Here is a 41,222-nt window from a genome sequence, read left to right as displayed (position 1 = left end):
GGACAGGGCGGGCAGTTCACATTCCAGCTTGTAGAGCGCCGCGCGTCCTGCGCCGACATAAGCCTGCAAATGTCCCATGGCGTGCCGGGCAACCTCGTAATTGAGGCCGTCGAGCACCACCAGGATGACGTTGTGCTTCATGGGGACCGGGACTCCGGACAAGAACCAAAAAAACCGGTTCACCAAGCGCCCAATGTGGGAGCGAGCTTGCTCGCGATTGCGGTGTGTCAGCCAATACTCATGTCGACTGATACTCCCTCATCGCGAGCAAGCTCGCTCCCACAATGGATCAGCGGTGATCCGGGAGCGGGAGCTAGCGCCTCACTTCATCTCGACGATGACTTCTTCGTTCCACTTCTGCGGCAGTGCCTTGGAGGTCTTCTCCCACGCATCCGCATCCTTGATCGGGGTCACGCCCTTGTACTGCTCGTTCGGCAGCAGCTTGGCCTTGACCTCTTCCGGCAGCTTCAGGTGCTCGGCGCGGATCGGGCGGGCGTTGCCCTTGGCGAGGTTGATCTGGCCAGCGTCGCTGAAGATGTATTCGCGGGTCAGCTTGGCGGCGTTCGGGTGCTTGGCGTATTTGTTGATGATGGTGGTGTAGCCGGAGATCACCGAGCCGTCGGATGGGATCAGTACCACGTAGTCATCCGGGTTGGCCATCTTGGCCTTGTAGCTCAGGCCGTTGAAGTCCCAGACCACGCCGACCTCGACTTCACCTTTTTCCATGGTCGCGATGGTCGGGTTGGCCATGGACAGGCGCCCTTGCTTGGCGATGTCAGCGAACATCAACAGCGCTGGCTCGATGTTCTTCTCGTTGCCGCCGTTGGCCAGGGCTGCGGCCAGTACGCCGTTGGCAGCCTGGGCCGCGGTGCTCACGTCACCAATCGAGACTTTATATTTACCCGATTTCAGGTCGGCCCATTTGGTCGGCACTTCGGAACCGTGCAGCAGTTTCTTGTTGACGATGAATGCGATGGTGCCGGTGTAGGCCAGGGCCCAGTTGCCATCCTTGTCCTTGGCCCAATCCGGCACTTGTTCCCAAGTGCTCGGTTTGTAAGGCTGGACCACGCCTTGCTTGACCGCGATCGGGCCGAAAGCGGCGCCGACGTCGCCGATGTCGGCGCTGGCGTTGTCTTTTTCAGCGGCGAACTTGGCGATTTCCTGGGCCGAGCTCATGTCGGTGTCGATGTGCTTCAAACCGTAGTTCTTGGCCAGGTCTTCCCAGGTGCCTTTCCAGTTTGCCCAGTCATCGGGCATGCCGACGCTGTTCACGGCGCCTTCCGCTTTCGCAGCGGCTTCCAACGTTTTCAGATCGGTATCAGCGGCCATGGCGGCGGTGCACATGGCAATGGTCGAGCCTAACAGTGATGCCAGGAAAAGCTGTTTCATCCGAAGCTCCTATGGGCGTTTTCAACGCTGCGATTGCGGTTGTGTTGGTCTAGGTCAGCAATACCTGAGCCAATGTAGGCGGGTCCCATGACATTTTGATGTCGGTGGGACGTTCGCCAGCAATCATCGGGCTCACGGAGGGTCGCTGTGGGATAAGCGTAGACCATGAGTAACCGCCTGATCTGCAAGGCCTTGGCCGTTTATTTGCAAGCGCATGTGTTGACCGTTCGGCGGTTGTGTCATCTATCAGTCATGCGCAGTGCCTAGGCTTGCAGGCATGAGACGTGGATCGATGCAGCATCGAATCCTGCCCCGAAACAGTGCTGGTCTAGTCCAGATAGGTAACGTTGATGCGCGTTGAAACAACCAAAGCGGTGACAACCATCGGGCAGGTCCTGCAGGAGCAGCTTGACCACGGCTTGCTGGCGCCGGGCAGCAAGTTGCCGGCCGAGCGCAAGTTGAGCGAGTTGTTCGGGACCACCCGGATCACCGTGCGTGAGGCTTTGTTGCAGCTTGAAGCCCAGGGACAGATTTATCGGGAAGAGCGCAGGGGCTGGTTTGTCTCGCCACCAAGGCTGGCCTACAACCTGATGCAGCGTAGCCATTTCCACGCGATGGTCGCTGCCCAGGGCCGAGTGCCTTCGACCCAGGTGATCTCGGCCCGCCTGCAACCCGCTTCGGCAGCGGTCTGTGCCTGGCTGCAATTGCCGGCGCTGTCCAGCGTCATCCAGATCTGTCGCACCCGGCGCATCGATGAGCGATTGGTGCTGTACGTCGAGCACTACCTGAATCCGGCGTATTTCCCGGGCATCCTCGACTTTGACCTCAACCAGTCGATGACCGAGCTGTATGCCCGCCATTACGACCTGCATTATGGCCGGGTGAAATTCGAGATCGTGCCTACGTCGCTACAGCCGGAAGCGGCAGCGGCACTGAAAGTATCGGTCGGCAGCCCCGGGCTTCGGATTGCGCGGGTCAACTATGACCAGCATCAACGGCTGATCGATTGTGACCTGGAGTTCTGGCGGCACGACGCGATTCACGTGGGCGTGGATGTGCCGGAGCAACCCGCCTGAGGCGTGTTCAGGAGGACTCGTTGAGTTTCGCCAGGATCCTGAACAACACCGTCGCGAGGATCAGCAACATGCCGATCCACATGGCGAACACCCCGACGTTCTTGTCGCGGAAATTGAAGCCGATGGCCAGCAGGATCATGCCAGCGATGATGGGCACCAGCATGGCGTTGAGCGAGGACATGGAGATCATGGCGACAGCCTTGTCGGGGGGATAAGGTCAGTCTAGTTGGGGTTTGGCTGGGGTGGGCTGATGTATGTCACAGCCTCCCCAGAATTTGAGACGGGCACTGTTGTGGCGAGGGGATTCATCCCCGCTGGGTCGCGCAGCGGCCCTAAATTCTACGGTCGCTGCGCAACCGAGCGGGGATGAATCCCCTCGCCACAGGAGGCTGCATGAACAGGTTCAGCGGTTAGGGCAATTCGCGAGAAGCGTAGAACGCGCTCAGCACTTTCACCAGGTGCGCCAGGTCATGGCTGCCGCACAGTTCGCGGATCGAATGCATGGCGAAGGTCGGCAGGCCGATGTCCACCGTGCGCACGCCCAACTGGCTGGCGGTGATCGGGCCGATGGTCGAGCCGCAGCCCATGTCGCTGCGCACGACGAAGCTTTGCACCGGTACTTCCTCGGCCATGCACAGGTGGCGGAAGAATCCGGCGGTTTCGCTGTTGGTGGCGTAGCGCTGGTTGCTGTTGACCTTGATCACCGGTCCGGCGTTGAGCTTGGGACCGTGGTTGGCGTCGTGCTTGTCGGCGTAGTTGGGGTGAACGCCATGGGCGTTGTCCGCCGAGACCAGCAAGGATTTCTGAATGGCGCGTACGAACTCTTCACCTTCGGGCAACAGGCGGCGCAGGGTCTGTTCGAGCATCGGACCGTCGGCACCGCAGGCCGAGGTCGAGCCGACTTCTTCGTGGTCGTTGCACACCAGCACGCAGGTTTCTTCGGTGTCGGCGGTCAACAGGGCCTGCAGGCCGGCGTAGCACGACAACAGGTTATCCAGGCGCGCGCCGGCGATGAAGTCGCCATGCAAACCGACGATGGCGGCACTTTGGGTGTCGTAGAAACTCAACTCGTAGTCGAGCACCACGTCGGCATTCAAGCCGTGCTCCCGGGCCAGTTGATCGGTGAGCACGGCGCGGAAGTCGACGCGCTCGTCGCCGGCGAACTGGGCGAGTATCGGTGGCAGTTCATTCTGGGCGTTGATTGCCCAACCTTGATTGGCTTCGCGATTGAGGTGGATGGCCAGGTTCGGAATGATGGCGATCGGTGCCTTGAAATCGATCAACTGGCTCTCGACCTTGCCATCACGGCGGAAGGTCACGCGGCCGGCCAGGGACAGGTCGCGGTCGAACCACGGCGCCAGCAACGCGCCGCCATAGACTTCCACGCCCAGTTGCCAGAATCCGTGGCGTTGCAGTTCCGGCTGCGGCTTGACCCGCAGGCAAGGGCTGTCGGTGTGGGCGCCGACCAGGCGGATGCCGTCGTGCAGCGGTGAGTTGCGGCCCAACTTGAAGGCGATGATCGATGAATCGTTGCGCGTGATGTAGTAACGACCGTTGGCCTCTGTGGCCCAGGTCTCGCGCTCATCAAGCCGCTGGTAACCCGCCGCCTCCAGGCGCTGGGCGAGGCTGGCGGTGGCGTGGAACGGGGTAGGGGAGGCCTTGAGGAAGTCGATCAGGCCCTGGTTCAACTCTGCGCGCATAAGTAACTCCAGACAGCGATGGGCGGGAGTTTACCGTATTGGTGGATGATGGGGAGGGGTTAGGGGTATGTATATGGGGAACTTGGGGATGTCGAACCCGTGGCGAGGGAGCTTGCTCCCGCTGGGCTGCGTAGCAGCCCCAACAGCGGCAACGCAATCAAGCAGGCATACCGAGATGCGCCTTTAGGGCTGCTTCGCACCCCAGCGGGAGCAAGCTCCCTCGCCACAATGACGGTGGTGTTTCTTAGAACGGTGCCGGGCACTCGAAGCGCAGGCGTTCGCCGCTCTGCGGATGGGTGAAGCTGAGCATGCTGGCGTGCAGGCACAGGCGTGGCCAGGCGGCCAGGGCTTGCGGGTGGGCATAGAGCCCGTCGCCCAGCAATGGGTGACCGATGGAGAGCATGTGCACGCGCAATTGGTGCGAGCGCCCAGTAATCGGTGTCAGCTCGACTCGGCACCAGTCGCCACAGCGTTCCAGCACGCGCCAGAACGTCAAGGCGTGCTTGCCCTGTTCGTGATCCACCACGTGGCGAGGCTTGGTCGGCGGGTCATAGCGCAAGGGTAGGTCGATGCTGCCGCTGTCCAGTTCCGGTTGGCCCCAGCACAATGCGGTGTAGGCTTTTTCGGTTTCTCGATCATGAAATTGCCGTGACAGTTCGCGATGGGTGTCGGGGTCGCGGGCCAGCAGGATGATGCCGGAGGTTTCCCAGTCCAGCCGGTGCACGATTCGTGCTTCCGGGTAGCCGTTTTCCTGCAGGCGAGTGATCAGGCAGTCCTTGTTATCGTCGGCCCGGCCGGGCACGGAGAGCAGCAGGGTCGGCTTGTCGACCACCAGCACGGCGGCGTCCTGGTGAATGATGCGGATGTTGGACAGGGGCATTGAAAACAGTCTCGTTACAAACGCCAACGGCGGCTCGGCCCCCACAGCCTTATCGTGGGAGCGGGCTTGCTCGCGAAAGCGGTTTTTCAGGCACATTGATCTTGAATGTGCCACCGTCTTCGCGAGCAAGCCCGCTCCCACAAAAGCTGGGGCCGAGCCGCCGTGGCTCCAGCCGGGTCGATCAGCGATCCGGCAGGGTGATGTTGAGTTCCAGGATCGAGCAACTGCCCTGGCTTTCCAGCGCCACGTGCACGTCATCGCTACCGATGTTGACGTACTTGCGGATCACCTCGACCAGTTCCTTCTGCAGGGCAGGCAGGTAGTCGGGTGTGCTGCGTTGGCCGCGTTCGTGCGCCACGATGATCTGTAGACGCTCTTTCGCGACCGAGGCGGTACTGGGCTTTTTGTTGGCACGAAAGAAGTCAAAAAGGTTCATTACCTACCTCCAAACAGGCGCTCGAAGAAACCTTTCTTCGTGACGTCGAGGAATCGATGCTCGACGGTTTTGCCCAGCAGGCGATCGACAGCATCGCTGTATGCCTGGCCGGCGTCGCTCTGGTCGTCAAGAATGACCGGCACACCGGAGTTCGAGGCCTTGAGTACGGCTTGGGATTCTGGAATCACGCCCAGCAGGGTCACCGCGAGGATTTCCTTGACGTCTTCGACGCCAAGCATTTCACCGTCGCTGACGCGTTGCGGGTTGTAGCGGGTCAGCAGCAGGTGCTCCTTGATCGGCTCTTCGCCTTGCTCGGCACGGCGGGATTTGCTCGCCAAGAGGCCCAGCATGCGATCGGAGTCACGGACCGAGGAGACTTCCGGGTTGGTCACGACGATCGCTTCGTCAGCGAAGTACATGGCCAGGTGGGCACCTTTCTCGATACCGGCCGGGGAGTCGCAGACCACGAACTCGAAGTCTTCCTTGAGCTGCATCAGGACCTTTTCCACGCCTTCCTGGGTCAGCGCGTCTTTGTCGCGGGTCTGGCTGGCAGCCAATACGTAGAGGTTCTCAAGGCGCTTGTCCTTGATCAGGGCCTGTTGCAGGTTCGCTTCGCCATTGACCACGTTGACGAAGTCATAGACCACGCGGCGCTCGCAACCCATGATCAGGTCGAGGTTACGCAGGCCGACGTCGAAGTCGACGATGACTGTTTTGTGGCCGCGCAAGGCGAGGCCGGTACCGATAGCGGCGCTGGTGGTGGTCTTACCCACACCACCCTTGCCGGATGTAACCACGAGAATCTTGGCCAAGGTGTTTCACCCCTAAGGAAAAAGGACTTTGTCAGCCCCTGAAAAACATCTCTGGAAAACTGCTGCAATTGGACAGGCTTGGCTGGAATCGGGGATTGGGCGGGGTCTACCTCCGGTAAACGCTGCCTGATCCTTTTTCCTACGTCGTATAAGCCGTATTCGCTAGGTTTTAGAGATGCTTGGAAAATGCGGCAGTATCCGTTAAAGCCGAATGATGTTCAACACGTCGCCCGACAGGCTGACCTGGACGCCGGCCCCCCATAACGGGTCGCGCCGCAAATCCTCGGAAACCTTGTATTGCCCGGCGATGGAGACCAGTTCAGCGCTCAACTGCTGACAGAAGATCCTTGCCTTGGTGTCGCCCTTGACACCGGCCAGCGCACGGCCGCGCATCGGGCCGTATACATGGATGTTGCCATCGGCCAGAAGTTCCGCCCCCGGGCTGACCGAGGATACGACGACCAGATCGCCACCCTGGGCATAAATCTGCTGTCCGCCGCGCACCGGCGAGGTGATGACTCGGGTGGGCTTGATGGTGGGCTCGGGTGGTTTTTCCGGTTTTTTCGGTTCGGCCGGGCTCAGTTCCAGCACCCGTTCACGGGCGCCCGAGGGTGGCAGCACCGGAATATCCACGGCAATGGCGGCGGCGATGTCTTCGATACGGCTGGCGCGGATCGCCAGGGTGCGCAGGCCGTGCTGGCGGCAAACGCGCATCAGGCCTGGCAAATCCACCGAGCCTTCGCCGGCCGGCAGCTTGTCCAACGCCAGCACCAGCGGGGCATTGCTGAAAAAATTCGGGGCCTGGGCGACTTTTGCCGCCAACTGCCGGTCAAGACCTTCCAGGTCGTTACGGGCCAGTTCCAGCACCGTAATGGCGAGCATGCTGCCCTTCAGCTGGAACACGGGATCTTGGTCTAGCGGTTCGGTTTGGCTCATGGTCGGCGTACAACGACTTGTCACTAAAAGTGCCGAGACTTATAACGAGATCGCCCGTCAGCCGCAACCCGGGTCGAACAATGTAGAATGCGCGGCCCATGTCTTAATGGAAGCTGTAATGGATCGCCCGCGTTTTCGAGCTGCATTTTTTCATCCGCGTTTCTGGCTGCTGTGGTGCGGCCTGGGGCTGTTGTGGCTGATCGTTCAGTTGCCCTATCCGCTGCTGCTGCGGATCGGCCGGGCGCTGGGCGTGCTGATGTACCGGTTGGCCGGCGACCGGCGGCGCATCGCCAGTCGGAATCTGCAGCTGTGCTTCCCCGAGAAGTCCGCCGCCGAGCGCAAGCGTCTGCTCAAGGAAAACTTTGCCTCCACCGGTATCGCTTTCTTCGAAATGGCCATGAGCTGGTGGTGGTCGCGTCCGCGCTTGGCGAAGCTGGCCCATGTCGAAGGGCTGGAGCACCTCAAGCAGGCCCAGCGCGACGGCAGGGGCGTGATCCTCATGGCACTGCATTTCACCACGCTGGAAATCGGCGCGGCGCTGCTCGGCCAGCAGCACACCATCGACGGCATGTACCGCGAGCACAATAATCCGCTGTTCGACTATATCCAGCGCCGGGGACGCGAGCGGCACAACCTCGATTCCCTGGCGGTGGAACGCGATGACGTGCGTGGCATGCTCAAATTGCTGCGCGCCGGTCGGGCGATCTGGTACGCGCCGGACCAGGACTACGGTGCCAAGCAGAGTGTGTTCGTGCCATTGTTTGGCATTCAGGCCGCAACGGTTACCGCAACCAGCAAGTTCGCCCGCCTGGGCAAGGCGCTGGTCGTGCCGTTCGTCCAGGAACGGCTGGCCGATGGCAGCGGCTATCGCCTGGTGATCCAGGCGCCGTTGGAAAACTTTCCCGGCGAGACCGATGAAGGCGACTGCATTCGGATCAATCAATGGGTCGAGCGCTCGGTGAGCGCCTGTCCCGAGCAATATCTCTGGGCCCATCGGCGTTTCAAGACCCGTCCACCGGGTGAGCCGAAGTTGTACGAAAAACGCGGTTGAGTATGTAGTCCAATTGACTGAGCACGGAGCATCGCGATGACCCCAGCTGAACCGGTGACAGGATTGATTCTTTCCGGCGGCGGGGCTCGGGCGGCGTATCAGGTGGGCGTATTGGCGGCCATCGCCGAGCTGTTGCCGGACGGGGCGCGAAACCCGTTTCCGGTGATCGTCGGCACGTCGGCTGGCGCCATCAACGCGGTCAGCCTGGCGAGTGGGGCGACCGATTTCAAGACCGCCATCGAGCGGCTGACGGCTTTCTGGCAGGCGGTGCGCAGCCATCAGGTGATGCGCAGCGACTGGCGCGGCGTGCTTGCCCAGGCGACGCGTTTCATCATCCACAGCCTGCTGGGCCTGGGGGCCAAGTTGCCGGTGGCGCTGATCGACAGTTCGCCACTGCGCGAGTTGCTCCAGGCGCAATTCCATGCGTCGGGTATCGAGCAGGCGATTGCCGAGCACCAATTGCGGGCGGTGGCAGTCACCGCGTTCGGCTACGAGTCCGGACAGGCGGTAACGTTCTATCAAGGGCGCGGCACCATTGATGCCTGGTTGCGACATCGGCGCATCGGTGTGCCCGCGCAATTGTCCGTCGAGCACCTGCTGGCCAGCTCGGCGATCCCCTTGTTATTCGCGCCGGTCAAGATCGGTCCCCAGTACTTCGGCGACGGTGCGGTGCGCCAATCGGCGCCGATCAGCCCAGCCTTGCACCTGGGGGCCAATCGTGTGCTGGTCATCGGTGTCAGTGGCAACCCCCGCGGTGCGGGTGGGCAAAGGCCCCAGGAGCGCAGCTACACCGGTTTGCAACCGACGCTCGCGCAGATTGGCGGCCACATGCTCAACAGTACGTTCATCGACAGCCTGGAAAGCGACATCGAGTTGCTCGAGCGTCTTAACCAGTTCAGTCACCTGCTGCCCGACGATGTACCGGCCCATGCGCTTGGTGCGGCTGCGGTGGAAGTGTTGGTGATCTCACCGAGCCAGCCGATCGATGAAATCGCCGCCCGTCATCGCCAGGAACTGCCGCGCGCGTTGCGGGTGTTTTTGCGTGGGCCGGGCGCGACCAAGACCAGCGGTGCCGGCGTGTTGAGCTATCTGCTGTTCGAGGCGGGATACTGCGGTGAATTGATCGAGCTTGGGCGTCAGGATGCGCTGGCGCAGCGTGAGGCGTTGAGTCGGTTCTTGGGATTGTCCTGAGGCGTGATGCACGCAGGTGTTACCGCTATCGCGAGCAGGCTCGCTCCCACAAGGAATTTGCGGTGGACGCTAAATTCTGTGGCCTCCACGAAGCCAATGTGGGAGCGAGCTTGCTCGCGATGACGGCGGCACATCCAGCATCTGGGCAGGCTGACCCACCGCCATCGCGAGCAAGCTCGCTCCCACAGGGTATTGCTGCGGATTTGGAACCCGGGGTCAGAAATGGTACTTCAGCAAGAAGCTGGTATTGCTCTGGTTGGTCTTGAACCCATCGCTGTCTTCAATCGCGTATTTGTTCTTCCAGTAGTCGTATTCCACGCCGACATACAGCTGCTTGGCGCCCAGCTTCAAGGCCTTGCCCAAGTCATATTTGATCTGCGGGACGATGTGCAGGTTGGCGTGGTAGGTGCCCTTCGAGTTGGCGTCGTTGTCCACCACCCAGTCGATGAAGCCGTCGATGAGAATGTCGGACGAGCCCACCGGCACGGTATAGGCCCAGACCGGGGTGATCTGCCAGACGTTGTCGCCGGCGCGAGCCCCCTGGGTCTGGCGGTTATAGAAATTCAGCTGGAAATAATCGAAACCGGGAATCGCCAGGTCGAAGCCCGGGCCGATCAGGTACGACTCGTTGTCGCCTTCGCCGAACTCGTAGGTCATTGCCAGCAGCACGTCCTTGACCGGGCCCATTTCCAGCTTCTGATCAAAAATCTTGCCGAACGACAAGCGTGGGCTGAACTCGCCGTAGTACGTGTTCGGGCCGGACTGGCTGTCGTCCTGGCCGTTATAGAAGATGCGGTCGAGGAAGAAAAAGTTGTCGCCGTATTTCCACGCATCGGCGTGCTCGAACGTCACGGTTTGCTGGATGCGTGGATTGATCTGGAAATCCTTGCCATAGAGGTAGCTCAGGCTGTTGTTCTGCCATTGGAGCAGATCGCCTGCCAGGGCCTGCCCCCCGGCCAACAAAGATCCCGCAACGATCAGGCTGGTGCACGTACGTTTCATTCGGTTTGCTCCCAAAGGTAAGTGGTACCGCGTTTCTTTTTTCAGGTCAGCGCTCTGGTGTGGCGCCTTTTTCCATGGATGAAAAACATCCGTTCGGTCAGCTTTTTGAGCGTGGCGAATGCTGATAGCAAGCGCTGAGCCAAGTTCGGCAAAAACTGGAAATGGCTTGCCCTGCAGTAATGGAACAGTCGGAACGTTGTGTTCAGGGGCGCGTTCAGGTCCGCCAGCGCCGCAATAAGCTGGCGGTCCGGTCAGGATCGGAAGGGATTTTGTTGTCGGCCCGCGTCGAACGGCCGCGCAGGATACGGACTTGCCTTGAAGGGCTCAAGTGCCCTGCAACGGCGCATGCGCGGCGAATCCTGGGCGTGATGGCGGGGCTGGATCATCTGATGCTTTCCTCTTGTTTTTATTGTTGAGGCGCAGACAGTCGCTGACGGGCGACCGGTAGTTGCCGGTCGGCCTGTCAGCGGTATGACATTTGTCGAAAAAAGTGGCTCAGTTGGTTTGCGCGCCCTGGTTGATCCAAGCGCCGATCAGATCGCGTTCTTGCTGGGTCATCTGGGTGATGTTGCCCAGTGGCATGATCTGGCTGGTCACGGCCTGGGCCTGGATGCGCGCGGCCTGTTGCTGGATCTGCTGCGGGGTGTCGAACATCACTCCGCCCGGCGCCGCGCTGAACAGGGGGCTGGTGGGCTTGGCCGAGTGGCAGACCGAGCAGCGTTCCTGGATCACGCTGTGGACTTTTTCGAATGACGGCCCCTGGGCATTGGACGCCTGTGCTGGCGCGGGTGCCTGCGCCGGTGCCGCCGGTTTGGCGCCGCCGCCCACGGCAGTCTCGGGCAGTGGCTGATATTCGATCGCACCCGGGACCTTGGCGACTTCCGGCGCGGTGGGCATCGGCTTGGGCCCGGTGACATACGCCAGGCAGATCATCGCCAGGGCGCCGACCGGCAGCGTCCAGGCGAACCGGTTGCTGTCATGGCGCGTGTTGAAATAGTGCCGCACCAATACCGCCGCCACGGCGATCCCGGCCAGGATCAGCCAGTTGTATTGGCTGCCGTAGGTGCTCGGGAAATGGTTGCTGATCATGATGAACAGCACTGGCAGGGTGAAATAGTTGTTGTGGCGCGAACGCAACAGACCCTTGGCTGGTAGCGCCGGGTCGGGCGTGCGGTTTTCGGCGATGGCCGCTACCAGCGCGCGCTGGGCCGGCATGATGATGCGGAACACGTTGCCGACCATGATCGTGCCGATGACGGCGCCGACGTGCAGGTAGGCACCGCGACCGCTGAACACCTTGCTGAACCCGTAGGCCGCGGCGATCAACAGCACGAAAAGGATCAGGCCGAGCAGGGCGGGGCGCTTGCCCAGGGCTGAATCGCAGAGCGATGAATAGACAAACCAGCCGACGAACAACGAGCCGATGCCCAGGGCGACGCCTTCAAGGCCGCTCAGGCTGCTGCCGGGCGCCAGCAGGTAGACGGTCGGGTTCCAATAGAACACCACGCACAACAGCGCGATGCCCGACATCCAGGTGAAATAGGCTTCCCACTTGAACCAGTGCAGGTTGTCCGGCATGGACGGTGGTGCGAGCTTGTATTTTTCCAGGTGGTAGATGCCGCCACCGTGGATGGCCCAGAGGTCGCCGGCCAGGCCGCTCCTGGGGTTGACGCGATTGAGGTTGTTTTCCAGCCAGACGAAGTAGAACGACGCGCCGATCCAGGCAACGCCAGTGATCATGTGAACCCAGCGAATGCTCAGGTTCAGCCATTCCAGCAAATGTGCTTCCACAGTCTTTACCTCTCGCCCGTCACGCTTGTTTTCGCGTGATCGGACCTTCTCTTATTGGTGGGGGGCGAGGATCAGAAACTCATCCTCTTGGAAAAAATGCTCATCGCAGTTATTGCCTGTGCCACTGCGATCAACCACCAGGAAGTCATCCCGCTTTTCGATCGTCAGCACCGGGTGGTGCCAGACGCCGCGATGGTAATTGATGCCCTGCCTGCCGTTGGTGACGAAGGCGCGGACCAAACCTGATACAGGTGCATCGCCAAGTGGCGCGACCACGATCAGAAAGGGGTTGCCGAGCAGCGGAATGAAGGCCTGGCTGCCCAGCGGATGGCGCTCCAGCATGCGCACGGTCAGCGGCATGTCCAGCGCGTCGGCGCGGAAAATGCTGATGATCGCCTTGTCGTCCGGCGTCGCGGTTTCAACCGTCGCCAGGCGATGGAAGCGCATGGTCGAACCGTTGTTGATCATGAAGTGATCGCTGCCGTCGGTTTCGATCACGTCACCGAACGGGGCGAAGGCTTCTTTGGTCAACGGTTCGATCTTGAGTGTGCGCATGCTGGTCTTCTTACCTTGGATTCTGTGTTGTTTATTCTGCCGCCATCGCGAGCAAGCTCGCTCCCACAGGGGAATGCATTTCAAATGTGGGAGCGAGCTTGCTCGCGATTTGGGTTCACCCTTATTTCGATACCTTGCCGAGCACGCGCAGGCGACTTACGCCACCGTCTGGGAACACGTTCAGGCGGATATGGGTAATCGGCCCCAGTTCCTTGATCTGCTCGGCAAAGGTGTGTTCGGCGTGCATCTCCAGCTTCTGGCTCGGCAGCAATTCGCGCCAGAACAGCGACTGGGTTTCGATCTGGCTGTCGGTGCCGCCCTTGACGAATGCGCCCTGGATCGAGCAACTGTCCGGGTAGTTGCCTTTGAAGTGCAGCGTGTCGACGACGACTTTTTCAACGATACCGGCATGGCCCAGGGCGACGATCACCCAGTCATTGCCAGGTGTGCGACGACGGGCGGTTTCCCAGCCATCGCCCATGTTCACGCCACGGCCTGGGTTGAGGATGTTGCTCATGCGACCGAAGTGTTCATCGGAGCAGGCGAGGGCGCGTCCGCCATTGAGGGCGGCGGCCAGGTCGATCTGTTCGTTGTCGCCCACGGCCGACCAGTCGCGATACGGCACACCATAGACCCGCAGCCGGGCCACGCCGCCATCGGGGTAGATGTTGAAGCGCAGGTGGCTGAAGGCCTGGTCGTTGCTGATCTCGTGGTAGTGATGGCTGTTGCCCTGCAGCTCGACGGCCGACAGCACTTCAGTCCACTGGGTGTTTTCGTCCGGCTCGCCGTCCGCCAGGAAACACGCTTCCAGGGAAGCCGACGGTGGGTAGTTGCCGGTGAAGAATGAAGTGTCGATGTCCACGCCCTTGATCGAGCCCGGCACGCCCAGGCGGATGACCGCGCTGTCGTAGCCTTCGAAGCGCTTGCGGCGCGACTCCCAGCCGTCCATCCACTTGCCGTTGTCGTCGAACACGCCCTCCTTCCACACGGCCGGAGTCGGCTGGAACAGGCGATTGGCGTCGGCAAACCAGTCATCGGTTACCGAGATGATCTTGGTGCCCAGGCGGGCGTCGGCCAGGTTGACGAACTTTTCGAACGGTACGGCGTAAGCTTTCATTCTTCTTGTCTGCCTTTGATAAGTTGGCTGGGGATGCTTGCAGGACCTGGTGTCAGGGGCCGCTCGCTAAAGGGTCAGTAATCGGAACAACGCGATCTTGTTGATCTCCGCCAATGCGCACTTGAATTCGGCGTCTGCCGAGTGGTGAATGCGCGTTTCGAACGCAGCGAGGATCTGGTGCCGGTTGCTGCCTTTTACCGCCATGATGAAGGGAAACTTGAACTTGGCTTTATAGGCCTCGTTCAGCTCGGTGAAGCGCTGGAACTCTTCGGCCGTGCATTGGTGGATACCGGCGCCAGCCTGTTCGTTGGTGCTGGCTTCGGTCAGCTGGCCCTGGACGGCGGCTTTGCCGGCCAGGTCCGGGTGAGCGTTGATCAGGGCCAGCTGGCTGGCATGATCGGCGCTCAACAGGATGTCGCTCATGCGCTGGTGTAGGGTCTCGATCTCGTCGATCGATGCATCCTGGCCCAGGTCGAAGGCCTTTTCGGCCACCCATGGCGAATGTTCGTAGATATCGGCAAAGGCCCGGACGAACGCTTCACGGCTCAAGGTGGAAGGCTTGAGTGTCTGGAAAGCGGTCATTTGGACGCTCCCTGATACGGATGGGTCTGCTGCCAATGACGGGCGATGTCGACGCGACGACTGAACCAGACCTGTTCATGGCCCTTGGCGTATTCGAGGAAACGCTTGAGGGAGGCCAGGCGTGCAGGGCGGCCGATCAAGCGGCAATGGAGGCCGATGGAAAGCATCTTCGGGGCTTCGGCGCCTTCGGCGTACAACACGTCGAAAGCGTCCTTGAGGTATTGGAAGAAGTCGTCGCCCTTGTTGAAACCCTGCACCTGGGTGAAACGCATGTCGTTGGTGTCGAGGGTGTAGGGGATCACCAGGTGCGGCTTGCCGGTGGGGTTGTTCGGCTCCCAGTAGGGCAGGTCGTCGTCGTAGGTGTCGCTGTCGTAGAGGAAACCGCCTTCTTCCATCACCAGGCGCCGGGTGTTTGGGCCGGTGCGGCCGGTGTACCAGCCCAGCGGACGCTCGCCAGTGATTTCGGTGAGGATGCGGATCGCTTCGAGCATGTGCTCGCGCTCCTGGGCCTCATCCATGTATTGATAGTCGATCCAGCGATAGCCGTGGCTGCAGATTTCGTGACCGGCGGCGACCATGGCGCGGATCACGTCCGGGTGGCGCTGGGCGGCCATCGCCACCGCGAAGATAGTCAGCGGAACGTCAAATTCCTTGAACAACTTGAGGACCCGCCAGACGCCGGCACGGCTGCCATACTCGTACAGCGATTCCATGCTCATGTTGCGCTCGCCCTGCAGCGCTTGCGCCGCGACCATCTCCGAAAGGAACGCTTCGGATTCCTTGTCGCCATGAAGGACGTTGCGCTCGCCGCCTTCTTCGTAATTGAGCACGAAGGACAGGGCGATGCGGGCATTGCCCGGCCAGTGTGGGTGCGGAGGGTTATTGCCGTAACCGATCAGGTCGCGTGGGTAGTCAGCGCTCACTGCAGTTTTCCTTCTTGTTCGAACCATGTGGGTGGCGCCCTGGCGATGAGTCTCAGGCTGGCGTCACGACGATGGAGTGATTGTATACAACTTTATGCGCGATTTGTAAGCCTGATTTTTTGCATTTTTCACCGTGTCCCCCACAATGTCTACACTGCAAGAAACCTGCCCATTTGGTCAATTTATCGCCTGGAGGGTCACGTATCCGTTGGTTTGGCTTGAACACGACGTTGAGCTGTCGTCGCGTGACCTGGGGGTAAAATAAGTATTTTGTATTGTGTACAATTTGCGTTTAAAGTGTCTTAATTCGCTCATTGCCGTAGCGTTTCGTGCTCCGAAACGGTGCGGCCTGTCTTTCAACTGATTCAGGAGGCGTCGGGCCGGACTGTTCTGCAGCGAGGCGCGCACAATCAATGGGACGTTTGACTACTCATGTTTTGGATGCAGCGCACGGCTGCCCTGGAAGCTCGATCAAGATCGAGCTGTACCGTGTCGAGGGTTCGCAATTGCGGTTGGTTGCCAGTGCTTTGACCAATGGCGACGGCCGTTGCGATGTGCCGCTGCTGCAGGGGGATGATTACCGCAGCGGGGTCTACCAGATCCAGTTCCACGCCGGTGACTACTACCGCGCCCGTGGCGTTCAACTGGCCGAGCCGGCGTTTCTCGATGTGGTGGTGCTGCGCTTCGGTATCTCGCAAGAGCAGGAGCATTACCACGTGCCGTTGCTGATTTCGCCCTACGCCTATTCAACCTATCGAGGCAGTTGATCCCCCAACAGCTGCCTTGCCCTGGAGGCGACTGCGCATAGAGCTTCTTTGGTTTTTAGCCCGCCCACACTGCGGGCTTTTTTTCGCCCATGAGAATACGGTGTCTGGGAGGGTGCCTTCACGAGCAAGCCCGCTCCCACACTGGATTTTTGTCGTTCACAAAAACCTGTGGGAGCGGGCTTGCTCGCGAAGCGTTTGCTTTTTTAGCGGCTCAACAAGGATGCGGCCCCCGCGCCACCAAACAAACCGGCGCTGACCCGGTTGAACCAGCTCTGGCCCTTACCGGTGCGCAGATACCGGGCAGCGCCATGGGCACCCAGCCCATAAGCCAGCTTGCATAGCAGGTCCAGCACGGTCCAGGTCGCAATCATGACCAGCAACTGCGGCAGGAATGGCTGTCCGGCGTTCAAGAATTGCGGCAGGAACGCGGCGAAGAACAAGATGTCCTTTGGATTGCTGGCACCCAGGACGAACGCCCGGCCGAACAAGGCGCGAAAGCGCGGAGTGGCGGCCGCTTGTGGTACCTCGGCGCCCTGGGAAGGCTGGCGCGATTGCTGCCAGCTCTGCCAGGCAAGGTAGAACAGGTATAACGCACCGACGATCTTCAGGGCACTGAACAATTGCTCCGACGCCATCAACAACGCACCAAGCCCCAGCGCCGAAGCGCTCAACAGGCAGATCGACGCGATCACGCCACCCAGGAACGCCGGATACGAGCGGCGCAGGCCATAGTTCAGGCTATTGCCGATCATCAGCAATGACAACGGGCCGGGGATGAGGATCACCACCAAGGCGGCGCCACTGAACAATAACCAGGTTTCCAGATTCATTGCTTGCTCCTGATGTACAAAAGCCTCACCCAAGGGGTGAGGCGGGTGGATACGGCAGCGCTTACAAGAAGATGAACTTGGCGATGAAGATCGCGCAGAGCACCCACAGGCTAACGGAAATTTCCTTGTGTTTACCGGTACCGGCCTTGAGCACCACGTAGGTGATGAAACCCAGCGCGATGCCATCGGCGACCGAGAAGGTCAGGGGCATCATGATGGCCGTGACGATGGCCGGGATGCTGTCGGTGGGTTCGTCCCATTCGATATGGGCCATGCCGCCCATCATCAGCATGGCGACGTAGATCAAGGCGCCGGCCGTGGCATAGGCCGGGATCATCCCGGCCAGCGGTGCGAAGAACATGGCGGCAATAAATAGCACACCGACAGTCACGGCGGTAAGCCCCGTGCGGCCACCGGCGGCGACACCGGCGGCGCTTTCCACGTAGCTCGTCACCGGCGGCACCCCGACCATGGCGCCGAATACGCTGGAGGCGCTGTCGGCTTTCAGGGCGCGGGACAGGTTCTCGATCTTGCCATCGGCCTTCACCAGGCCGGCGCGCTGGGCGACGCCCATCAGGGTGCCGGCGGTGTCGAACATGTGCACGAACAGGAAGGCCAGCACCACGCTGATCATGCTGATGTTGAACACACCGGCCACGTCCATCGCCATCCAGGTCGGGGCCAGGCTTGGCGGTGTCGACATGACGCCGTTGTACTGCACCAATCCCAGGCCCCAGCCGGCCAACGTCACGGCGATGATGCTGATCAGGATCGCGCCGAACACGCGGTGATAACTGAGCACGGCGATCATCAGGAAGCACACCGCGGCCAACAACGGACCGGGCTCACGCAGCGAGCCGAGCTTGATCAGGGTAGCGGGGCTGTCGACGATGATGCCGGCGGTCTTCAGGCCGATCAGCCCGAGAAACAACCCGACCCCTGCACCCATGGCGAACCGCAGGCTCACGGGAATGCTGTTGAGCAGCCATTCACGCACCCGCGACAAGGTCAGGATCATGAACAGCACACCGGATATAAACACCGCGCCCAGCGCGGTTTCCCAGTTGTAGCCCATGGTGCCGACCACGGTGTAGGTGAAGAAGGCGTTCAGGCCCATGCCCGGTGCCAGGCCCACCGGCCAGTTCGCATAGAGCCCCATCAACAGGCAACCCAGGGCGGCGGCGATGCAGGTGGCGACGAACGCTGCACCATGATCGATGCCCGCGTCGGCCATGATGTTGGGGTTGACGAAAATGATGTAGGCCATGGTGATGAAGGTCGTCAGACCGGCGATCAGCTCGGTCTTCACCGTGGTGCCATGCAAGCTGAGTTTGAAGAGGCGCTCCAGCCAGCCACTGCGTAGTGGCGGCGAGAGGTCCAGGGTCTGGGCTTCGGGTTTGCGGCTTTCCACAGCGAGTACTCCTCAAGAGTTTTATTGTTATTTCCAGCCCCGCACGCCCCCTGAGGGTGACGGCGAAGCTTTGAGGCAGGTAAGGCTGGCGTAGTAGTTGACCTGATGGTCAGGAACTCGCACGAAGCGAATTATGCTTTTGTATACAAATAATGCAAATAATGTTTTCTGTTTTGTCGACGAAATTTATGGAGATGGGGATATATCGGCCATGCGGATGCCTTCGCGAGCAGGCTCGCTCCCACAGCGGACTGTGATGAATGCAAGATTTGTCTTCACCACTGAACCCCTGTGGGAGCGAGCTTGCTCGCGATAGCGTCTGATCAGACGCCTTCAATCACTGGATTTCCCCAGTGCCAGGTTCACCGCCAACCACCCATCCACCGCCGCTTCCCCGGCTTCGGCAAACACCCGCTCCAGCAATTTCACCTGTTCACGGCGCAGCGCCTGTTCGAATCGCTGGCCCTCCGCCGTCAATTCCAGCAGCCGCTTACGCTTGTCGGTTTCGGACGCGACGCTGCTGACCAGGTGCATCTCCATCAATTGCCGCAAGGGCATGTTCAATGCCTGCTTGGTCACGCCCAGCAATGCCAGCAGTTCCTTCACGCTCAAGGAGGGGTAGCGGGCGATGAAAAAAACGATGCGCTGGTGCACCCGGCTCAGCCCGCGACGCTCGAGCATTTCATCGGCCTTGGCGGTGAACGCCTGGTAACCGAAGAAGAATGCTTCCATGGCCATTTGTTGGGAGGACGGGTTTTTAAGGTCAAGCATATTGACGTTTCCAAGGGCGGCGAGGTAATTTCGGTCAAACAGTTTGACTCATTTTTCCAAGGCCTCGCTACAGGTGACCCCCATGGCTTTTTCCGAACGTGTCTCGCGCCTCAAAAGTTCTTTGATTCGAGAAATCCTCGCTGCGGCGCAGCGCCCGGAAGTGATGTCGTTCGCCGGTGGCCTGCCGGCCGAAGCCATGCTGCCCAAGGTGGAGTGGGGCGCGATGCCGCTGTCCATGGGCCAATACGGCATGAGCGAGGGCGAGCCGGCCCTGCGCGAAGCATTGGCCGCCCAGGCGCGGTCGTTGGGCCTGGCTTGCGAGGCGAGCCAGGTGCTGGTGGTCAGCGGTTCCCAGCAAACCCTCGACCTGGCGGCCAAACTGCACATCGACGTCGGCACCGAAGTCATGCTCGAAGCGCCGACGTATCTCGCGGCCCTTCAAATCTTTCAGCTGTTCGGCGCCGACTGCATCACTGTCCCCCTTGAGGCGGACGGCCCGGACCTGGAGCACATGCGGGCCCGGCTGGAGCGGCATCGACCGGCCTTCATCTACCTGATTCCAACGTTCCAGAACCCTTCGGCGGTGCGCTACAGCGAGGCCAAGCGCGATGCGGTGGCGGCGCTGCTGGATGAGTTCGGCGTGACGCTGATCGAAGACGAACCTTACCGCGAGCTGACCTTCGACGGCGGCAGCGCCACGCCTATTGCCAGTCGCTTGAAGAAGGCCAGTTGGATCTACACCGGCACTGTGTCGAAAACCCTGTTGCCGGGCCTGCGGGTGGGTTATCTGATCGCCAGCCCGGACTTGTTCCCACACCTGCTGCGGCTCAAGCAATCGGCGGACCTGCATACCAATCGCATCGGCCAATGGCAGGCGCTGCAGTGGATTGGCACCGAGCAGTACCGCAGCCACCTGCAAGCGCTGCGGGATTTCTACCGGGATCGGCGCGATCGGTTCCAGGCTGCGCTACAGCGGCATTTTTCCGATATCGCGGATTGGAACATGCCACAGGGCGGGTTGTTTTTCTGGCTGACGCTCAAGCAACCGCTGGACACCCGGACTTTGCTTGCCGAGGCGTTGGCGGTTGACGTGGCGTTCATGCCGGGTGAGCCGTTCTTTCCAGAGCCGGACAAGCACCTGGGGCACTTGCGCTTGAACTTCAGCCATATCGATCCGGCGCGACTGGACGAGGGCCTGAAGCGATTGGCCGGGGTGGTGCGGGGCGCTTTGGCGGCCAAGGCGGCTTGAAATATCCGGCGGCTGGGCCGATCCCATCGCGAGCAAGCTCGCTCCCACAGGGAACCGTGCGTGATTGCAGATTTATAATCAGCATTGGCCTCCTGTGGGAGCGAGCTTGCTCGCGATGAGGCCCTCAGCCCACCATCAAATCCTCAGACGGCAGAAAACCGCTTATCCAGATAATCAATGATCACCTTGGACTCATACATCCAGGTGGTCTCGCCATTCTCTTCAATGCGCAGGCACGGCACCTTGATCCGGCCACCCTGTTCCAGCAGCGTCTGGCGATCCTGTTGGTTATTTTTTGCATCGCGCAGGGCTACCGGTACGTTGAGGCGACGCAGGGTCCGGCGCGTCTTCACGCAGAACGGGCAGGCATGGAATTGATACAACGTCAGGCCGCGAGCTGCCTGTTCGACTTGCGCCTGGGCGTCGGCCGGACGCTTTTTCTTGCCGGGGCGGGTGATGAAGTCGATGAAGATGATGAGCTGGCCCAGGCCAACTCGAAGCGCTTTGACGATCACGTTATAGCCTCACGGCGGAAAGAAGAGGGCGCGCAGCTTACCTGATTTTTCGCGGGCGAAAAAAAACCGGCGATCAATGCCGGTTTTCTTCGCGAGACGCTTTACTTGATCAGGCTGAGGAATTCCATGCGGGTTGCCGCATTTTCCCGGAACTCACCGAGCATCACCGAAGTGATCATCGAGGAATTCTGTTTTTCCACGCCGCGCATCATCATGCACATGTGCTTGGCCTCGATCACCACCGCCACGCCCAGGGCGCCGGTCACCTGCTGGACCGCGTCGGCGATCTGGCGGCTGAGGTTTTCCTGGATCTGCAGGCGACGGGCATACATGTCAACGATGCGCGCGACCTTCGACAGGCCCAACACCTTGCCGCTCGGGATGTAGGCCACGTGGGCCTTGCCGATGAAAGGCAGCAAATGGTGCTCGCACAGAGAGTACAACTCGATGTCCTTGACCAGCACCATCTCGCTGTTGTCGGAGCTGAACAAGGCACCGTTGGTGACCTCTTCCAGGGTCTGTTCATAACCGCGGCAAAGGTACTGCATGGCCTTGGCAGCGCGCTTGGGCGTGTCGAGCAGGCCCTCGCGGGAAACGTCCTCGCCCAGTTGGCCGAGAATCGCGGTGTAATTCTGTTCCAGAGACATGAAACTACCTGTGGGGATTTACGCAAAGGGCAAGGGTACGGTGGCGGACACGGCGCTGCAAGCTCGGCAATCAGGGGCTACTCGTCGCGGCCTTCCATCATGGTGCGCTTGAGCATCACGTAGACCGCCCCGGCGCCGCCGTGCTTCGCCTGGCAGGAGGTGAAGCCGAGCACTTGTGGGTGTTGGCGCAGCCAGGTGTTGACGTGGCTCTTGATCATCGGCCGCTTGCCGTCCAGCCGCACGGCCTTGCCGTGGGTGACGCGCACGCAGCGGATTTCGAACTTGGTGGCTTCGGCGAGAAACGCCCACAGGGTCTCGCGGGCCTTTTCGACGGTCATGCCGTGCAGGTCGAGGCTGCCTTCGAAGGGAATCTGGCCAACCTTCAGCTTGCGCATCTGGCTTTCCTGGACGCCGTCGCGCGCCCACATCAATTCGTCTTCGGGACCGACGTCAATGACGAACTGATCGGACAACCCGTCCACGGTGGTGGCGTCGGTGCGTACGGTGGCGGCCTGGCGCAGCTTGGCGATCTGTGCGCGATCGGCCTTGGGTTTGCCCGTTTCGGCGCGATCGTGTTTGATTGGTTTTACGCCCTGGATCGCACTTTTGAACAGGGAAAAGTCGTCGTCTTGCATGTCAGCCTCCGCGAAGGCCGGCCAGTTTACCCAACTCCGGTAGGATAGGGCGCGACAAAACGTCGGATGGCGGATCAGTCGTGCTTTTTCATCAGGTGCGGAGCCATGGCCAGCTCCAGGGATTGGCGGGCGCGTCGGCGGCAACGGCGCCAGAGCCAGACGCCCAGCAGCAGTACCAACAGACCGATTGCCAGGATGACCGCCGAACCCAGCGGGGTGGCATTCAACTCGCCCAGTGCGGGCGGACGACCAAGCAGGCTGGCGGCACCTGCCATTGCCAGCAGCACACCCAGTGTTGCCAGCAGCGCCGCGATGCCCGCGCCGATACGAAATCGCCAGTTGCTCGGGCCTTTGGGCCGCAAGCGACGTGCGTCAAAACCATCGGATATCTTCATTCCGACCTTCCTCAATGGGTATCGGCCCTTCGACCGGAAGATGTTCGGGTTGTTCCTGAAGCCAAGCCTATTGCGGCAAATGAGAGGCTTTTGCGGATGAGCGGCACAGCGACCGCTCATCCAGGGCGGGATCAGGCGAAGTCGCGGGTCATGGCCAGCGTGGCGAAGTTGTCCGCCATGATTGCCATTTCGGTCTGGTGCACGTGTTCGGCGCTGAGGACGCCGCCCTTGTGCGGCAGGTCGCGCGTGGCGCAGGCATCTTCCACCAGGGTGCAACGGAAACCCAGGTTCTTGGCGGCGCGCACGGTGGTGCTGACGCTGGAATGGCTCATGAAGCCGCAGACGATCAGGTCCAGTGGACCCAGCTCTTCCAGCCGCTTCTTCAGGTCGGTGCCGTGGAAAGCGCTGGGCAGCAGCTTTTCGATCACGGTTTCGTCGCCTTGTGGTTCAAGGCCTGGAATGAATTCCCCGCGTTCACCCTGTGGATCGAACAGCCCGCCATGGGTGCCCAGGTGGCGCACGTGCACGATCGGCCGTCCGGCGGCGCGGGCTGCACCGAGCAGTTGCTTGATGTTCGCGACCGCCGCATCCATGCCGCTCAGGGCCAGGGGGCCGGCGAGGTATTCTTTCTGGGCGTCGATGATGATCAGGGTCGCTTGACTCAGGTTGGCCGCCGCATAACCACGACCACTGAGTTGAAACATCGTTTTTGGAACGGACATTCTGGGGCTCCTTCGAGTGGGGCTTTTGCGACATTCTCCTCTGGCTGAGCGGTTCTGTGAATCGCTTCCATCGCAAGGGCCGTCATTGCTGGCCTACAGCCTTGTCAAGATCTGCGCTTTGTTCAATGGGCCGCGCATAAAACGGAAGAATCCTACAGTTTGTCCGGCATATTTCGTCCTGACTTCAGGCACGTTTGGGTGACCGCGTGTTTGGCTGATAGACTCGCCCGTCGATTTTTCTGGAGTTTGCCGCCGTGATCACTTCCCGCCTTCGCACCCTGCGCGACCATATCCGTTGGGCCGTCAGCCGTTTCCATGGGGAGGATCTGTTCTTTGGCCATGGCACCGACAACGCCTGGGACGAGGCACGCCAGTTAGTGTTGGGCGCGCTGCACCTGCCATGGGAAATTGCCGACAGCTACCTGGATTGCCGCCTCGAAGACGAGGAGTTGGTGCATGTGCAACGTCTGCTGCGCCGGCGCATCGCGGAACGCATTCCGACCGCGTACTTGTTGGGTGAGGCCTGGTTCTGCGGAATGTCCTTCATCGTCGACGAGCGCGTGCTCATTCCGCGTTCGCCCATCGGCGAGTTGATTGAAAAACGTTTCGAGCCTTGGCTCGGCCAGGAACCTGCGCGAATCCTTGACCTGTGCACCGGCTCCGGTTGCATCGGGATCGCTTGCGCCTATGAATTCCCCGAAGCCGAGGTGGTGCTGGCGGACTTGTCATTCGAAGCGCTGGAAGTCGCCAATCAGAACATCGAGCGCCACGGTGTCGATGAGCGTGTATTCACGGTTCAGGGGGATGGTTTCGATGGGCTGCCGGGGCAACGTTTCGACCTGATCGTGTCGAACCCGCCCTACGTCGATGCGGAAGATTTCGCCGACATGCCCCAGGAATACCAGCATGAGCCGGAGCTAGGCCTGGCCTGTGGCGATGATGGCTTGAACCTGGTTCGGCGGATGCTGGCCGAGGCGGCCGATCATCTGACCGACAAGGGACTGTTGATCGTTGAAGTGGGCAACAGCCAAGTGCACGTCGAAGCGCTGTACCCGGAAGTCGACTTCGCCTGGCTGGAGTTCGAGCGCGGCGGCCACGGTGTGTTCATGCTCAGCGCCGAGCAGTGCCGTGAGCACCAGGCGTTGTTTGCGTCCAGGGTTTGATCCCGGCGGTGTTGGCGACCGCTTTTGTGGCGAGGGGATTTATCCCCGTTGGGGTGCGAAGCGCCCCTAAATCTAACGCCGCGGTGTATCAGAACGAGTGTCGGGGGCTGCTGCGCAGCCCAGCGGGGATAAATCCCCTCGCCACCGGGTGCGTCAGACACTTCTGATAGCCGTCAATGCCGCGTCGCAATCCAGATCAACAGCCCCGCCTGGAACATCGCAAACGCCACCAGGCAAGTGATGGTGAAGCGCAACCCGGTGTCTTCGCGCTTGAACTTGTTGACCTTCTCTTCCTGCTGCTTAAGCTTGACCTCCTGTTCCGCCAGGTTCTGCTCGGCTTGCTGGAGCATCTGTGCGGCTTCGAGGATTTCAACGAATTGCAGTTTTTCGGTGTTCCAGTCGCCCGTTAGATCGCCGACCTGGGCTTGTTTCACGCTGCCCTTGAGGTGCTGCGCGTCGGCGTAGACCACTTCGAAACCGTGGGCCTTGAGGAAGTGATCACGGCGCAGGCGCGTGTCTTCGTTCAGTGCGTCCTTGTTGTTCAAATCGGTGCCGTCAACCCGATAGCTCGACCAACGCTTCTTGGCCCAGGTGATGCCCTGGGCGGCGAGGAAGCGGCCGATGCCCCGATTCAGGGGTTCGACTTGCAAACTGTCGGGCGAGAAGAACAGGCGTTTCTCGACGTGGTCGGCCCAGACGTCGAGGTGGTTCTGTTCCTTGCGCACCCGCTGGCCCGGCAACTTGATGCTCATGCGCAGCAAGCTGCGTTCCTTGCTATGGCGTTCGGCATAGCTGAACTCGACAAACCGCAGGGGTCGCACGCCAGTGGCGCGATCGGTCTTGAGCGGGGCCAGCCGGAGCATTTTGTGATGCTCGGCCTGCACGTCCGCCCAAGGCAGTTCCGCTGCGGCTGGGGTGGCCGTTTCGGCAGCGGTGTCGGGTGAAGTTTCAGTCTCAGTCATAACGGCAAAATCCTGTCCAGGCCGGCTTGTCGGCAGCCGTTGCGCTGTCCGACACCGGTTTATCGGCCGGATTTGCCAAGACTGGAGGGCTATAGGCCACTAAATCCGCTTAACGGGCGGCCAACGTGCCAATAAAACCCAGGATGCGAGTACTGAGTTCGGCTGCCAACGGCAGGTTGGGATCCTTATACGAAGCCAATTGCCGCTTCACATCGTTGGGCACGATGCGCATTACATGGTTCATGCCCTCGATCAGCGCCAGTTCGGCGTCAGGCTTGGCGGCTTTCAACTGTCTGGCGTCGTCGACGCTGACCTGGATATCGTGGCTGCCCTGGATGATCAAGGCCGGCATCTTCAATGCCGCGAACGCCTGGGCCGGGTCCTGGCGGAACAGCGAAATCAGATACGGCTGCACGCTTGGCCGGAAGATGACCTGCAGTTGCGGCGGAACGTTGGGGGCGGGGCGACCGGCCTTGAGGCTGTCGAGCAACTCGTTGCTGCGCAGCATCAGCGGCGGTGGCAAGCGGTTACCGAGCTGCTGACGCAGTACCTGGTCAATCGGACGGGCGCTGCCGGCCAACGAGATGACCGCCGCCGCGTTGGCCTGGGGCGCGGCGAGGCTAGCGATCAGTGCACCTTCGCTGTGGCCCAGCAGAATCAACGGGCCCAGTCGCGGATCGGCGGCCAGCTTGTGGCTCCAGGCCACGGCATCGGCAACGTAGGCTTCGACGCTCAGGTTGCGCTCGTTCGGTGTCGCCGCAAGGCTGGCGGCCACGCCGCGCTTGTCGTAGCGCACGCTGGCGATGTTGTGCTTGGCCAGCACCCAGGCCAGGCGCTTGAGACTGTCATTGCGCCCGCCCTCGGGGTTGTTTCCGTCACGATCCGTAGGACCTGACCCTGAAATGATCAGGACAACGGGCACCGGTGTGTCGGACTTGGGCAACAACAGCGAGCCGAAAAGTTCACCGTTGCCGGTGTCGAGGCTGATGGGGCGTTGCAGCACGGTGGCCTGGGCGAAGCCCGAAAGCAGGCCGGTCAACAGGGTAAGGCTCAAGGCAAACGCTCTTAACATCATGACGCCATTAGTTACGAAGGTGCCGGTTGGACTGGCGGGCACCGATAAGGTTCGAGGATGAACTACTCGGGGAGCCTGCGTATACTGGCGCCCATCTCGACTCTCAGCGATTTCACGGAGCGCCCTGCATGTCCGGCAATACCTACGGCAAGCTGTTCACCGTCACCACCGCGGGCGAAAGCCATGGCCCGGCGTTGGTCGCCATTGTCGACGGCTGCCCGCCGGGCCTGGAGATTTCCCTGGAAGATCTGCAGCGTGACCTGGATCGCCGCAAGCCCGGCACCAGCCGCCACACCACCCAGCGCCAGGAAGCCGATGAAGTCGAAATCCTTTCCGGCGTGTTCGAAGGTCGCACCACCGGCTGTGCGATCGGGCTGCTGATCCGCAATACCGACCAGAAGTCCAAGGACTACTCGGCCATCAAGGACCTGTTCCGCCCGGCCCACGCCGACTACACCTACCACCACAAATACGGCGAGCGCGACTATCGCGGCGGCGGGCGCAGTTCGGCCCGGGAAACCGCGATGCGCGTGGCGGCCGGGGCGATTGCCAAGAAATACCTGGCCAGCCAGGGCATCGTCATCCGTGGCTACATGAGCCAGTTGGGCCCGATCGAAATCCCGTTCAAGACCTGGGATTCGGTGGAACAGAACGCCTTCTTCAGCCCCGACCCGGACAAAGTGCCGGAGCTGGAAGCCTACATGGACCAGTTGCGCCGGGACCAGGATTCGGTCGGCGCGAAGATCACCGTGGTCGCCGAAGGCGTGATGCCTGGCCTGGGCGAGCCGATCTTCGACCGCCTCGACGCCGAACTGGCCCACGCGCTGATGAGCATCAATGCCGTGAAGGGCGTGGAGATCGGCGCCGGTTTCGCCTGTGTGGCCCAGCGCGGCACCGAGCACCGTGATGAACTGACCCCGCAAGGTTTCCTCAGCAACAATGCCGGCGGCATCCTCGGCGGCATCTCCTCGGGCCAGCCGATCGTCGCGCACCTGGCGTTGAAGCCGACCTCCAGCATCACCACGCCGGGACGCTCCATCGACGTTCATGGCAACCCGGTCGACGTCATCACCAAGGGCCGCCATGACCCCTGCGTGGGCATCCGCGCCACGCCGATCGCCGAAGCGATGATGGCGATCGTGCTGATGGATCATCTGTTGCGCCATCGCGGCCAGAACGCCGACGTGCAAGTCGGTACGCCGGTGCTGGGTCAGCTTTGATGGCTGGCCTGCCGACCGCCCTGGCCTGACGCGCATGGCGGCGTTGCCGTACTGGCGGCTTTCCAGTTTCTACCTGTTCTATTTCGCGTTGCTCGGTTCGACCGCGCCGTTCCTGGCGCTGTACTTCGATCACTTGGGGTTCAACGCGGCACGCATTGGCGAGCTGGTGGCGATCCCCATGCTGATGCGCTGCGTGGCGCCGAATCTCTGGGGCTGGCTGGGGGACTATACCGGCCGGCGCCTGGCGATCGTGCGGTTCGGCGCGATCTGTACGCTGTTGAGCTTCTCGCTGATCTTCATCGACAAGAGCTACGCCTGGCTGGCGATGGTCATGGCGCTGCATGCGTTCTTCTGGCACGCGGTGCTGCCGCAGTTCGAAGTCATTACCCTGGCCCACTTGAGTGGGCAAGCCTCGCGCTACAGCCAGATTCGCCTGTGGGGCTCCATCGGTTTCATCATCACCGTGGTGGTCCTTGGCCGCTTGTTCCAATGGCTGAGCCTGGACATTTATCCCGTCGCCCTGGCCTTGATCATGGGCGGCATCGTACTGAGCAGCTTCTGGGTGCCCAACGCCCAGCCGGTCCAGGGGCCGCGAGTGGCCGGGGACGGTTTCCTGCGGCAATTGCGCAACCCGGGGGTGCTGGCGTTTTATGCCTGTGTCGGCCTGATGCAGATGAGCCATGGGCCGTATTACACCTTCCTGACGTTGCATCTGGAGCGCCTGGGTTACAGCCGTGGATTGATCGGCGTGCTCTGGGCCGTCGGCGTGGTGGCCGAAGTGTTGGTGTTCCTGTTCATGAGCCGGATCCTGGCGCGGTTCTCCGTGCGCCGGGTGCTGATGGCGAGTTTCCTGCTGGCGGCGCTGCGCTGGTTGCTGCTGGGGTCGCTGGCCGAGTTCCTCTGGATACTGTTGTTTGCCCAGGTGCTGCACGCGGCGACGTTCGGCAGCTTTCACGCCGCTGCCATCCATTTCGTGCAACGTAGTTTCGGCCCGCGCCAGCAAGGCCAGGGCCAGGCGCTTTACGCCGCGCTGGCCGGGACCGGCGGGGCGTTGGGCGCACTGTATTCCGGCTACAGCTGGAATGCCTTGGGCGCCGGTTGGACATTCAGCATCGCCAGCCTCGCAGCCTTCGCTGCAGCCGTTATCATTGCCACACGCATGCAAGAGGACAGGCCATGAGCCTTACCCGTGAACAGCTCGCCCAGCAGATCATTGACGCCGGGCGTTTTTTATACGGTCGCGGTTGGTCGCCGGCCACCAGCAGCAACTATTCGACCCGGTTGTCCGCTGACCAGGCCTTGCTCACCGTGTCGGGCAAGCACAAGGGACAGTTGTGCATCGACGATGTGCTCGCCACCGACCTGGATGGCAACAGCCTGGAGCCAGGCAAGAAACCGTCGGCCGAAACCCTGCTGCACACCCAGTTGTATCGCTGGCGCCCGCAGATCGGTGCGGTGTTGCACACCCATTCGGTGAACGCCACGGTGCTGTCGCGCCTGACCGGCGAAGCGTTCATTGACTTTGAAGACTATGAACTGCAAAAAGCCTTCAGCGGTGTAACCACCCATGAATCCCGCGTCCGTGTGCCGATTTTCGACAACGACCAGGACATCGCCCGCCTGGCCGCCAAGGTCCAACCCTGGCTGGAAGCGCATCCCGATTGCGCCGGTTACCTGATCCGCGGCCACGGCCTGTACACCTGGGGGCCGGGCATGAACGATGCGCTGCGCCAGATCGAAGCGTTTGAATTCCTGTTCGAGTGCGAGCTCAAGACCCGCGCACTCCTGAACCGATAATTGCTGGAGCCATTGCCATGAGCAGCCTGTCCGTCTACCACGTTTCGAGTCCCGATATTCCGAACAAGGTCCTGACCCACTTCGAGGACATCGCCTCGACCCTGGCCGAAAAAGGCGTGCGGTTCGACCGTTGGGAAGCCGCGACGAAAATCCAGCCCGGCGCCAGCCAGGATGAAGTGATCGCCGCCTACAAGACCCAGATCGACCAGCTGATGACCGAGCGCGGCTACGTCACGGTCGATGTCATCAGCCTCAACAGCGACCATCCGCAGAAAGCCGAACTTCGCGCCAAGTTCCTTGATGAACATCGGCACGGCGAGGACGAAGTGCGATTTTTCGTCGCCGGTCGTGGGCTGTTTACCTTGCACATCGACGATTACGTCTACGCGGTCCTGTGCGAAAAGAACGACCTTATTTCCGTGCCCGCCGGTACGCCGCACTGGTTCGACATGGGCGAACACCCACATTTCGTTGCCATTCGCCTGTTCAACAACCCGGAAGGCTGGGTCGCCAAGTTCACCGGCGACGACATCGCCAGCCGCTTCCCGCGCCTGGAGGACTGACTTCGTGACAATCAAAGCCATCCTCACCGACATCGAAGGCACCACCAGCGCGGTGAGTTTTGTCTTCGACGTGTTGTTTCCCTATGCCGCCGAGCACCTGCCGGATTTCGTCCGGCAGAACGCCGGTCGCGCCGACGTGGCGGAACAATTGGCCGCTGTGCGTCGCGACAGCCATGAGCCGGACGCCGATGTGGAGCGGGTCATCACAATCCTGCTGGGCTGGATCGCCGAGGACCGCAAGGCCACGCCGCTCAAGGCGTTGCAGGGCATGGTCTGGGAGCAGGGCTACCAGGCCGGGCAGTTGAAAGGTCATGTTTACCCGGATGCGGTGCAGGCACTGAAAGATTGGCACCAGCAAGGCTATCGGTTGTTTGTGTATTCCTCGGGCTCGATCCAGGCGCAAAAACTGATTTTTGGCTGTTCCGAGGCGGGCGACCTGTCGCCGTTGTTCAGCGGTTATTTCGACACCACGTCCGGGCCCAAGCGAGAGGCGCAGTCCTACCAGCGGATCAGCGAGGCGATGGGCATCGCGCCAGGGGAGATTCTTTTCCTGTCGGACATCGTCCAGGAACTGGAGGCGGCCCGTGACGCCGGGATGGCCACCTGTGGCCTGGCGCGTGAAGGTGGCGAACTGGCCGGTCACGAAACCCTGGCAAGCTTTGCGGACATCGAGCCGTCCCGGTTCGGCGCCTGAACGGCAGGCAAAAAAAATCAGGCCATGGAACCGTAAGGCTCCAGGCCTGATCCCAACACAGCGTGTCAGGCGCTGTGGTAGGTCGGTAGCGCGAAGCGGTGCTGGCTTTGCAGCATCGCCACGGGCGGCAACTCGCTGGCTTGCTCAGCCAGATCGCGGCGAATCGCACTGATGGCCCAAGACAACTGGTCCCCGGCGTGCAATTGCGCGTAGGAAATCGTGCGCTTGAACAGTTTGCCGTCGCTGTTGCGCAAGGTCAGCAGGATGCCGCCATCCGGGCGTGCCTGGGTGGTGACTTCGTAGTTGGAAAACAGCGATGCAAACTTCTCTTGAATCATATTCATCGTTCATTGCTCCATGGTGTGGCAAACCGTGGAGGGGTAGTTGCAGTGTCTGTGCCAGCATTCGATTAATTTAAAAACCATTAAAAAACAACGAGATACGGATTTCGCGTATTTTTGCTTTCGTGCAACTTGCATGAACGGCCATCGTGCATCCTGCATTTTGCGTGGTCGGGCGTTTATTTATGGAACCAAACCGTGTCCTCGCGCTCACGCCTCGCCTGTGCCGGGCCGTGGATACAAAACATTGCAAAAACCGCATGTACAGCCGTCAAACGGCTGGGTACTTTCGAGCCGAAATCCGCACACGCCCATGACAAGAACCACGGCCCACGAGGTCGAGCGGGGAAGGATCACCCATGAGTCGTACACCCAGCGACGCCATTACCTGGGGCATGATGCTGCGCAAGCTGCCCACCATCGCCAGGGCGGTTCCCCGCATTGTCAAAGGCATGAAACTCGCCAACGTCCAGGACCCGACGCAGCCCTGCGGCCTGGGCTGGTGCTTCGAGCAGGCCACGCAACGCAATCCCCAAGGCCCGGCGCTGCTGTGCGGCGACGCGGTGCTGAGTTATGCACAGGTCAACGAGCAGGCCAATCGCATCGCCCATTACCTGTCGGCGCAAGGCGTGGGCAAGGGCGATTGTGTAGCGATCTTTATCGAGAACCGTCCACAGTTGCTGATCACCGTGCTGGCCGTGGCGAAGGTTGGTGCGGTCAGCGCGATGATCAATACCGCGCAGACGGGCGATGCCCTGGTGCACAGCCTTGCGTTGGTCACGCCGGTGGCCGTGGTGGTCGGGGACGAACGGGTTGCGGCGTTCGACGACGTGCGTGGCCGGGTCGGGCTATCGCACGGGCGAACCTGGTGGGTGGCGGATCAGGAAAACGTCCCTGCGCCGTCCGGATTCGTCGACTTGATGCGTGCAAGCGAGCAATACCCGGGCGAGAACCCGGCCAGCAGCCAGCACGTATTCTTCGATGATCCCTGTTTCTATCTGTACACCTCCGGCACCACCGGGCTGCCCAAGGCCGGGGTCTTTCGCCATGGCCGCTGGATGCGCACCGCCACCAGTTTCGGCCTGATTGCCTTGGACATGCAGCCCGAGGACATCGTCTATTGCACGCTGCCGCTGTATCACGCCACCGGCCTGTGCGTGTGCTGGGGCGCGGCGATATGCGGTGCTTCGGGTTTCGCCATGCGCCGCAAATTCAGCGCCAGTCAGTTCTGGAGCGACGTGCGACGGTATCAGGCAACCACGCTGGGTTACGTCGGTGAGTTGTGCCGTTATCTCGTTGATCAGCCCGCCAGCACCACGGACCGGGAGCACAGCGTGACGAAAATGATTGGCAACGGCCTGCGCCCCGGCGCGTGGGCTGCGTTCAAGACACGTTTCGGCGTTGACCATATCTGTGAACTCTACGCAGCCAGCGACGGCAATATCGGTTTCACCAACATCCTCAACTTTGACAACACGGTCGGGTTTTCCCTGATGGCCTGGGCGCTGGTGCGCTACGACCACGACAGCGGCGCGCCATTGCGCAACCTGCAGGGACGCATGCAGAAAGTCCCCAGGGGTGAGCCGGGCCTGCTCTTGGCTCGCATTGATGACAAGGCACCGCTGGACGGTTACACCGATCCGACCAAGACCGAGAAAATCATCTACCGGGACGTCTTTATCCCGGGCGATCGCTACTTCAATACCGGTGATCTGCTGCGCAACATCGGTTTTGGCCATGGGCAGTTCGTCGATCGCCTTGGCGACACCTACCGCTGGAAAGGCGAGAACGTTTCCACCACCGAAGTCGAGAACGTGCTGCTGCAACATCCGCAGATTGCCGAGGCGGTGGCCTATGGCGTTGAGATCAACGGCACCAATGGCCGTGCCGGCATGGCCGCGATTACGCCGGCCGAATCCCTGGCGACCCTGGACTTCAGCGAGCTGCTGCGGTTTCTGCAATGCAAGTTGCCTGCTTACGCGGTGCCACTGTTCTTGCGCATCAAGGTGAAGATGGACACCACCGGCACCTTCAAATACCAGAAGACCCGTCTCAAGGCTGAGGCCTTTGACCCCTGCCTCACGGGTGATGAGCCGATCTACGCCTGGCTGCCTGACAGCTCGACCTATGTGCGTGTGGACCGGCAATTGTCGACAGGGATCCAGGGCGGCCAGTACCGCTATTGATTCTGGCTATGACCGCTGCAGATAAAAAAGGGATGACAGGCCCCGGGTCCCTCGGGAAACTAGCGGCTTTGCAACGAACCGATGGAGTTTCCATGTCCGATACAAGCCGCCAGATGACCCCTGAAGAGGCTGCGGAGTTTGCCGAGCAGGTCTTCAACGTTGCCCGCCAGGGCGACGCCGCGATGATGGCCGCGCTGCTGAGCAAGGGCTTGCCGCCGAACCTGCGCAATCACAAGGGCGATACCTTGCTGATGTTGGCCGCATACCACGGGCATGTTGAAACGGTGAAAGTCCTGCTGGAACACAAGGCCGATCCGGAGATCCGCAACGACAACGGCCAGAGCCCGATTGCCGGGGCGGCGTTCAAGGGTGACCTGGCGGTGGTTTCAGCCTTGGTGGACGGTGGCGCGCAAGTGGAAGGTTCCTCGTTCGATGGCCGCACGGCGTTGATGATGGCGGCGATGTTCAACCGGGTGGAAATCGTCGATTACCTGATCAGCAAAGGCGCCGACCCCAAGGCCAAGGATGCCAACGGCGTCTCGGCACTGGATGCGGCCAGGACCATGGGCGCGGTGGACACCACGGCGCAGTTGGAAAAATTGTTGAGCTGACAATGAAGCTTTTTGTGGCGAGGGAGCTCTTGTGGCGAGGGGATTTATCCCCGCTGGGGCGCGAAGCGGCCCTAAATCTGGCAACTCGGTATGTCAGATTAATCGGGGGCCGCTTCGCAGCCCAGCGGGGATAAATCCCCTCGCCACAGCAAGCTCCCTCGCCACGGGACCCTGACTTGGCCTGGGGGATGCGCTATCCTTCGCGGCCGCAAAAATACATCGCCACAGGAATAGCCCCATGAAAGCCGCACTCGTCGAACTCATCAGCAAAATCAGCTCCGGCTGCCTGGGCGAGGCGGACATCGAGAAGATCGCCGATGAAGCGGCCCAGGCCTACGCCGACCCGGTGGCTTTCCTGGCGGCCAACCCGGACATCAACTACGACGACACTTTCCCGATCCCGCTGGGCGAATGGGTGGTGGTCGGCAGCCTGCCGGACACCGTGTTGTTCCAGGCCGATACCTACGTCGAATTGTTCGAACAGATCGTCGCCTCGTTCGGCCCCGGCGTTGCGTTCAACCTCAAGCCCAAGCAACTGGCAAAGACTGAAGCCCTGACCGCGCTCAACCGCATCCAGATCCAGATGAGCAGCCTGAACAAGGAAAACGGCGGCTATGTGCTGATGAACATCAGCCAGTTGCTCGACGATGAATTACAGATGGTGCTGGTGTACGGCAATGACCTGCCACGCGTGCTGGAGTTGTGTGCCGAAGTCGGCATCGCTGCGGCGCCGGCCCTCGAAGCCCTCAAGGTTGCGGTCCACGTCTGAAGCAATAAAACGGAACCCTTGCCCAGGCCCCGCTATCCTAAGTGGGCATGTCACCATTTGGGAGCGACACCATGGGTTCCACCTTCAACGGCCTGATCGGCCTGATTATCCTGGCGCTCGATATCTGGGCGATCATCAACGTACTCAAGAGTGGCGCGGAAACCGGGATGAAAATCCTCTGGGTGCTGCTGATCCTGCTGTTGCCGGTGTTGGGCCTGATCATCTGGGCGATTGCCGGGCCGCGTGGCAACGTGCGGGTCTGACCGCTCGCCAATAACTCCCTGATAAAAAGAATGCCCGACAGGCCGTGACCTGTCGGGCATTTTTTTTGCGCGACGGTTTCAGGCGGCCGCCAGCGAAGCCTTCTGCGAAGCGCTCAGGAAGCGCAGCAATGCCAGCAGCGGGAAGGCGCTGCCAACGATCACCACCCACAGCCAGCCGCCGTGTTCATAGACCGCACTGGCGATCGATGAGCCAAATGCACCGCCGATGAAAATGCTAGTCATGTATAGGGCATTCAGTCGGCTGCGGCTTTTCGCGTCGAGGGCGTAGATGGTGCGCTGGCCCAAGACCATGTTCATCTGTACACAGAAATCCAGGACCACGCCGGTCACTGCCAGGCCAATCACGCTGTAGATCGGGTGGATGAACGCCGGCAGGAAACTCAGGCTGGCGAACAACATGGCCAGCAGCGAAGCGATCCGGGTGTGTCCGGCGTCCGCCAGGCGGCCGGCAATGGGCGCGGCGATGGCGCCGATTGCTCCGACCAGGGCGAACAGCGCGATCTCCGTCTGGGACAGGCCATGGTTACGCGCCAGTTCCAGCGGTACGGCGGTCCAGAACAGACTGAATGTGGCGAACATGCAGGCTTGGTAGAAGGCCCGTTGCCGTAGCTGCGGCTGCTGGCGCAACAAGGTGCCGAGCGAACCCAGCAGTTGGCCGTAGGACGCGCTGTGGTCGGGCTGGCGCTTGGGCACGGTCAACGCCAGGACGACGCTGATGGCCGCCATCAGCGCGGCGGCGATGATAAACATGGCCCGCCAGCCGAAATGATCGGCCACCACGCTGGACACCGGCCGCGCCAACAGAATCCCCAGCAACAGGCCGCCCATGATCCCACCGACGACCCGTCCCCGGGATTCCTCCGGCGCCAGGTGCGCGGCCAGCGGAATCAGGACTTGTACCGAGACGGAACTGAAACCCACCAGCAGCGAGACCAGCAGGAACACATTCGGCTGATCGGTGAAAGCCGCCCCCAGCAGGCTGGCAATCGCGACCACGGTGGTGAGGATCATCAAGCGCCGGTTTTCCAACAGGTCGCCCAGCGGCACGAGGAAAAACAGGCCCAGGGCATAGCCGATCTGCGTCAGCGAGACGATCAGGCTGGCCATGGTGCTGCTCAGGCCGACGTCGGGTGCGATCAGTTCGATAATGGGTTGGGCGTAGTAGATGTTGGCAACGATGGCGCCGCAACAGAAAGCGAACAACAGGACCATGCCGCGGGTCAGTGCGCTGCCGGGCGAGGTGGGTGGATGAGCACTCATGGCAATCTCGTCGATCAATTGAAAGGATGGCGTGAGGCTAAAGACTTGCAGGGCTCTGGAACAGGGCTTTGTGGCTGATATCAGTCATGCCTGTTGTTAATGATGGATCTCAATATGTAGGAAAGCTGTGTGGCGAGGGGATTCATCCCCGCTGGGCTGCGCAGCGGCCCCAAGAGAGCGGCTCAATGCAATCAGTCTGATACACCGGAGCTTGCGCTTTCAGGGCTGCTGCGCAGCCCAACGGGGATGAATCCCCTCGCCACAGGACCGCGCGCAGCTCATTGTTCCTTTATTGCCCGCTATAGATCTGGTCGAAAACCCCACCATCATTGAAGTGCGTCTTCTGCACGGTGCGCCAGTCGCCGAAGGTCTTCTCCACCGACAGGAAGTCAACTTTCGGGAAACGGTCGGTGTACTTGGCCAGCACCGCCGGGGCCCGTGGACGAAGGTAGTTGGCGGCGGCGATTTCCTGGCCTTCAGGCGACCACAGGTATTTGAGGTACGCCTCGGCGGCTTCGCGGGAGCCTTTCTTCTCGACCACTTTATCCACAACGCTCACCGGTGGCTCGGCTTCGGCGGACACGCTTGGGTAGACCACTTCGAACTGGTCGCGGCCAAACTCGCGGGCGATCATTTCCGCTTCGTTTTCAAAGGTCACCAGCACGTCGCCGATCTGGTTGGTCATGAAGGTCGTCGTCGCTGCGCGGCCACCGGTGTCCAGCACGGGGGCTTGCTTGAACAGCTTGCCGACGAAATCCTTGGCCTTGTTCTCGTCGCCACCGTTCTTGAGCACATAGCCCCACGCCGACAGGTAGGTGTAGCGGCCGTTGCCGGAGGTTTTCGGGTTGGGCACGATTACCTGCACGCCATCCTTGAGCAGGTCGGGCCAATCCTTCAGCGCTTTCGGATTGCCCTTGCGCACGATGAACACCGTGGCCGAGGTGAACGGCGCGCTGTTGTTCGGCAGGCGGGTGACCCAGTTGTCCGGAACCAGCTTGCCGTTGTCCGCCAAGGCGTTGATGTCGGTGGCCATGTTCATGGTAATGACATCCGCCGGCAGGCCGTCGATGACCGAACGCGCCTGCTTGCTGGAACCGCCGAACGACATTTGCACGGTGATGTTCTCGTTGTGTTCGGCTTGCCAGTGTTTCTGGAACGCGGCGTTGTAATCCTTGTAGAAGTCGCGCATCACGTCATAGGAAACGTTCAGCAGGGTCGGGGCGGCGTGGGCCAGGCTGCCGAAGGTCAGGCCAGCGGCAAGAAGAGAGGCGCCAAAGAATTTCTTCACAGCGAATTCCTTTTTATTGGAAAGGGGGCGGGCGATAAGCCAGCACACTAGCGATAAGCTTATAAGCCTTCAAGCACTAAAAAGTGCTTTGCTTATTCCATTTTCTTGAACAGCGCGTTGCCACAACGGGAGCAGAAAGCCGCACCGTGCTCATGGTTGTTTTTGCTGCACACCGGGCAGTCATGCTGGAGTTGATCGCCGCGCATGGCCGTGGCGAGTTCCGCAGTAAAGATACCCGTCGGCACGGCGATGATCGAATAGCCGGTGATCATCACCAGCGACGAAATCACCTGGCCCAACGGCGTCTTCGGCACGATGTCGCCGAAGCCTACGGTAGTGAGTGTCACGATAGCCCAATAGATCCCCTTGGGGATGCTGGTAAAGCCATGCTCGGGCCCTTCGATGACATACATCAGCGTGCCAAACACCGTCACCAGGGTCGATACGCTGACCAGGAACACAATGATCTTCTGCTTGCTGCCCCGTAGCGCGGCCAATAGGTAATTGGCCTGCTTGAGGTACGGGCTGAGCTTCAGCACCCGGAAGATCCGCAACATACGGATGATCCGCACGATCAGCAGGTATTGGGCATCGCTGTAGTACAGCGCGAGGATGCCCGGCACGATCGCCAGCAGGTCTACCAATCCGTAGAAGCTGAACGCGTAGCGCAGCGGCTTCGGCGAGCAGTACAGGCGCAGGCCGTATTCGACCAGAAAGATGAAGGTGAAGCCCCACTCGATGTAAGCCAGCAGGGCCGCGTAGTTCTTGTGAACGCTGTCGATGCTGTCGAGCATCACGATCACCAGGCTGGCCAGGATGATCAGCAACAGGGTGCTGTCGAAGCGTCGGCCCGCCACGGTATCGGTCTGGAAAATAATGACGTAGAGGCGTTCCCGCCAGTTGTTGCTGCTGTCCATGACTTTCGCCTGAATCAATAATCAGCGAAGCCTAGGGCGATTGCCCTGCGCAGTGCAAGGCGCGGTATCGAGGATTACCTGATGCCAGAGCCGCCCAGTCGCCTGAACCAGCCAGCAGGCGAGGATGAACGGTGCCGTCAGCGGCGCCACGCCTAGCGCTGCGAAACCCGGCGCGAGAAAGACTGCCAGAGCAATGCCCGTCAGTGGCGGCCATGGTTTGCGGGTGTGTTGGCCGAGGGCCAGGGCCACCAACGCCGGGTTATAGCCGCCCAGTCCCGACAGGGCCAGGTTGCCGTCGTGATGCAGCCAGGCGAATGCAACGCCGACGATGGACCCGAACAGCGCCCAGCCAGCGGCGCGACGATTGGCGACCAGCAGGCCGATTGCAATCAGCGCGCCGGCCAGTGGGTGGTCGAGAAACATCACTTGGCCCAGGCCGTTCAAAGGGGCGAGCAGCAGATTGGGCAAACTGATCTCCACCGACGCGGGCGGTGGGGAGAGCGGGGCGAAACCCAGCAGCAACCAACCCAGCCCCACGAATGGCGCGGTGTAGGCGGGCAGGCAGCGAGGGCCAGGGGTTCGCTTGAGCCATTGCTGGGTCAGCATCGCACTGATGCCGCCGCCGGCAATGATCAGCGGTGGCAACAAGGGCGACCAGGGCAGCTTCAGGCTCAACATCAATCCCAGCAGGATCCCGTTATAGCTGAAGAGGCCGGCTTGCCGATGCTCCTTGGCATAACCGCGTCGCTGCGCCGTCAGCAATCCCGCCACGCCGCCCAGCAGCGCGCCGCCGAGCAAGGCCGGCGCGGTGAGCAGGATTGCCAACAGGCACAGCAAGCCGCACAGCGGATGGCGCTGGAGGAAAATCTGGCTGAAGCCGTTGAGCAGGGCGGTGGCCCAGTCGGGGCAGTGGGTGTTGGACATGATAGGTGAGTGTCAGAGGGACCGGGTCGACTTCATCGCGAGCAAGCTCGCTCCCACACTGGGTTTGCGGCGTTCACAAAACCCTGTGGGAGCGAGCTTGCTCGCGATGAGGTCAGTACAGGCGCTAGATCAACGTCTCGATACGCAGCGAATTGGTCGACCCCGGCTGCCCGAACGGCACGCCCGCGGTGATCAGCAAAGTGTCGCCACGCTGGGCCATGCCTTGGGCCTGGGCGATTTCCAGCGCCGTGGAGCACACCTCATCGACCTGCTTCAAACGGTCATTGACCACCGAATGCACGCCCCAGGCTACGGTCAGTCGGCGGGCGGCCTGCAGATTTGGCGTCAGGTTGAGGATCGGTACCGTCGGCCGTTCCCGCGCCGCCCGCAGGCTGGAACTGCCCGACTCGCTGTAGTTCACCAACACCGCCACCGGCAGGACGTTGCTGATCCGGCGGATCGCGCAACTGATGGCGTCCGACACCGTGGCCTCGGCTTTCGGCCGGCTGACGTCCAACTGCGCCTGGTAGTCCGGGCCGTTTTCTACCTGGCGGATGATCTTGCTCATCATCTGCACGGCTTCGAGGGGGTAGTCGCCGGAAGCGGTTTCCGCCGACAGCATCACCGCATCGGCACCTTCGGCCACGGCGTTGGCGACGTCGGTGACTTCGGCGCGGGTTGGCGCCGGGGAGAAACGCATCGATTCGAGCATCTGCGTTGCCACGACCACTGGTCTGCCGAGGGCACGGCAGGTGCCGATGATGGTCTTCTGGATCTGCGGCACGCTCTCGGCCGGGACCTCGACGCCAAGATCCCCGCGGGCAACCATGATCGCGTCGCTCAGTTCAGCGATCTCGCGCAGTTGGGTGACGGCCGATGGTTTTTCGATCTTGGCCATCAGGAACGCTTTGTCGCCGATCAGCGCGCGGGCTTCGCGGATGTCTTCGGGACGCTGCACGAACGACAACGCGACCCAGTCCACGCCCAGCTCCAGGCCGAAGCTCAAGTCGCGACGATCCTTGGCGGTGAGGGGGCTCAGGTCGAGCACGGCCTGGGGCACGTTCACGCCCTTGCGGTCCGACAGCTCGCCGCCGTTGAGCACCTCGGTGTCGATGGCGTCGCTGTGCCTGGCGGTCACGCGCAAGCGCAGCTTGCCGTCGTCCAGCAGCAAATCCATGCCCGGCTCCAGCGCCGCGATGATCTCCGGGTGGGGTAGGTTGACCCGGCGCTGGTCGCCGGGTGTCGGGTCCAGGTCCAACCGCAGGGCCTGGCCGCGCTGCAGCAGGACCTTGCCGTCGGCGAATTTGCCCACCCGCAGTTTCGGTCCCTGCAAGTCCATCAGGATGCCCAAGGGGTAATTGAGCTGCTGCTCGACTTCGCGGATCCACTGGTAGCGCTGGGCGTGGTCGGCATGGTCGCCGTGGCTGAAGTTCAGGCGAAAGATGTTCACACCGGCCTGCACCAGTTCGCGGATGTCATCGATGCCACGGGTGGCGGGGCCGAGGGTCGCGAGGATCTTGACCTTTTTATCAGGCGTCATTTTTCGGGTTCTCGAGGATCAGGATGGCGCGAAAGTCGTTGACGTTGGTGCGGGTCGGCTCGGTGACGATCAACGCATCCAGCGCGGCGAAGTAGCCGTAGCCATTGTTGTTATCCAACTCGTCGCTGGCGCACAGGCCCAGCTCGGCGGCGCGGCGATAGCTGTCCGGGGTCATGATTGCTCCGGCGTTGTCCTCGGAACCGTCGATGCCATCGGTGTCGCCGGCCAGCGCGTGGATGCCGGGA

Annotated in this window: 45 protein-coding genes and 1 pseudogene; 15 read left to right on the top strand and 31 right to left on the bottom strand. The window is 61.3% G+C overall.

The annotated features are described in order from the left end of the window. Positions 1–141: pseudogene (locus Q7C33_RS28560) on the bottom strand (alkaline phosphatase family protein); the annotation flags it as partial. 180 nt (positions 142–321) lie between these two features. Beyond that, positions 322–1,389: an ABC transporter substrate-binding protein gene (locus Q7C33_RS28555; RefSeq protein ID WP_198798091.1), complete on the bottom strand. Its 1,068-nt coding sequence runs from the start codon at positions 1,387–1,389 to the stop codon at positions 322–324. 350 nt (positions 1,390–1,739) lie between these two features. Here Q7C33_RS28555 and Q7C33_RS28550 point away from each other — a divergent pair, with 350 nt between their 5' ends. Then, the gene (locus tag Q7C33_RS28550) at positions 1,740–2,465 is read left to right on the top strand and encodes a UTRA domain-containing protein (RefSeq protein ID WP_030142353.1); all 726 of its coding nucleotides are present in this window, start codon (positions 1,740–1,742) and stop codon (positions 2,463–2,465) included. Between the two features lie 7 nt (positions 2,466–2,472). Here the strand turns inward: Q7C33_RS28550 and Q7C33_RS28545 are convergent, their stop codons facing one another. From Q7C33_RS28545 to minC, 6 genes are all read right to left on the bottom strand, one after another. Beyond that, positions 2,473–2,655 (bottom strand): hypothetical protein, encoded by a 183-nt coding sequence (locus Q7C33_RS28545; RefSeq protein WP_323154598.1) that lies wholly within the window; start codon positions 2,653–2,655, stop codon positions 2,473–2,475. Between the two features lie 220 nt (positions 2,656–2,875). Then, positions 2,876–4,165 (bottom strand): M18 family aminopeptidase, encoded by a 1,290-nt coding sequence (locus tag Q7C33_RS28540; protein ID WP_407684566.1) that lies wholly within the window; start codon positions 4,163–4,165, stop codon positions 2,876–2,878. A 244-nt stretch (positions 4,166–4,409) separates the two neighbouring features. Further along, positions 4,410–5,045 (bottom strand): RluA family pseudouridine synthase, encoded by a 636-nt coding sequence (locus Q7C33_RS28535; protein WP_018612476.1) that lies wholly within the window; start codon positions 5,043–5,045, stop codon positions 4,410–4,412. Between the two features lie 181 nt (positions 5,046–5,226). Further along, positions 5,227–5,481 carry a cell division topological specificity factor MinE gene (gene minE, locus Q7C33_RS28530; protein WP_003179111.1) on the bottom strand — a complete coding sequence of 85 codons (255 nt, stop codon included), beginning with the start codon at positions 5,479–5,481 and terminating at the stop codon, positions 5,227–5,229. Beyond that, the gene (gene minD / locus Q7C33_RS28525; protein WP_025214989.1) at positions 5,481–6,293 is read right to left on the bottom strand and encodes a septum site-determining protein MinD; all 813 of its coding nucleotides are present in this window, start codon (positions 6,291–6,293) and stop codon (positions 5,481–5,483) included. The genes minE and minD overlap by 1 nt, the downstream gene beginning before the upstream one ends. 201 nt (positions 6,294–6,494) lie before the next feature. Next, positions 6,495–7,229 (bottom strand): septum site-determining protein MinC, encoded by a 735-nt coding sequence (gene minC / locus Q7C33_RS28520; RefSeq protein ID WP_030142350.1) that lies wholly within the window; start codon positions 7,227–7,229, stop codon positions 6,495–6,497. Positions 7,230–7,347: 118 nt separating this feature from the next. Between minC and Q7C33_RS28515 the strand changes: the two genes are divergently transcribed. Both Q7C33_RS28515 and Q7C33_RS28510 read left to right on the top strand, forming a co-directional pair. Further along, positions 7,348–8,280, top strand: a complete 933-nt coding sequence (locus Q7C33_RS28515; RefSeq protein ID WP_030142349.1) for a lipid A biosynthesis lauroyl acyltransferase — start codon at positions 7,348–7,350, stop codon at positions 8,278–8,280. 36 nt (positions 8,281–8,316) lie between these two features. Then, positions 8,317–9,471 carry a patatin-like phospholipase family protein gene (locus Q7C33_RS28510; protein WP_407684565.1) on the top strand — a complete coding sequence of 385 codons (1,155 nt, stop codon included), beginning with the start codon at positions 8,317–8,319 and terminating at the stop codon, positions 9,469–9,471. Positions 9,472–9,687: 216 nt separating this feature from the next. Here Q7C33_RS28510 and Q7C33_RS28505 read toward each other — a convergent pair whose 3' ends face one another. From Q7C33_RS28505 to puuE, 6 genes are all read right to left on the bottom strand, one after another. Beyond that, on the bottom strand, positions 9,688–10,473 hold the full coding sequence (locus Q7C33_RS28505) for an outer membrane protein OmpK (RefSeq protein WP_198798325.1): 786 nt from the start codon (positions 10,471–10,473) through the stop codon (positions 9,688–9,690). Positions 10,474–10,968: 495 nt separating this feature from the next. Then, entirely contained in the window at positions 10,969–12,264 is a 1,296-nt protein-coding gene (locus Q7C33_RS28500; RefSeq protein WP_030142346.1) for a urate hydroxylase PuuD, read from the bottom strand. A 51-nt stretch (positions 12,265–12,315) separates the two neighbouring features. After that, positions 12,316–12,819 (bottom strand): ureidoglycolate lyase, encoded by a 504-nt coding sequence (locus tag Q7C33_RS28495; protein ID WP_030142345.1) that lies wholly within the window; start codon positions 12,817–12,819, stop codon positions 12,316–12,318. Between the two features lie 121 nt (positions 12,820–12,940). Continuing rightward, positions 12,941–13,936: an allantoicase gene (alc, locus tag Q7C33_RS28490; protein WP_030142344.1), complete on the bottom strand. Its 996-nt coding sequence runs from the start codon at positions 13,934–13,936 to the stop codon at positions 12,941–12,943. Between the two features lie 66 nt (positions 13,937–14,002). Beyond that, the gene (uraD, locus tag Q7C33_RS28485; protein ID WP_258649850.1) at positions 14,003–14,518 is read right to left on the bottom strand and encodes a 2-oxo-4-hydroxy-4-carboxy-5-ureidoimidazoline decarboxylase; all 516 of its coding nucleotides are present in this window, start codon (positions 14,516–14,518) and stop codon (positions 14,003–14,005) included. Further along, entirely contained in the window at positions 14,515–15,441 is a 927-nt protein-coding gene (gene puuE, locus Q7C33_RS28480) for an allantoinase PuuE (protein WP_407684564.1), read from the bottom strand. Before puuE ends, uraD begins: the two co-directional genes overlap by 4 nt. A gap of 413 nt (positions 15,442–15,854) precedes the next feature. On the opposite strand from puuE, the gene uraH reads away from it, so the two are divergent. Further along, the gene (uraH, locus tag Q7C33_RS28475) at positions 15,855–16,208 is read left to right on the top strand and encodes a hydroxyisourate hydrolase (RefSeq protein ID WP_217861449.1); all 354 of its coding nucleotides are present in this window, start codon (positions 15,855–15,857) and stop codon (positions 16,206–16,208) included. A 203-nt stretch (positions 16,209–16,411) separates the two neighbouring features. Here uraH and Q7C33_RS28470 read toward each other — a convergent pair whose 3' ends face one another. From Q7C33_RS28470 to Q7C33_RS28460, 3 genes are all read right to left on the bottom strand, one after another. Beyond that, the gene (locus Q7C33_RS28470) at positions 16,412–17,038 is read right to left on the bottom strand and encodes a LysE family translocator (protein ID WP_030142340.1); all 627 of its coding nucleotides are present in this window, start codon (positions 17,036–17,038) and stop codon (positions 16,412–16,414) included. A 61-nt stretch (positions 17,039–17,099) separates the two neighbouring features. Further along, positions 17,100–18,449, bottom strand: a complete 1,350-nt coding sequence (locus tag Q7C33_RS28465) for an NCS2 family permease (protein WP_030142339.1) — start codon at positions 18,447–18,449, stop codon at positions 17,100–17,102. A gap of 333 nt (positions 18,450–18,782) precedes the next feature. Next, positions 18,783–19,220: a MarR family winged helix-turn-helix transcriptional regulator gene (locus tag Q7C33_RS28460; RefSeq protein ID WP_030142338.1), complete on the bottom strand. Its 438-nt coding sequence runs from the start codon at positions 19,218–19,220 to the stop codon at positions 18,783–18,785. An 82-nt stretch (positions 19,221–19,302) separates the two neighbouring features. Here Q7C33_RS28460 and Q7C33_RS28455 point away from each other — a divergent pair, with 82 nt between their 5' ends. Beyond that, positions 19,303–20,469, top strand: a complete 1,167-nt coding sequence (locus Q7C33_RS28455) for an aminotransferase-like domain-containing protein (RefSeq protein WP_030142337.1) — start codon at positions 19,303–19,305, stop codon at positions 20,467–20,469. A gap of 143 nt (positions 20,470–20,612) precedes the next feature. On the opposite strand, the gene Q7C33_RS28450 is transcribed toward Q7C33_RS28455, so the two are convergent. From Q7C33_RS28450 to Q7C33_RS28430, 5 genes are all read right to left on the bottom strand, one after another. Beyond that, the gene (locus Q7C33_RS28450) at positions 20,613–20,984 is read right to left on the bottom strand and encodes a glutathione S-transferase N-terminal domain-containing protein (RefSeq protein ID WP_030142336.1); all 372 of its coding nucleotides are present in this window, start codon (positions 20,982–20,984) and stop codon (positions 20,613–20,615) included. Positions 20,985–21,085: 101 nt separating this feature from the next. After that, entirely contained in the window at positions 21,086–21,631 is a 546-nt protein-coding gene (gene folE / locus Q7C33_RS28445; RefSeq protein ID WP_030142335.1) for a GTP cyclohydrolase I FolE, read from the bottom strand. A 77-nt stretch (positions 21,632–21,708) separates the two neighbouring features. Next, the gene (locus Q7C33_RS28440) at positions 21,709–22,266 is read right to left on the bottom strand and encodes a Smr/MutS family protein (RefSeq protein WP_025214971.1); all 558 of its coding nucleotides are present in this window, start codon (positions 22,264–22,266) and stop codon (positions 21,709–21,711) included. A 74-nt stretch (positions 22,267–22,340) separates the two neighbouring features. Further along, positions 22,341–22,661, bottom strand: a complete 321-nt coding sequence (locus Q7C33_RS28435; protein WP_030142334.1) for a hypothetical protein — start codon at positions 22,659–22,661, stop codon at positions 22,341–22,343. A 131-nt stretch (positions 22,662–22,792) separates the two neighbouring features. After that, complete coding sequence (locus Q7C33_RS28430; protein WP_030142333.1) at positions 22,793–23,383, bottom strand: cysteine hydrolase family protein; 591 nt, start codon at positions 23,381–23,383, stop codon at positions 22,793–22,795. Between the two features lie 254 nt (positions 23,384–23,637). Between Q7C33_RS28430 and prmB the strand changes: the two genes are divergently transcribed. After that, positions 23,638–24,546 carry a 50S ribosomal protein L3 N(5)-glutamine methyltransferase gene (gene prmB, locus Q7C33_RS28425; protein WP_181289807.1) on the top strand — a complete coding sequence of 303 codons (909 nt, stop codon included), beginning with the start codon at positions 23,638–23,640 and terminating at the stop codon, positions 24,544–24,546. 173 nt (positions 24,547–24,719) lie between these two features. Here the strand turns inward: prmB and Q7C33_RS28420 are convergent, their stop codons facing one another. Together Q7C33_RS28420 and Q7C33_RS28415 are read right to left on the bottom strand one after the other, a co-directional pair. After that, the gene (locus tag Q7C33_RS28420) at positions 24,720–25,508 is read right to left on the bottom strand and encodes a hypothetical protein (protein ID WP_334597082.1); all 789 of its coding nucleotides are present in this window, start codon (positions 25,506–25,508) and stop codon (positions 24,720–24,722) included. Positions 25,509–25,617: 109 nt separating this feature from the next. Next, entirely contained in the window at positions 25,618–26,583 is a 966-nt protein-coding gene (locus Q7C33_RS28415) for an alpha/beta hydrolase (RefSeq protein ID WP_030142330.1), read from the bottom strand. A 128-nt stretch (positions 26,584–26,711) separates the two neighbouring features. Here Q7C33_RS28415 and aroC point away from each other — a divergent pair, with 128 nt between their 5' ends. Genes aroC through mtnC form a run of 5 tightly spaced genes read left to right on the top strand, consistent with a single transcriptional unit; the run spans position 26,712 to position 30,857 of the window. Further along, a complete protein-coding gene (gene aroC / locus Q7C33_RS28410) occupies positions 26,712–27,803 on the top strand; it encodes a chorismate synthase (protein WP_217861451.1) in 1,092 nt (363 codons plus the stop codon). Between the two features lie 34 nt (positions 27,804–27,837). Further along, complete coding sequence (locus tag Q7C33_RS28405) at positions 27,838–28,983, top strand: MFS transporter (RefSeq protein WP_030142328.1); 1,146 nt, start codon at positions 27,838–27,840, stop codon at positions 28,981–28,983. Continuing rightward, complete coding sequence (locus tag Q7C33_RS28400) at positions 28,980–29,600, top strand: methylthioribulose 1-phosphate dehydratase (protein ID WP_030142327.1); 621 nt, start codon at positions 28,980–28,982, stop codon at positions 29,598–29,600. Before Q7C33_RS28405 ends, Q7C33_RS28400 begins: the two co-directional genes overlap by 4 nt. Positions 29,601–29,617: 17 nt before the next feature. Continuing rightward, positions 29,618–30,163 carry a 1,2-dihydroxy-3-keto-5-methylthiopentene dioxygenase gene (locus Q7C33_RS28395; protein ID WP_217861452.1) on the top strand — a complete coding sequence of 182 codons (546 nt, stop codon included), beginning with the start codon at positions 29,618–29,620 and terminating at the stop codon, positions 30,161–30,163. A gap of 4 nt (positions 30,164–30,167) precedes the next feature. Next, a complete protein-coding gene (gene mtnC, locus Q7C33_RS28390; RefSeq protein WP_407684563.1) occupies positions 30,168–30,857 on the top strand; it encodes an acireductone synthase in 690 nt (229 codons plus the stop codon). Between the two features lie 65 nt (positions 30,858–30,922). Here the strand turns inward: mtnC and Q7C33_RS28385 are convergent, their stop codons facing one another. Next, the gene (locus Q7C33_RS28385) at positions 30,923–31,201 is read right to left on the bottom strand and encodes a DUF3509 domain-containing protein (RefSeq protein WP_030142324.1); all 279 of its coding nucleotides are present in this window, start codon (positions 31,199–31,201) and stop codon (positions 30,923–30,925) included. A 356-nt stretch (positions 31,202–31,557) separates the two neighbouring features. Here Q7C33_RS28385 and Q7C33_RS28380 point away from each other — a divergent pair, with 356 nt between their 5' ends. From Q7C33_RS28380 to Q7C33_RS28365, 4 genes are all read left to right on the top strand, one after another. After that, positions 31,558–33,384, top strand: a complete 1,827-nt coding sequence (locus tag Q7C33_RS28380; protein ID WP_407684562.1) for a long-chain-acyl-CoA synthetase — start codon at positions 31,558–31,560, stop codon at positions 33,382–33,384. Positions 33,385–33,476: 92 nt separating this feature from the next. Beyond that, positions 33,477–33,995, top strand: a complete 519-nt coding sequence (locus Q7C33_RS28375; protein ID WP_217861454.1) for an ankyrin repeat domain-containing protein — start codon at positions 33,477–33,479, stop codon at positions 33,993–33,995. Between the two features lie 238 nt (positions 33,996–34,233). Continuing rightward, positions 34,234–34,764, top strand: a complete 531-nt coding sequence (locus Q7C33_RS28370) for a hypothetical protein (protein ID WP_030142321.1) — start codon at positions 34,234–34,236, stop codon at positions 34,762–34,764. Between the two features lie 71 nt (positions 34,765–34,835). Then, positions 34,836–35,027 carry a PLDc N-terminal domain-containing protein gene (locus Q7C33_RS28365; RefSeq protein WP_030142320.1) on the top strand — a complete coding sequence of 64 codons (192 nt, stop codon included), beginning with the start codon at positions 34,836–34,838 and terminating at the stop codon, positions 35,025–35,027. Between the two features lie 78 nt (positions 35,028–35,105). On the opposite strand, the gene Q7C33_RS28360 is transcribed toward Q7C33_RS28365, so the two are convergent. The 6 genes from Q7C33_RS28360 to Q7C33_RS28335 all read right to left on the bottom strand — a co-directional run. Beyond that, positions 35,106–36,308, bottom strand: coding sequence for an MFS transporter (locus tag Q7C33_RS28360; RefSeq protein WP_030142319.1), 1,203 nt, complete (start codon positions 36,306–36,308; stop codon positions 35,106–35,108). A gap of 289 nt (positions 36,309–36,597) precedes the next feature. After that, a complete protein-coding gene (locus tag Q7C33_RS28355; protein ID WP_407684561.1) occupies positions 36,598–37,596 on the bottom strand; it encodes a sulfate ABC transporter substrate-binding protein in 999 nt (332 codons plus the stop codon). 92 nt (positions 37,597–37,688) lie between these two features. Next, a complete protein-coding gene (locus tag Q7C33_RS28350) occupies positions 37,689–38,513 on the bottom strand; it encodes an ion transporter (protein ID WP_198798312.1) in 825 nt (274 codons plus the stop codon). Between the two features lie 21 nt (positions 38,514–38,534). Continuing rightward, positions 38,535–39,437, bottom strand: a complete 903-nt coding sequence (locus Q7C33_RS28345) for an urea transporter (protein WP_323154586.1) — start codon at positions 39,435–39,437, stop codon at positions 38,535–38,537. A gap of 124 nt (positions 39,438–39,561) precedes the next feature. Then, positions 39,562–40,977 (bottom strand): pyruvate kinase, encoded by a 1,416-nt coding sequence (gene pyk / locus Q7C33_RS28340; protein WP_198798310.1) that lies wholly within the window; start codon positions 40,975–40,977, stop codon positions 39,562–39,564. Continuing rightward, the coding region (locus Q7C33_RS28335) for an MOFRL family protein (RefSeq protein ID WP_407684560.1) at positions 40,967–41,222 on the bottom strand (256 nt) is incomplete at its 5' end. The genes Q7C33_RS28335 and pyk, both read right to left, overlap by 11 nt.

The organism is Pseudomonas sp. BP11-1-1 (assembly GCF_052112105.1).
Taxonomy (GTDB): Bacteria; Pseudomonadota; Gammaproteobacteria; order Pseudomonadales; family Pseudomonadaceae; genus Aquipseudomonas; species Aquipseudomonas alvandae.
Note: the sequence above shows the minus strand (reverse complement) of the source record. Positions and strands in the feature narration are given on the sequence as shown.

What these genes read in the sequence shown, in the direction of transcription:
- Q7C33_RS28555 (WP_198798091.1), bottom strand. Translation starts at nt 1,389, where the DNA reads ATGAAACAGCTTTTCCTGGCATCACTGTTAGGCTCGACCATTGCCATG.
- Q7C33_RS28550 (WP_030142353.1), top strand. Translation starts at nt 1,740, where the DNA reads ATGCGCGTTGAAACAACCAAAGCGGTGACAACCATCGGGCAGGTCCTG.
- Q7C33_RS28545 (WP_323154598.1), bottom strand. Translation starts at nt 2,655, where the DNA reads ATGATCTCCATGTCCTCGCTCAACGCCATGCTGGTGCCCATCATCGCT.
- Q7C33_RS28540 (WP_407684566.1), bottom strand. Translation starts at nt 4,165, where the DNA reads ATGCGCGCAGAGTTGAACCAGGGCCTGATCGACTTCCTCAAGGCCTCC.
- Q7C33_RS28535 (WP_018612476.1), bottom strand. Translation starts at nt 5,045, where the DNA reads ATGCCCCTGTCCAACATCCGCATCATTCACCAGGACGCCGCCGTGCTG.
- minE (WP_003179111.1), bottom strand. Translation starts at nt 5,481, where the DNA reads ATGAACCTTTTTGACTTCTTTCGTGCCAACAAAAAGCCCAGTACCGCC.
- minC (WP_030142350.1), bottom strand. Translation starts at nt 7,229, where the DNA reads ATGAGCCAAACCGAACCGCTAGACCAAGATCCCGTGTTCCAGCTGAAG.
- Q7C33_RS28515 (WP_030142349.1), top strand. Translation starts at nt 7,348, where the DNA reads ATGGATCGCCCGCGTTTTCGAGCTGCATTTTTTCATCCGCGTTTCTGG.
- Q7C33_RS28510 (WP_407684565.1), top strand. Translation starts at nt 8,317, where the DNA reads ATGACCCCAGCTGAACCGGTGACAGGATTGATTCTTTCCGGCGGCGGG.
- Q7C33_RS28505 (WP_198798325.1), bottom strand. Translation starts at nt 10,473, where the DNA reads ATGAAACGTACGTGCACCAGCCTGATCGTTGCGGGATCTTTGTTGGCC.
- Q7C33_RS28495 (WP_030142345.1), bottom strand. Translation starts at nt 12,819, where the DNA reads ATGCGCACACTCAAGATCGAACCGTTGACCAAAGAAGCCTTCGCCCCG.
- alc (WP_030142344.1), bottom strand. Translation starts at nt 13,936, where the DNA reads ATGAAAGCTTACGCCGTACCGTTCGAAAAGTTCGTCAACCTGGCCGAC.
- uraD (WP_258649850.1), bottom strand. Translation starts at nt 14,518, where the DNA reads ATGACCGCTTTCCAGACACTCAAGCCTTCCACCTTGAGCCGTGAAGCG.
- uraH (WP_217861449.1), top strand. Translation starts at nt 15,855, where the DNA reads ATGGGACGTTTGACTACTCATGTTTTGGATGCAGCGCACGGCTGCCCT.
- Q7C33_RS28470 (WP_030142340.1), bottom strand. Translation starts at nt 17,038, where the DNA reads ATGAATCTGGAAACCTGGTTATTGTTCAGTGGCGCCGCCTTGGTGGTG.
- Q7C33_RS28460 (WP_030142338.1), bottom strand. Translation starts at nt 19,220, where the DNA reads ATGCTTGACCTTAAAAACCCGTCCTCCCAACAAATGGCCATGGAAGCA.
- Q7C33_RS28455 (WP_030142337.1), top strand. Translation starts at nt 19,303, where the DNA reads ATGGCTTTTTCCGAACGTGTCTCGCGCCTCAAAAGTTCTTTGATTCGA.
- folE (WP_030142335.1), bottom strand. Translation starts at nt 21,631, where the DNA reads ATGTCTCTGGAACAGAATTACACCGCGATTCTCGGCCAACTGGGCGAG.
- Q7C33_RS28440 (WP_025214971.1), bottom strand. Translation starts at nt 22,266, where the DNA reads ATGCAAGACGACGACTTTTCCCTGTTCAAAAGTGCGATCCAGGGCGTA.
- Q7C33_RS28435 (WP_030142334.1), bottom strand. Translation starts at nt 22,661, where the DNA reads ATGAAGATATCCGATGGTTTTGACGCACGTCGCTTGCGGCCCAAAGGC.
- Q7C33_RS28430 (WP_030142333.1), bottom strand. Translation starts at nt 23,383, where the DNA reads ATGTCCGTTCCAAAAACGATGTTTCAACTCAGTGGTCGTGGTTATGCG.
- Q7C33_RS28420 (WP_334597082.1), bottom strand. Translation starts at nt 25,508, where the DNA reads ATGACTGAGACTGAAACTTCACCCGACACCGCTGCCGAAACGGCCACC.
- Q7C33_RS28415 (WP_030142330.1), bottom strand. Translation starts at nt 26,583, where the DNA reads ATGATGTTAAGAGCGTTTGCCTTGAGCCTTACCCTGTTGACCGGCCTG.
- aroC (WP_217861451.1), top strand. Translation starts at nt 26,712, where the DNA reads ATGTCCGGCAATACCTACGGCAAGCTGTTCACCGTCACCACCGCGGGC.
- Q7C33_RS28405 (WP_030142328.1), top strand. Translation starts at nt 27,838, where the DNA reads ATGGCGGCGTTGCCGTACTGGCGGCTTTCCAGTTTCTACCTGTTCTAT.
- Q7C33_RS28400 (WP_030142327.1), top strand. Translation starts at nt 28,980, where the DNA reads ATGAGCCTTACCCGTGAACAGCTCGCCCAGCAGATCATTGACGCCGGG.
- Q7C33_RS28395 (WP_217861452.1), top strand. Translation starts at nt 29,618, where the DNA reads ATGAGCAGCCTGTCCGTCTACCACGTTTCGAGTCCCGATATTCCGAAC.
- Q7C33_RS28385 (WP_030142324.1), bottom strand. Translation starts at nt 31,201, where the DNA reads ATGAATATGATTCAAGAGAAGTTTGCATCGCTGTTTTCCAACTACGAA.
- Q7C33_RS28380 (WP_407684562.1), top strand. Translation starts at nt 31,558, where the DNA reads ATGAGTCGTACACCCAGCGACGCCATTACCTGGGGCATGATGCTGCGC.
- Q7C33_RS28375 (WP_217861454.1), top strand. Translation starts at nt 33,477, where the DNA reads ATGTCCGATACAAGCCGCCAGATGACCCCTGAAGAGGCTGCGGAGTTT.
- Q7C33_RS28370 (WP_030142321.1), top strand. Translation starts at nt 34,234, where the DNA reads ATGAAAGCCGCACTCGTCGAACTCATCAGCAAAATCAGCTCCGGCTGC.
- Q7C33_RS28365 (WP_030142320.1), top strand. Translation starts at nt 34,836, where the DNA reads ATGGGTTCCACCTTCAACGGCCTGATCGGCCTGATTATCCTGGCGCTC.
- Q7C33_RS28360 (WP_030142319.1), bottom strand. Translation starts at nt 36,308, where the DNA reads ATGAGTGCTCATCCACCCACCTCGCCCGGCAGCGCACTGACCCGCGGC.
- Q7C33_RS28350 (WP_198798312.1), bottom strand. Translation starts at nt 38,513, where the DNA reads ATGGACAGCAGCAACAACTGGCGGGAACGCCTCTACGTCATTATTTTC.
- Q7C33_RS28345 (WP_323154586.1), bottom strand. Translation starts at nt 39,437, where the DNA reads ATGTCCAACACCCACTGCCCCGACTGGGCCACCGCCCTGCTCAACGGC.
- pyk (WP_198798310.1), bottom strand. Translation starts at nt 40,977, where the DNA reads ATGACGCCTGATAAAAAGGTCAAGATCCTCGCGACCCTCGGCCCCGCC.